Annotated in this window: 52 protein-coding genes (1 of these 52 cut by a window edge); 26 read left to right on the forward strand and 26 right to left on the reverse strand. The window is 66.1% G+C overall.

The window, feature by feature from the left end; translation table 11 throughout:
* The 4 genes from PVZ72_RS10200 to lpxC form a co-directional block, all read left to right on the forward strand.
* Window positions 1-306, forward strand: partial view of a cell division protein FtsQ/DivIB gene (locus PVZ72_RS10200; protein WP_133862549.1) — the 3' end only. It extends 549 nt beyond the left edge of the window; 306 of the gene's 855 nt are visible here — the last part of the coding sequence; the start codon falls outside the window, past its left edge; it ends in the stop codon at window positions 304-306.
* A gap of 16 nt (window positions 307-322) precedes the next feature.
* Complete coding sequence (gene ftsA / locus PVZ72_RS10205) at window positions 323-1,567, forward strand: cell division protein FtsA (RefSeq protein ID WP_017640704.1); 1,245 nt, start codon at window positions 323-325, stop codon at window positions 1,565-1,567.
* A gap of 53 nt (window positions 1,568-1,620) precedes the next feature.
* Window positions 1,621-2,802, forward strand: a complete 1,182-nt coding sequence (ftsZ, locus tag PVZ72_RS10210; protein WP_133862548.1) for a cell division protein FtsZ — start codon at window positions 1,621-1,623, stop codon at window positions 2,800-2,802.
* A 109-nt stretch (window positions 2,803-2,911) separates the two neighbouring features.
* Complete coding sequence (gene lpxC, locus PVZ72_RS10215) at window positions 2,912-3,826, forward strand: UDP-3-O-acyl-N-acetylglucosamine deacetylase (protein WP_017640702.1); 915 nt, start codon at window positions 2,912-2,914, stop codon at window positions 3,824-3,826.
* A 57-nt stretch (window positions 3,827-3,883) separates the two neighbouring features.
* Here the strand turns inward: lpxC and PVZ72_RS10220 are convergent, their stop codons facing one another.
* The 4 genes from PVZ72_RS10220 to PVZ72_RS10235 all read right to left on the reverse strand — a co-directional run bounded on the left by PVZ72_RS10220 (window position 3,884) and on the right by PVZ72_RS10235 (window position 5,883).
* Window positions 3,884-4,222 (reverse strand): HopJ type III effector protein, encoded by a 339-nt coding sequence (locus tag PVZ72_RS10220; protein WP_273861839.1) that lies wholly within the window; start codon window positions 4,220-4,222, stop codon window positions 3,884-3,886.
* On the reverse strand, window positions 4,219-4,512 hold the full coding sequence (locus PVZ72_RS10225) for a DUF1244 domain-containing protein (protein ID WP_273861840.1): 294 nt from the start codon (window positions 4,510-4,512) through the stop codon (window positions 4,219-4,221). Before PVZ72_RS10225 ends, PVZ72_RS10220 begins: the two co-directional genes overlap by 4 nt.
* A 15-nt stretch (window positions 4,513-4,527) precedes the next feature.
* The gene (folM, locus tag PVZ72_RS10230; protein WP_273861841.1) at window positions 4,528-5,226 is read right to left on the reverse strand and encodes a dihydromonapterin reductase; all 699 of its coding nucleotides are present in this window, start codon (window positions 5,224-5,226) and stop codon (window positions 4,528-4,530) included.
* A gap of 96 nt (window positions 5,227-5,322) precedes the next feature.
* Window positions 5,323-5,883 carry an antibiotic biosynthesis monooxygenase gene (locus tag PVZ72_RS10235; protein ID WP_187980171.1) on the reverse strand — a complete coding sequence of 187 codons (561 nt, stop codon included), beginning with the start codon at window positions 5,881-5,883 and terminating at the stop codon, window positions 5,323-5,325.
* 221 nt (window positions 5,884-6,104) lie between these two features.
* Between PVZ72_RS10235 and PVZ72_RS10240 the strand changes: the two genes are divergently transcribed.
* The 3 genes from PVZ72_RS10240 (at window position 6,105) to PVZ72_RS10250 (ending at window position 7,732) form a co-directional block, all read left to right on the forward strand.
* Complete coding sequence (locus PVZ72_RS10240) at window positions 6,105-6,554, forward strand: flavodoxin (RefSeq protein ID WP_273861842.1); 450 nt, start codon at window positions 6,105-6,107, stop codon at window positions 6,552-6,554.
* Between the two features lie 112 nt (window positions 6,555-6,666).
* Window positions 6,667-7,050, forward strand: a complete 384-nt coding sequence (locus PVZ72_RS10245; protein ID WP_166655938.1) for a CidA/LrgA family protein — start codon at window positions 6,667-6,669, stop codon at window positions 7,048-7,050.
* Window positions 7,043-7,732, forward strand: coding sequence for an LrgB family protein (locus PVZ72_RS10250; protein ID WP_133862541.1), 690 nt, complete (start codon window positions 7,043-7,045; stop codon window positions 7,730-7,732). The genes PVZ72_RS10245 and PVZ72_RS10250 overlap by 8 nt, the downstream gene beginning before the upstream one ends.
* Here the strand turns inward: PVZ72_RS10250 and PVZ72_RS10255 are convergent.
* Complete coding sequence (locus tag PVZ72_RS10255) at window positions 7,729-8,535, reverse strand: SirB1 family protein (protein ID WP_187980169.1); 807 nt, start codon at window positions 8,533-8,535, stop codon at window positions 7,729-7,731. The genes PVZ72_RS10250 and PVZ72_RS10255 overlap by 4 nt on opposite strands.
* Window positions 8,536-8,742: 207 nt before the next feature.
* Here PVZ72_RS10255 and PVZ72_RS10260 point away from each other — a divergent pair, with 207 nt between their 5' ends.
* The gene (locus PVZ72_RS10260; RefSeq protein ID WP_273861843.1) at window positions 8,743-9,216 is read left to right on the forward strand and encodes a phosphate-starvation-inducible protein PsiE; all 474 of its coding nucleotides are present in this window, start codon (window positions 8,743-8,745) and stop codon (window positions 9,214-9,216) included.
* A 79-nt stretch (window positions 9,217-9,295) separates the two neighbouring features.
* On the opposite strand, the gene PVZ72_RS10265 is transcribed toward PVZ72_RS10260, so the two are convergent.
* Window positions 9,296-11,911, reverse strand: a complete 2,616-nt coding sequence (locus PVZ72_RS10265) for a DEAD/DEAH box helicase (RefSeq protein ID WP_273861844.1) — start codon at window positions 11,909-11,911, stop codon at window positions 9,296-9,298.
* 124 nt (window positions 11,912-12,035) lie between these two features.
* Between PVZ72_RS10265 and PVZ72_RS10270 the strand changes: the two genes are divergently transcribed.
* Complete coding sequence (locus PVZ72_RS10270; protein WP_166655937.1) at window positions 12,036-12,206, forward strand: hypothetical protein; 171 nt, start codon at window positions 12,036-12,038, stop codon at window positions 12,204-12,206.
* A 98-nt stretch (window positions 12,207-12,304) separates the two neighbouring features.
* Here PVZ72_RS10270 and pyk read toward each other — a convergent pair whose 3' ends face one another.
* Entirely contained in the window at window positions 12,305-13,756 is a 1,452-nt protein-coding gene (gene pyk, locus PVZ72_RS10275; RefSeq protein WP_133862537.1) for a pyruvate kinase, read from the reverse strand.
* Between the two features lie 196 nt (window positions 13,757-13,952).
* Between pyk and PVZ72_RS10280 the strand changes: the two genes are divergently transcribed.
* A complete protein-coding gene (locus tag PVZ72_RS10280) occupies window positions 13,953-14,339 on the forward strand; it encodes a tetratricopeptide repeat protein (protein WP_133862536.1) in 387 nt (128 codons plus the stop codon).
* Window positions 14,340-14,395: 56 nt separating this feature from the next.
* Window positions 14,396-14,758, forward strand: a complete 363-nt coding sequence (locus tag PVZ72_RS10285) for a PilZ domain-containing protein (protein WP_187980166.1) — start codon at window positions 14,396-14,398, stop codon at window positions 14,756-14,758.
* Here the strand turns inward: PVZ72_RS10285 and PVZ72_RS10290 are convergent.
* Genes PVZ72_RS10290 through PVZ72_RS10300 form a run of 3 tightly spaced genes read right to left on the reverse strand, consistent with a single transcriptional unit; the run spans window position 14,743 to window position 17,728 of the window.
* On the reverse strand, window positions 14,743-15,537 hold the full coding sequence (locus PVZ72_RS10290) for a hypothetical protein (RefSeq protein ID WP_273861845.1): 795 nt from the start codon (window positions 15,535-15,537) through the stop codon (window positions 14,743-14,745). The two genes, PVZ72_RS10285 and PVZ72_RS10290, sit on opposite strands and share 16 nt — an antisense overlap.
* The gene (locus PVZ72_RS10295; protein WP_273861846.1) at window positions 15,534-16,529 is read right to left on the reverse strand and encodes an AAA family ATPase; all 996 of its coding nucleotides are present in this window, start codon (window positions 16,527-16,529) and stop codon (window positions 15,534-15,536) included. The genes PVZ72_RS10290 and PVZ72_RS10295 overlap by 4 nt, the downstream gene beginning before the upstream one ends.
* Window positions 16,526-17,728, reverse strand: coding sequence for a DUF4350 domain-containing protein (locus tag PVZ72_RS10300; RefSeq protein WP_273861847.1), 1,203 nt, complete (start codon window positions 17,726-17,728; stop codon window positions 16,526-16,528). Before PVZ72_RS10300 ends, PVZ72_RS10295 begins: the two co-directional genes overlap by 4 nt.
* Window positions 17,729-17,836: 108 nt before the next feature.
* Between PVZ72_RS10300 and sbcB the strand changes: the two genes are divergently transcribed.
* Window positions 17,837-19,282: an exodeoxyribonuclease I gene (sbcB, locus tag PVZ72_RS10305; protein WP_273861848.1), complete on the forward strand. Its 1,446-nt coding sequence runs from the start codon at window positions 17,837-17,839 to the stop codon at window positions 19,280-19,282.
* Window positions 19,283-19,525: 243 nt separating this feature from the next.
* Here sbcB and mvaT read toward each other — a convergent pair whose 3' ends face one another.
* Window positions 19,526-19,909 carry a histone-like nucleoid-structuring protein MvaT gene (mvaT, locus tag PVZ72_RS10310; protein WP_273861849.1) on the reverse strand — a complete coding sequence of 128 codons (384 nt, stop codon included), beginning with the start codon at window positions 19,907-19,909 and terminating at the stop codon, window positions 19,526-19,528.
* Window positions 19,910-20,209: 300 nt separating this feature from the next.
* Here mvaT and purU point away from each other — a divergent pair, with 300 nt between their 5' ends.
* Both purU and PVZ72_RS24215 read left to right on the forward strand, forming a co-directional pair.
* Complete coding sequence (gene purU, locus PVZ72_RS10315; protein ID WP_133862531.1) at window positions 20,210-21,061, forward strand: formyltetrahydrofolate deformylase; 852 nt, start codon at window positions 20,210-20,212, stop codon at window positions 21,059-21,061.
* Window positions 21,062-21,149: 88 nt separating this feature from the next.
* Window positions 21,150-21,284 (forward strand): hypothetical protein, encoded by a 135-nt coding sequence (locus PVZ72_RS24215; RefSeq protein ID WP_443218243.1) that lies wholly within the window; start codon window positions 21,150-21,152, stop codon window positions 21,282-21,284.
* On the opposite strand, the gene PVZ72_RS10325 is transcribed toward PVZ72_RS24215, so the two are convergent.
* Window positions 21,272-21,493: a hypothetical protein gene (locus tag PVZ72_RS10325; RefSeq protein WP_133862529.1), complete on the reverse strand. Its 222-nt coding sequence runs from the start codon at window positions 21,491-21,493 to the stop codon at window positions 21,272-21,274. The two genes, PVZ72_RS24215 and PVZ72_RS10325, sit on opposite strands and share 13 nt — an antisense overlap.
* 118 nt (window positions 21,494-21,611) lie before the next feature.
* A complete protein-coding gene (nadC, locus tag PVZ72_RS10330) occupies window positions 21,612-22,460 on the reverse strand; it encodes a carboxylating nicotinate-nucleotide diphosphorylase (protein WP_273861850.1) in 849 nt (282 codons plus the stop codon).
* A gap of 285 nt (window positions 22,461-22,745) precedes the next feature.
* Here nadC and PVZ72_RS10335 point away from each other — a divergent pair, with 285 nt between their 5' ends.
* On the forward strand, window positions 22,746-24,932 hold the full coding sequence (locus PVZ72_RS10335; protein WP_187980160.1) for a DUF1631 domain-containing protein: 2,187 nt from the start codon (window positions 22,746-22,748) through the stop codon (window positions 24,930-24,932).
* A 67-nt stretch (window positions 24,933-24,999) separates the two neighbouring features.
* Here the strand turns inward: PVZ72_RS10335 and PVZ72_RS10340 are convergent, their stop codons facing one another.
* Together PVZ72_RS10340 and PVZ72_RS10345 are read right to left on the reverse strand one after the other, a co-directional pair.
* Entirely contained in the window at window positions 25,000-26,292 is a 1,293-nt protein-coding gene (locus PVZ72_RS10340) for an NAD(P)/FAD-dependent oxidoreductase (protein ID WP_187980159.1), read from the reverse strand.
* A gap of 257 nt (window positions 26,293-26,549) precedes the next feature.
* Window positions 26,550-27,029, reverse strand: a complete 480-nt coding sequence (locus PVZ72_RS10345) for an MOSC domain-containing protein (RefSeq protein ID WP_187980158.1) — start codon at window positions 27,027-27,029, stop codon at window positions 26,550-26,552.
* An 83-nt stretch (window positions 27,030-27,112) separates the two neighbouring features.
* Here PVZ72_RS10345 and PVZ72_RS10350 point away from each other — a divergent pair, with 83 nt between their 5' ends.
* Entirely contained in the window at window positions 27,113-27,589 is a 477-nt protein-coding gene (locus tag PVZ72_RS10350; RefSeq protein WP_133862524.1) for an FAD/FMN-containing dehydrogenase, read from the forward strand.
* Window positions 27,589-28,149 carry a 1,6-anhydro-N-acetylmuramyl-L-alanine amidase AmpD gene (gene ampD, locus PVZ72_RS10355; RefSeq protein WP_273861851.1) on the forward strand — a complete coding sequence of 187 codons (561 nt, stop codon included), beginning with the start codon at window positions 27,589-27,591 and terminating at the stop codon, window positions 28,147-28,149. Before PVZ72_RS10350 ends, ampD begins: the two co-directional genes overlap by 1 nt.
* Here the strand turns inward: ampD and PVZ72_RS10360 are convergent.
* Together PVZ72_RS10360 and cra are read right to left on the reverse strand one after the other, a co-directional pair.
* Window positions 28,146-28,943: a TatD family hydrolase gene (locus tag PVZ72_RS10360; RefSeq protein ID WP_273861852.1), complete on the reverse strand. Its 798-nt coding sequence runs from the start codon at window positions 28,941-28,943 to the stop codon at window positions 28,146-28,148. The two genes, ampD and PVZ72_RS10360, sit on opposite strands and share 4 nt — an antisense overlap.
* Complete coding sequence (gene cra / locus PVZ72_RS10365; RefSeq protein WP_133862521.1) at window positions 28,940-29,932, reverse strand: catabolite repressor/activator; 993 nt, start codon at window positions 29,930-29,932, stop codon at window positions 28,940-28,942. Before cra ends, PVZ72_RS10360 begins: the two co-directional genes overlap by 4 nt.
* Before the next feature lie 281 nt (window positions 29,933-30,213).
* Here cra and ptsP point away from each other — a divergent pair, with 281 nt between their 5' ends.
* The 4 genes from ptsP to PVZ72_RS10385 all read left to right on the forward strand — a co-directional run bounded on the left by ptsP (window position 30,214) and on the right by PVZ72_RS10385 (window position 37,244).
* Entirely contained in the window at window positions 30,214-33,096 is a 2,883-nt protein-coding gene (gene ptsP, locus PVZ72_RS10370; RefSeq protein WP_273861853.1) for a phosphoenolpyruvate--protein phosphotransferase, read from the forward strand.
* On the forward strand, window positions 33,093-34,061 hold the full coding sequence (gene pfkB, locus PVZ72_RS10375) for a 1-phosphofructokinase (RefSeq protein WP_273861854.1): 969 nt from the start codon (window positions 33,093-33,095) through the stop codon (window positions 34,059-34,061). Before ptsP ends, pfkB begins: the two co-directional genes overlap by 4 nt.
* Window positions 34,058-35,815 carry a PTS fructose-like transporter subunit IIB gene (locus tag PVZ72_RS10380; protein ID WP_187980153.1) on the forward strand — a complete coding sequence of 586 codons (1,758 nt, stop codon included), beginning with the start codon at window positions 34,058-34,060 and terminating at the stop codon, window positions 35,813-35,815. The genes pfkB and PVZ72_RS10380 overlap by 4 nt, the downstream gene beginning before the upstream one ends.
* A 73-nt stretch (window positions 35,816-35,888) precedes the next feature.
* On the forward strand, window positions 35,889-37,244 hold the full coding sequence (locus PVZ72_RS10385) for a chloride channel protein (protein ID WP_273861855.1): 1,356 nt from the start codon (window positions 35,889-35,891) through the stop codon (window positions 37,242-37,244).
* A 145-nt stretch (window positions 37,245-37,389) separates the two neighbouring features.
* Here the strand turns inward: PVZ72_RS10385 and PVZ72_RS10390 are convergent, their stop codons facing one another.
* Entirely contained in the window at window positions 37,390-38,136 is a 747-nt protein-coding gene (locus PVZ72_RS10390; protein ID WP_273861856.1) for an SDR family oxidoreductase, read from the reverse strand.
* A gap of 316 nt (window positions 38,137-38,452) precedes the next feature.
* Here PVZ72_RS10390 and PVZ72_RS10395 point away from each other — a divergent pair, with 316 nt between their 5' ends.
* The 4 genes from PVZ72_RS10395 to PVZ72_RS10410 all read left to right on the forward strand — a co-directional run bounded on the left by PVZ72_RS10395 (window position 38,453) and on the right by PVZ72_RS10410 (window position 45,206).
* Window positions 38,453-40,894 (forward strand): glycogen/starch/alpha-glucan phosphorylase, encoded by a 2,442-nt coding sequence (locus PVZ72_RS10395; RefSeq protein WP_133862515.1) that lies wholly within the window; start codon window positions 38,453-38,455, stop codon window positions 40,892-40,894.
* 266 nt (window positions 40,895-41,160) lie between these two features.
* On the forward strand, window positions 41,161-43,257 hold the full coding sequence (glgX, locus tag PVZ72_RS10400) for a glycogen debranching protein GlgX (protein WP_273861857.1): 2,097 nt from the start codon (window positions 41,161-41,163) through the stop codon (window positions 43,255-43,257).
* A gap of 163 nt (window positions 43,258-43,420) precedes the next feature.
* Window positions 43,421-44,431, forward strand: coding sequence for a class 1 fructose-bisphosphatase (locus PVZ72_RS10405; protein WP_133862513.1), 1,011 nt, complete (start codon window positions 43,421-43,423; stop codon window positions 44,429-44,431).
* 169 nt (window positions 44,432-44,600) lie between these two features.
* Window positions 44,601-45,206 carry an outer membrane protein gene (locus tag PVZ72_RS10410; protein WP_187980150.1) on the forward strand — a complete coding sequence of 202 codons (606 nt, stop codon included), beginning with the start codon at window positions 44,601-44,603 and terminating at the stop codon, window positions 45,204-45,206.
* Window positions 45,207-45,239: 33 nt separating this feature from the next.
* On the opposite strand, the gene copD is transcribed toward PVZ72_RS10410, so the two are convergent.
* The 8 genes from copD to PVZ72_RS10450 form a co-directional block, all read right to left on the reverse strand.
* Entirely contained in the window at window positions 45,240-46,136 is an 897-nt protein-coding gene (gene copD, locus PVZ72_RS10415) for a copper homeostasis membrane protein CopD (RefSeq protein WP_273861858.1), read from the reverse strand.
* 2 nt (window positions 46,137-46,138) lie between these two features.
* Window positions 46,139-46,510 (reverse strand): copper homeostasis periplasmic binding protein CopC, encoded by a 372-nt coding sequence (gene copC / locus PVZ72_RS10420; RefSeq protein WP_133862510.1) that lies wholly within the window; start codon window positions 46,508-46,510, stop codon window positions 46,139-46,141.
* A 33-nt stretch (window positions 46,511-46,543) separates the two neighbouring features.
* Window positions 46,544-48,334, reverse strand: coding sequence for a SulP family inorganic anion transporter (locus tag PVZ72_RS10425; RefSeq protein ID WP_263258860.1), 1,791 nt, complete (start codon window positions 48,332-48,334; stop codon window positions 46,544-46,546).
* 209 nt (window positions 48,335-48,543) lie between these two features.
* A complete protein-coding gene (locus PVZ72_RS10430) occupies window positions 48,544-49,755 on the reverse strand; it encodes an ammonium transporter (RefSeq protein ID WP_273861864.1) in 1,212 nt (403 codons plus the stop codon).
* 195 nt (window positions 49,756-49,950) lie between these two features.
* Window positions 49,951-50,535: an IMPACT family protein gene (locus tag PVZ72_RS10435; protein ID WP_273861859.1), complete on the reverse strand. Its 585-nt coding sequence runs from the start codon at window positions 50,533-50,535 to the stop codon at window positions 49,951-49,953.
* On the reverse strand, window positions 50,532-51,188 hold the full coding sequence (locus PVZ72_RS10440; protein ID WP_187980146.1) for a TetR/AcrR family transcriptional regulator: 657 nt from the start codon (window positions 51,186-51,188) through the stop codon (window positions 50,532-50,534). Before PVZ72_RS10440 ends, PVZ72_RS10435 begins: the two co-directional genes overlap by 4 nt.
* Before the next feature lie 70 nt (window positions 51,189-51,258).
* Complete coding sequence (locus tag PVZ72_RS10445) at window positions 51,259-52,635, reverse strand: uracil-xanthine permease family protein (RefSeq protein WP_273861860.1); 1,377 nt, start codon at window positions 52,633-52,635, stop codon at window positions 51,259-51,261.
* A 69-nt stretch (window positions 52,636-52,704) separates the two neighbouring features.
* Window positions 52,705-53,502, reverse strand: coding sequence for an outer membrane protein OmpK (locus PVZ72_RS10450; RefSeq protein ID WP_273861861.1), 798 nt, complete (start codon window positions 53,500-53,502; stop codon window positions 52,705-52,707).
* A gap of 270 nt (window positions 53,503-53,772) precedes the next feature.
* Here PVZ72_RS10450 and PVZ72_RS10455 point away from each other — a divergent pair, with 270 nt between their 5' ends.
* Window positions 53,773-54,150, forward strand: a complete 378-nt coding sequence (locus tag PVZ72_RS10455) for a hypothetical protein (protein ID WP_273861862.1) — start codon at window positions 53,773-53,775, stop codon at window positions 54,148-54,150.
* Window positions 54,151-54,206: the final 56 nt, after the last annotated feature.

The raw sequence follows: 54,206 nt of genomic DNA on the forward strand, positions 1-54,206 counted from the left end.
CAGGTGATGCAGCAGTACCAAATGTTCAGCCAGATGCTCCGGCCGCTCGGTTACACCGTGTCGCGCCTGGAAATGCATGAGCGCGGCAGCTGGTACCTCACCACTGGTCAGGGCCTGGAACTGGTGTTCGGCCGCGACCAGCTGGTGGAAAAGATGCGGCGCTTCATGCGCCTGTACGATCAGGTGCTCAAGGCACAGATGGACAATATCGCGCGGATCGATCTGCGTTATCCGAACGGTCTGGCCGTGGCCTGGCGTGATCCCGCTGTCGCCGCCACCCCCGTGACCGAACCGGCCAAGCATTGAGGAGAAGTTTTTTACTATGGCAAGCGTGCAAAGCGGCAAGATGATCGTCGGCCTCGACATCGGCACTTCCAAGGTCGTGGCTCTGGTCGGCGAGGTGTCTTCCGATGGTCAGATCGAGATCGTCGGGATCGGCACCCATCCGTCGCGCGGGCTCAAGAAGGGCGTGGTGGTCAATATCGAATCCACCGTCGCCTCCATCCAGCGGGCCATCGAAGAAGCCCAGCTGATGGCCGGTTGCCGGATCCACTCGGCCTTCGTCGGCATTGCCGGCAATCACATTCGCAGCCTGAATTCCCACGGCATCGTAGCCATCCGCGATCGTGAAGTGAGCCCGGCGGACATCGAGCGGGTGCTCGATGCCGCCCAGGCGGTGGCCATTCCCGCCGACCAGCGCGTGCTGCACACCCTGGCCCAGGACTATGTGATCGACAACCAGGAAGGGGTGCGCGAGCCCCTCGGCATGTCCGGCGTGCGACTGGAAGCCAAGGTCCATGTCGTCACCTGTGCCGTCAACGCTGCGCAGAACATCGAGAAATGTGTTCGTCGTTGCGGTCTGGAAGTCGACGACATCATTCTCGAGCAGTTGGCGTCGGCCTATTCGGTGCTGACCGACGATGAAAAGGAACTAGGCGTCTGCCTGGTGGATGTTGGCGGCGGCACTACCGACATAGCCATCTTTACCGAGGGCGCCATCCGCCATACGGCGGTAATACCCATTGCTGGCGACCAAGTCACAAATGACATTGCCATGGCCTTGAGAACCCCAACGCAATATGCCGAAGAAATCAAGATTCGGTATGCTTGTGCCTTGGCGAAACTGGCTGGACCGGGCGAAACCATCAAGGTGCCCAGCGTGGGTGACCGTCCGCCGCGAGAATTGTCGCGTCAGGCCCTCGCGGAAGTGGTCGAGCCCCGTTACGATGAGCTATTCACACTGGTGCAAGCGGAACTGCGCCGCAGTGGTTACGAGGATCTGATCCCCGCAGGGATCGTACTCACCGGTGGTACCGCGAAGATGGAAGGCGCGGTCGAACTGGCGGAAGAGATTTTCCATATGCCGGTACGCCTGGGGGTGCCCCAGACGGTCAAGGGTCTGACTGACGTGATCAGCAACCCGATCTATTCCACAGGCGTCGGCCTGTTGCTCTATGGTCTGCAAAAGCAGACCGATCCCTTGCCGGTTGTTTCTGGCGGATATAGCAGCGAAACCAAATCCACAGTCCTGGAACGCATGAAGCGTTGGGTCCAGGGCAACTTGTAATTCACAATTAAACCGCGGCAGTAGGCGAAGATCCGAAAGGAAGAGAGGGGACCATGTTCGAACTCGTAGACAACATTCCACAAAGCGCCGTGATCAAAGTCATCGGCGTGGGCGGTGGCGGTGGCAATGCCGTCAACCACATGGTCAAAAGCGGTGTTGAAGGCGTCGAATTCATCTGTGCAAATACCGACGCCCAAGCCCTGAAGAACGTCACATCCCGTACCGTGCTGCAACTCGGCCCGGGCGTCACCAAGGGTCTTGGTGCGGGCACCAACCCGGAAATCGGCCGCCAGGCGGCCATGGAAGATCGTGAGCGCATCGCCGAAGTCCTCGAAGGCGCCGACATGGTCTTCATCACCACCGGCATGGGCGGTGGCACCGGTACCGGTGCCGCGCCGATCATCGCTGAAGTGGCCAAGGAGATGGGTATCCTGACCGTTGCCGTGGTCACCCGTCCGTTCCCCTTCGAAGGCCGCAAGCGCATGCAGGTCGCCGACGAAGGCATTCGCTCCCTGTCCGAATGCGTCGACTCGCTGATCACCATCCCCAACGAGAAGCTGCTGACCATCCTGGGCAAGGACGCCAGCCTGCTGGCCGCCTTCGCCAAGGCTGACGACGTCCTCGCCGGCGCCGTTCGCGGTATCTCCGACATCATGCAGCGTCCCGGCCTGATGAACGTCGACTTCGCCGACGTCAAGACCGTGATGGGCGAGATGGGCATGGCCATGATGGGTACCGGCCACGCCAGCGGTCCGAACCGTGCGCGCGAAGCCACCGAAGCCGCCATCCGCAACCCGCTCCTGGAAGACGTCAACCTGCACGGCGCCCGCGGCATCCTGGTCAACATCACCGCTGGCCTGGATCTGTCCCTGGGTGAATACGCCGCCGTCGGCGAGATCATCGAGGACTTCGCGTCCGAGCACGCCACCGTCAAGGTTGGCGCGGTGATCGATCCGGAAATGCGCGACGAGCTGCACGTCACCGTGGTCGCCACCGGCCTGGGTGCGCGCATCGAGAAGCCGGTCAAGGTGGTGGACAACACCGCTCAGACCCTGGCCGCGGCCCGTCAGGAAAGTGCTCCGGTCAACTACGACGACCTCAAGTACCCGACCTCGATGCGCTCCGGTCGTGGCAGCCAGAATCATGGCGGCTCGGCAGCGGCGACCAAGGTCAATCCCAACGACGACCTGGATTACCTGGACATTCCGGCCTTCCTGCGTCGTCAGGCTGATTGATCGGGTATATCACAAGCCAGGGTGTGATTAGTGGGCATCGATTTTCGCATCTGCTATCATCGCGACTTCGTTGAACACCATTCGCACCCTGCGACCGAGCGGCCCTGGCATGATTAGACAACGCACCCTCAAGAACACCATTCGCGCCACTGGCGTCGGCCTGCATTCCGGGGAAAAGGTTTACCTGACCCTGAAGCCGGCTCCGGTCGATACGGGGATCGTGTTCCGTCGCACCGATCTCGATCCGGTCGTGGAAATCCCGGCCTGGGCCGAGAACGTGGGTGAAACCACCATGTCGACCAACCTGTTCAGTGACAGTGGCGTCAAGGTCGGTACCGTTGAGCACCTGCTGTCGGCCATGGCCGGTCTGGGGATCGACAACGCCTACGTCGAGCTGTCCGCGGTCGAAGTACCGATCATGGACGGCAGCGCTGGTCCCTTCGTGTTCCTGATCCAGTCCGCCGGTCTGCAGGAACAGGAAGCGGCCAAGCAGTTCATCCGCATCAAGCGTGAAGTGAGCGTCGTCGATGGTGACAAGCGCGCCACCTTCGTGCCCTTCGACGGCTTCAAGGTGACCTTCGAAATAGATTTCGATCACCCGGTGGTCAACAACCGTACCCAGAAAGCCTCGGTGGACTTCTCGAGCACCTCCTTCCTCAAGGAAGTCAGCCGTGCCCGTACCTTCGGCTTCATGCGTGACCTGGAATTCCTGCGTTCGCACAACCTGGCCCTGGGTGGCAGCGTCGACAACGCCATCGTGGTCGACGAGAAGGGTGTGATCAACGAAGACGGCCTTCGTTACGAAGACGAATTCGTCAAGCACAAGATCCTCGACGCCATCGGCGACCTCTACCTGCTCGGCAAGAGCCTCATTGGCGAATTCCGCGGCTACAAGTCCGGCCATGCCATGAACAATCGCCTGCTGCGTGCGCTGCTGGCCGATCGTGATGCCTGGGAAGTGGTGACCTTCGAAGACTCCGGTCTGGCACCGATTTCCTACATGAGACCCGCGGCTGCGGTCTAAGCCCGGTCCAAGAAAAAGCCCTGCATCCGCAGGGCTTTTTTTGTTCGCTGAAAAGGTCTAGCGACGCGTCAGGGGCTCGCCCTGGAAGCTCACGCCGGCCAGGCCGTGGGCGATAAGGGCGCGGATATTGGCGTGATCGCTACCCTCGGGCGTCTGCAACACGCTGCGATAGTGCTCGCCAAAGGCCAGCAGCGCCTCTTCATCGCTCAGGCCCTCGAGTCTGGCCAGACCCAGGGTCTTGCAGGAGCCTTCGTTCTGGCCTGCGGCATTGTCCACCTCGCCGTTGCGAAAGGCCGTGGGCTGGTAGTGGTAGTGCTCGGCGACGAAGGCCAGGGTGTCGGCGAAGGCATGGTTGCCCTGGCCCAGGCTGACGCGGAAGCTGGCGAGATCGCTCATTTGCTCTGCTGCTCCTGGAAGGCCGCGGCCTGGGCTGGCGAGGCCTCGGTCTGGTACCGAGCTTTCCAGTCCGCATAGGGCATGCCGTAGACGACCTCACGGGCATCGTCCAGGCCCAGTTCCAGGCCCTTGTCGTCGGCCGCTGCCTTGTACCACTTGGACAGGCAGTTGCGGCAGAAGCCGGACAGATTCATCAGGTCGATGTTCTGCACATCGGTGCGCTTGCGCAGGTGGTCGACCAGGGTGCGGAAGGCAGCGGCTTCCAGTTCCAGGCGGTCTTGTTCGGTCATGACTGATTCCTCTTGCTAGCGGCGGCCGTGGCGCAGGTGGCGCCCGCCGTTGACGGTAAAGGTACTGCCGGTGGCGTACTGGGTCGACAGCAGATAGAGCACGGTATCCACGATGGGATCGGCGCCGGGTTCGAAATCCAGTAGCGCCTTGTCCAGGGTCGCCTGGCGATAGGCCTCGTCGGCGCCTTCCTTGAAGATCAGCAGGCCCGGCGCGATGGTGTTGACCCGCACCCTGGGTGCCAGGGCTTCGGCAAAGGACAGGGTCAGGTTGTGCAGGGCGGCCTTGGTGGCGGCGTAGCCGATGTGATTGCGGCTGCCGCGTGTGGCGCTGTCGTCGCCGATATGGATGATGTCGGCCCGCGGCGCGGCCAGCAGCAGGTCCTGCAGGCCCAGATTGAGGTGGTAGGGCGCTTCCAGATGCAGACGGTAGAGCAGCCGCAGATTTTCCAGGCCGTCTTCGGCCCAGACCGAAGCGTTGTGCACGATGCCGCGCAATGCCGGATGGCGTTCATGCAGTTGCTGCAGCAGGGTGTCGCGCTGTGCCTCTTCCGCCAGATCGACCTGATAGGCCTCGATCTCAAGGTCACGCAAGGGGCCCGGATCGTCGCGATAGACGGCGATGACGGGTTGGCCCTCCGCCAGCAGCCGGCGGGTCAAGGCGAGACCGACGCGGCGATTGGCGCCGGTGACCAGAAGGGGAAGGGTTGCGGACATGAGGGTACCCGATCCTGATGAGCGAAGCGGCCAGGAGGCTGGCCGTGGCCATTGTACGCATTCGACGCGTCAGGATGCAGGCCGATCCGTGCTGGCCTAGCGGGCGCTACCGCGCCAGTCGCCGGTCCGCGACGAGGCACTGTGCAGCCAGCCCTTCAGCGCGCGGGTGATCAGCGGAATGAAGACACAGACCATCACCGGGGTGAGGATCAGGGTGCTCAGCAGGATGCGCGGCAGTAACGGCAGATGCGCCAGGTAATCGCCGAAAGCGGCATTGAACAGCAGCGAGATGGGAAAGAACGCCAGCCAGACGGCGATGCTCTGTTTCCAGCGCGGCGGCGGCTGGATGCCCGCGCCGAACCAGTCGTCCATGCCCTGGGCACGCCGTGCCAGGGGCGCTTCGAACAGGCCCTGGCCACGCTCCAGCCAGAGACGCCGCGTCTCCGAGTGTTCCCAGGCGTCGAGGGTCTGGGGACAGGCGAAGCGAAAGATGATCTGTACCAGATTGTCGCCTGGAGGCGGGGTCAGGACCCCCGAACCGAGATAGCCGGGATACCCGGTGGCCAGGGCTTCGCCTTCGCGCAGCCAGATCAGAAAGGCATCGTATTGGCCGGCCGCGACGCGCCGCGCGACCATGAGGGTAACAGGCTGATTCATGCTCCAACTCCGGGCGATCGGGCCGGATAGGCCGGATGCCGTCATGCCGCCGGGTAGGCGGACAGGTGGCGAAAACGCCTGGGGTAGCAGGCGGCGCTAGCATAACAAGCCTTGAGACCCCTGGCTGCAGCCGGGGTTGCCAGCGGAGCCATCTTGCTGACGGAGCGCCAAGCGCGGGCCGCGCCAGGCATACTGGACAGGATTCCACGCAAGAGGTCCGTATGAAAGTCGCACTGTTGAATGGCTCGGTCTATGGCACCGCGGAAGATATCGCCCGACAGGTGAAGTCGCGGTTGACCGCGGCAGGCCATGAGGTCTGGCACCAGCCCAATGCCGATCTCGGCAGCCTGGAGGCCTTCGCACCCGAAGCCTTGCTGGCCATTACCTCCACCACCGGTATGGGCGAATTGCCCGCCAACCTGGAATCCCTGTATTTCCAACTGCGCGATCGGTTGCCGCCGTGGTCCGGACGGCCCGGCGCGGTGCTGGCCCTGGGTGATTCCAGCTATGGTGACACCTATTGCGGTGGCGGCGAGCTGATGCAGGAATTGTTCGCCGAGCTGGGGCTGCGCGAACTGCTGCCCATGCTGCGCATCGATGCCAGTGAAACGGTGACGCCGGACGAAGATGCCGAGCGCTGGGTCGCCGAGGTCATCGCCGCCCTGGGCTGATCTTGCCCAGGCTGCAAAGCTGCTTTACCCGTGCTGATCCCGCCGCCTGGTCCGGTTTGCTGTCCTCGTCCCCTCAGCCTCGGTATCCTTGAGCGCCTGATGAAGATTTGAGATGGAGCCCTGGGTGAATAGATATCTGCGCCTGGCTCTGGAGCTGTGCGGATTGGGCGCGCTGTGGGCCGTGGGTACCTGGCTGGCGACCTCTTTCGCCTTGCCGGTCCCGGGTGGTGTGGTAGGTCTGGCCATGCTGCTGGTGCTGCTGGCCGCGCGCATCGTCGAGCCCGAGTGGTTACAGGGCGGCGTGCGCCTGCTGCTCGGCGAAATGCTGCTGTTCTTCATTCCCGCGCTGCTGAGCCTGCTCGACTACGGCCCGCTGCTACGGCAGGAGGGCGTGCGCATCCTGCTGGCCATCCTGCTCAGCACCGTGCTGACCATGATCGCGACCGCCTGTACCGTGGACTGGATGTTCCGCCGTCGGGGACGTCGCGATGCCTGATCTGCCCGGGCTCTTCTGGCTGTTGCTGACGGTGGCCGGGTACGTGGTGAGCCGCGTGCTCTATGCGCGCCTGCGCTGGTATGTGGTCAGTCCGATCATCTTCGTCACGGTGCTGCTCTATGCCGCCACGCTCTGGCAGCAGGTGAGCTATGCCGAATACGCCCACTACAGCCACTGGCTGATCACCCTGCTGGGACCGGCGACGGTGGCCTTCGCCGTGCCGATCTGGCAGCAACGCCGCCTGCTGGCGCGCTACTGGCAGGCGCTGCTGGCCGGCCTCTGCGTGGGCAGTGGCGTGGCCATCGGCAGTTCCTGGCTGCTGGCCCGCCTGCTGCTGCTCGATGACCGGGTGCTGCTGTCCATGCTGCCGCGCTCCATCAGCACCCCCTTCGCCATGCCGATGTCCGCCACCGTGGGGGGTGTCCCCGAGTTGACCGCGGCCTTCGTGATGATCACCGGCCTGGGTGGGGCCATCCTCGGCAGCCTGCTGATCAAGCTGCTGCCGCTCAAGTCGGCCCTGGCCCGCGGCGCCCTGTTCGGCATGGGTGCCCATGGCGTGGGGACCAGCAAGGCCTACGAGGTCGGTCTGGAGGAGGGCACCGTGGCCGGCCTGGTCATGGTGCTGGCCGGGCTGAGCAATCTGCTCGGCGCCCAGCTGGTGCTCTGGTTGCTGCGCGGCTAGTGCAGGGTGGCGGAAGGCGCGCCCAGTTGCTCCAGCCGCCGTCGCACCTGCTCGCGTTCGGCGTCGTCTTCGCTGATCAGCAGGGCGTGCTGCAGGTCATAGCGCTCGGCCTGGGGGCAATCGAGTTGGCGGTACAGGTCGGCGCGCGCCAGGTGATCGATGACCCCGACCGCGCCCAGCTCGATGACCCGCTGGGCATCCTTGAGCGCGGCCAGTGGCTGGTCGCCCTGGCGATGCAGTTCACGCAGATTGCGCGAGAGGCGCTGCATCATCTGCCGCGGACCGAGGGGCGCCAGGTAGCTCGCCTGCAGTTGCGCGGCGGGACCGAACTGATCCACCAGCAACTGACGGCAGTCGTTCATGTACAGGCGGCGTCCGCCAAAGGGTTCGAGCAGGTGATCCGCGCCGGGGACGCGCAGCAGGAAGTGCCCGGGAAAGCCGATGCCCTGCAGGTCGATCTCCAGGCGCCGCGCCAGTTCCAGGGCCACCAGCGCGATCGACAGCGGTTGGCCGCGCCGCCGCGCCAGGACTTCGTCGAGCAGGGCTGCGGTGGGATTCAGGGGCCACTCGGCGGCGCGAAAGCCGGCATCGCACAATTGCCGTAACAAGGCCTGGGCACGCTCGGATTGACTGGCATCGCCATCCAGGGTGGCGACCAGGCGCAGCGCCAGATCGTCCAGCGAGTGCAGCAGGGCCGGCGGATCGACCTGGTCATGGTGCTCGGCCGCGATCCACAGGGCAGCTTCCAGCAGCCGGGGATCGGGCCGGTCCAGGCAGGCGAGGCAGGATAGACGCGCTTCCACAGTAGACTCCAGAGCCCTTGCGGGCTTTTCCTCAGGTTTTAGCCTGCCAGCGGCGGGCCGTCCAGTCTGCGACAGTTGCGCACTGGTCGGCGGTCCGGCTTCTCGCTATAAGAGCGGCTGGTGCCAGAGCAACCTTGAGAACGGGAATTTCAACATGGACGAGTCTGCAGGTGGGTGTATTCGGACACGGCAGTGGGGTGGCAGGCCATGAAATGGGCAGACAGCGGTCGCAAGCGCATGCACGACGGGGCGAACTCCCTCGGCAACCTTTTGGTGGAAGGCTTCCACTACTTCGGCCTGTTCGCCATTGGCGCGGCCACGGCCTGGGCCTCGGTGATGGCCTTCATGGAGATGTTCAACAAGGGCCAGGCGAGCATCGATGACATCCTGCTGCTCTTCATCTATCTGGAGCTGGGTGCCATGGTCGGCATCTACTTCAAGACCAACCACCTGCCCATCCGCTTTCTGCTCTACATCGCCATCACTGCCCTGACCCGCTACCTGATCGGTGATGTCTCTCATCATCGGCCGCCGGATGTCGGGCTGCTGTATCTCTGCGGCGGCATCTTCCTGCTGTCGCTGTCGGTACTGGCGGTCCGCGTCGCCTCGAACAGATTCCCTTCCAGCAAGGTGCTGGATGCGACGGGAGATGTGGTGGGCGAGGGTGCAGGCGACAAGTAGCGAGGTGCGGGCTTTCCCGCTCTGCTCCTGACGCCGCCGGTTACCTCACGTCGTCAGAAGCGACAGTCGACCTGGCTTGCTAGCGATCCAGTGGTGCCAGCAGCTGGGTCAGGTCGCTTTCGGTCAGGCGCCAGTCGCCACTGTTCTCGCTGAGGATACCGGCGCTCAGACGGGCCTTTTCCTGCTGCAGCTGCTGGATACGTTCTTCCAGCGTACCGCGGGCGATCAGCTTGTAGACGAACACCGGACGATCCTGACCGATGCGGTAGGCGCGGTCGCTGGCCTGCTGCTCGGCAGCCGGATTCCACCAGGGATCGAAGTGGATCACCGTGTCCGCCGCCGTCAGGTTGAGACCGCTGCCGCCGGCCTTGAGACTGAGCAGGAACACCGGCACCTCGCCACTCTGGAAGCGCTGCACCGGGGTGCGCCGATCCCGGGTTTCGCCGGTCAGGGTGACGTACTCGATGCCGCGCTGGTCGAGGTCGGCGGCGATCAGATCGAGCATGCTGGTGAACTGGGAGAACACCAGGACCCGACTGCCGCCGGGGAGCAGGGCGTCGAGGCGCTCGTTCAGCGCCGCCAGTTTCGCCGAGGGCTTGGCCACGCTGGCGTCTTCGTGGGGTACCAGGCGCAGATCGCAGCAAACCTGGCGCAGCCGCAGCAGGGCATCGAGGATCAGCAGCTGGCTGCGACCGATGCCCTGACGGGCGATCTCGGCGCGGACGCGTTCGTCCAGCAGCAGCCGCAGGTCTTCGTAGCGCTCGCGCTGCGCCGTGCTGAGCTCGACCAGCTGGACGATCTCGGTCTTGGGTGGCAACTCGCTGGCGACCCGCTGCTTGGTGCGGCGCAGCATGAAGGGCCGCACCCGTGCCTTGAGGGCCGCCAGGCGCTGCACATCGCCTTCGCGCTCCACCGGAATGCGATAGGCCTGCTTGAAGCCTTTCTCGTCGCCCAGCCAGCCGGGCATCAGGAAGTGGAATTGCGACCAGAGTTCGCCCAGGTGGTTTTCCAGCGGCGTGCCGGTCAGGCAGAGACGATGGCGGGCACGCAGGTGGCGTGCGGCCTGGGCGGCCTTGGTGGCGGCATTCTTGATCGACTGGGCCTCGTCCAGCACCTGCAGGTGGAAATCGTAGTCGGCCAGGCGCTCGGCATCGCGGGGCAACAGGGCATAGGTGGTGAGCACCACATCGTGCTCCGGAATTCGCTCGAAGCGACTGCTGCGGGCGCTGCCCTGCAGGGTCAGCACGCGCAGTCCGGGGGCGAAGCGGGCGATCTCGTCCTGCCAGTTGGGGATCAGGCTGGTCGGCATGACGATCAATGCCGGTGCGGTCAGGCGCCCGGCGGCCTGTTCGACGAGGATGTGCGCCAGGGTCTGCAGCGTCTTGCCCAGGCCCATGTCGTCGGCCAGGATGCCGCCCACTTCCAGTTCGCGCAGCGCCTGCAGCCAGGCCACGCCGTCGCGCTGATAGGGGCGCAGTTCGGCGTGCAGGGTGTCCGGCAGGACGACGGGCTCGGCCGCGTAGCTGCGCAGCCGCTCGGCGAAGCTGCGCAGGCGTTCACCGCCTTCCCATTCCAGCGGCAGGCGCTCGTCCAGCTCGGCCAGGCGCGCGGCGTCCAGGCGCGGCAGGCGCAGGGCACGGTCCTGGGTGAGGCGGTCGGTCGCATAGAGCTCGCCGAGGATCTGCAGGATCGGCTTGAGCCGACCCAGGGGCACGGCGACCCGTTGTACCCGGCCCTGCGGGCCGGCGAGGCGCGGAGGATCGATGCGCAACAACACGGGTTCGTCGTCGGCGCGCTTGGCCAGCATCGCCAGCTCGTACTGGGAGGGTTCGCGGCGCAGGGCGTCGATCAGCAGCGGAATCAGGCTGACGCGGCGCTGGCCCAGGCGGATACCCAACTCGACATCGAACTGGCCGTTCGCGGCGGTCGGATCCTGCACCTCTTCGAGGTGACCGTACCAGCCTTCCACCGGTGTCAGGTCGAAGGTGAATTCGGGATGGGCCTCGATCTTCCAGCCGGCTTCGCGCAGACCGGGGATGACCTGCTGCACGAATCTGAGCCAGGCGGGGTCGTCCGGCAATTCGAACATCTCGCCACTGTCGTCGGGCAGCGCGGCGCTGCGCCGGGTGGCCAGGCGCAGGCCATGATCGAGCAGCGTCTGCCGCCAGCGTTGTTCGGCCGGCAACTGGCGTGCGGGATAGGCGGCGTCCGGGGTACGCGGCGGGGTGCCGAACAGTCGCCGCGGGCCATAGGCAAAGGCCAGGGCGGCGCGATGGCGCACCGTGGGTCGCATCTTGCCGATGTGCCGGTCGTAATCGATCTGGGTATGGCTGCCGAGGGTCAGGACCGGTTGCGGCAGCTCCGGATTGGCAACCGGCGTGGCCGGCAAGTCGGCCTCGCTGCGTTGCAGCCGTTCGAGCTCGATGAGGGCGGCGGCGGCATGCTTGCAGTTGCGGCCGACCGGGCAGGTGCAGCGGGCGTCGACCCGCCAGGCGGTCTCGCCCGCGCGCAGGCTGATCGCCTGCCGATAGGCCGGTCCGGCCGGGCTGCTGCACTCGGCATAGAGCTGGCCCCTGGCCGCCGAGCGCAGCTGCACCAGGCCGTCGAGTGCCAGGCGCCGACCGCGCTCGTAGTTGCGCTCCGTGAAGGCGCCTTTCCAGTCCTGCCACTTGAGCCGTTCGAAACGTAACGCCATCGTTCACCCAGGCTGTTCGCACCAAACCGGCTATTCTGCCACAGTCCGGCAGACGCTCGTCGGACTCCCTTGATCTATGTGAGAATGAGAATATAGTGCATTAAGAGACTGGGGGAGCGAAACGATGCGTGAATCACCGTTGGCCAACGTTGCGCTGCTCGATGCCACGCGCCTGGCGGCCCGCCGTGAGGGGCGCTTGCGCTCGCTGCAGCGTGGCATCCTCATCGTCTGTAGCCTGGGCGTGCTGGGTGCGGCGGCCTTGCATCTGGCCTACCTCGCCTTCAAGGGTCTCTAGCGCTGCCCTTTAGGTGCCACCTGCGCCCAAGAAAAAGCCCCGAGCAGTCGCCTGTTCGGGGCTTTTCGTCAGCACCGGTCAAGGACCGGCGGCAGGGATCAGACCAGCAGATCGCCCACGCGGTACATCTTCATGGTGTTGGTGCCGTCACGCTTGGTGTAGCTGTCGCCCTTGGTGAGGATGACCCAGTCACCGTGCTCGACGATGCCGCGCTTGAGCAGCTCGTCCACCGCCGCCTGGCTCACCTTGTTCGCCGGCATGGTGGTCGGGTCGAAGGGGATGGTGTGCACGTTGCGGAACAGCGCGGTGCGGGCCTGGGTGGCGCGGCTGGAGGCGAAGGAGAAGATCGGCACCGAGGAGCGCAGGCGCGACATGATCAGCGGGGTGTAACCGGTGTCGGTCAGGCTGATGATCGCCTTCACGCCCGGGAAGTGGTTGGCCACGTAGATGGAGGCCAGGGCGATACTCTCGTCCCACCGGGTGAAGGTATGGCCCAGGCGGTGGCTGGACAGCTTGCTGGTGGGCTGCTTCTCGGCACCGACGCAGACGCGCGCCATGGCCTTGACCGCTTCCACCGGGTACTGGCCGGCGGCGCTCTCGGCGGAGAGCATCACCGCGTCGGTGTTGTCCAGCACGGCGTTGGCCACGTCGGAGACTTCCGCACGGGTCGGCATCGGGCTGCTGATCATCGACTCCATCATCTGGGTCGCGGTGATCACCGCCTTGTTGAGGCGACGGGCGTGGGAAATGATGCGCTTCTGGATGCCCACCAGTTCGGCATCACCGATTTCCACGCCCAGGTCGCCCCGGGCCACCATCACGGCGTCACTGGCATGGATCAGGCCGTCCAGGGCTTCGTCGTCGGCCACGGCTTCGGCGCGCTCGATCTTGGCCACCAGCCAGGACTTGCCACCGGCGGCTTCCATTAGGCGACGGGCTTCGTGCATGTCTTCGGCATCACGCGGGAAGGACACGGCCAGGTAGTCGACCTCCATGGAGGCGGCCAGCTTGATGTCGTCCCGGTCCTTGTCGGTCAGCGCAGGGGCGGTGAGACCGCCGCCACGCCGGTTGATGCCTTTGTGATCGGACAGCGGGCCGCCGATCAGGGTGGTGCAATGCAATTCGGTGGCGGTCATGCCTTCCACGCGCAGGACCACGCGGCCATCGTCCAGCAGCAGTTCGTCACCCACGCGGCAGTCGGTGACCAGGCCCGGGTAGTCGATGCCGACCACTTCTTCGGTGCCTTCGGTGCGGGGATGGGCGATGGACAGGCGGAAGGGATCGCCGACCTTGAGTTCGATGCGCTTGTTGACGAACTTGGCGATGCGGATCTTCGGACCCTGGAGGTCGCCGAGCAGGGCGACATGGCGACCGTGCTTGGCGGCGAGATCCCGTACCAGCTGACCACGGGCCCGGTGCTCGTCGGGCGTTCCATGCGAGAAGTTCAGGCGGGCGACGTCGATGCCGGCGATGATGAGCTGCTCGAGGACTTCCGGAGAATTGCTGGCCGGGCCGAGGGTGGCGACGATCTTGGTACGGCGATAAATCATGCAGTCTTTCCTTTAGCGGATTGCAACCATGAGTCGGCGCCTCAGCGCCGAGTCGACGTAGAACACGAAGCGCACCTCATTGTAGCGCTGTCGCGTGGCCAGCACATGACGGCTTTTCGCAGCTCCGTCACACCAATGGTCGTTTGCCCTCAAGAAGCGCGCCCCGGCGCCGATCTAGCGAACAGGAGGACTTTCCATGCGCCCTTATCTCTGCCTGTTCCTGCTGTTCGGCCTGACCGGCTGCACCAGCGTTTCGATGAATTCCTATCTCGACGCCGCCTACAAGTCCTATGCTGAAGGCGACTGCACCAATGCCCTGCTGCAGATCTCCCAGGCCGAGCGCAAGGGTCGCGCCCGCCCCTGGCTGCAGCCGGAATTCTCCATGCTGCGTGGCCAGTGTCTCGAGCAGCAGCAGCTGTACGCCGACGCCGCTCAGACCTATCGTTTCATCCAGGTCCGGTTTCCGGCCAGCGAATACGCCTTTCGGGCCCAGGCCCGACTGGACACCCTGCGCCAATTGGGGCTAGATGGCGGAACGGCCGTTGCGACGCCCCAACCGGTGCGAAAACTACCGCAGCGCTGAGCTTTCCAGGACGTTGTCGGTAAAGTGGCTTTACCGTGTGCAGGATGAATCGCACCATGACTCAGAATCGTCGTATCGAGCGCCACCAGCTGCCCTACTATCTAAAGGTGTTCAACCGCTTCACCGACAAGCCCATGGGCTACATCGGCAACATCTCCCGCGAGGGGTTGCTGATGATCAGCCAGCTGCCCATGCTGGTGAATGCGCGTTTCGAACTGCGGCTGAAGATTCCGGGGCAGGACGGTCAGCTGCACTTCGTCGACTTCGATGCCCGTTGCCAGTGGAGCCACGAAGACGTGACCCCGGGCAATTACGATTCCGGCTTCAGCGTCGCCGAACCGCCAGCGGAATTCGCCGAGCTGATCGACGTGTTGCAGCACTATTTCACCTTCGGCCGTCTTTCTCAGTCGGCGATCTGATCCGGGTCACCGGCATTCCATAGCTGCAACAGGCGGGTCTGCAGATCCGCCGTCGCGCTGGCAGGCAGCCAGTGGATTCCCCTTCTCTCCAGGCGCGCGGCCAGACGCTCGCCCTGAAGCCTGGTCTGCCAGGCCTCGGCATAGCGGCAGGCGTCGCGCCAGGCACGGATGTCGTCGGGCTCTGCCAGCTCCTCCAGCGCCGTGTCGACCAGCCAGAGCTGCAGGCCGCGTCGGCCCAGATCCAGACGACCGAGCCAGGCCACCCTGGCTTCATCCAGTGGCGCCAGAACCACCAGGACACTGCCGGGTCGCGCCTGGCTGCAAAGCCGCGCCAGCGCCGCCTTGAAATCAGCCGTCGCGCCTGGGACCGACCGAGGAAGGACATCAGGCTTCAGGGGGCGAGCGGGCGTGGCCGCCGCCAGCAGGCGCAGCTCGGGATCGAGGCCGTAGAGCCGCAGCTCATTGCCACTGGCCGCCAGCGCCTGCCAGAAGCCCTGCACCTGTTCGTGGCTTCCGCGTCCGTCGGTCTTTACCAGTCCCGAGCTGGCGATCAGCAGTTGCACAGGCGTGTTCGCCCGCAGGCGTGCCCTGGCTGGCTGCGCGATGAGCGGATTCGCCCGGATCTTTCGCCAGTGCCGGCGCTCCAGCAGGGCCAGCCCCAGGAGCAGCGATGCCCCTGCGGCCGGCAGGGCCTGCCAGCGCAGAGGCGCCAGCCAGCCCAGGATCAGGCTGAGCAGGGCCAGGGCGCCCAGCGCCAGTGGCAGCCAGCGCTGGATCATGGGCGCGGTGCCGGACACTGTCCCAGCAGCTTGAGGATCTGGCCATCCAGGCTGTCGCCCTCGAATTCGCGCTCTGGGGTCAGCCGCAGGCGTGGACGCAGCACGGCGGGCAGCAGGGTGCGCACATCCTCGGGCGTCACGCTGTCGCCACCCCGCAGAAAGGCCTGTGCCTGGGCCAGACGCAGCAAGGCCTGTCCGGCGCGCGGCCCGGCGCCCTGCTCGAAGGCCGGCCACTCCCGGGTGAGGCGGATCAGGCGCACGGCATGCTCGAGGACCGGCTCCGCGACCGGCAGGCCGGCCACCAGTCGCTGCAGGGCTGGCAGATCCCGCGCCTGCAGCAGCGGGCGCAGGGTCGCAGCTTCCAGGGGATCGCCGTGACCCTGCTGGACAGCCTGGCGCAGGGCGGCGAGCTCCTGGCCTTCTGCCGGCCACTCCAGTCGCAGGTGCGCCAGGAAGCGATCCCGTAGCGCCAGCGGCAGATCGCTGCTTGAGGAGCGGGTAGCGATCACCATGAAGGGCGCTGGCAGGGGCACCGGGCGGCCGCCCAGACTCAGCTGGCGACCCTGCAGGGCGTCGTCCAGCAGATTGAGGATCGCTGGCGGAGCCCGCTGCAGCTCTTCGAGCAGAACCAGGGAGTTGAACAGGGGACCCCGACGCAGACGGGCACTGTCGCTGCCGGCGTCCGTGACGATTTCGCCGGCCACCTCGGCAGGGGTCAGAGCCGGATGGCACTGCAGCCGGGCGAAGCCGGCGTCCAGGCTGGCGGCCAGGGCGCGAACCAGCAGCGTCTTGCCGGAGCCGGTCGGACCTTCCAATAGCAGGTGACCGCCGGCCAGCAGGGTGGCGAGCAGACCGTCCACGGCGGCCTCCTGCTGCGGCAGCACCTTGAGCAGCGCCTGTCGCAGGGCCTGCAGCCGGGCCAGGGCGCGGGCCTTGACGCCGCTTTCGCCGGGGTCCGCCGGGGTGGCGTCAGGAGCAGAGCTGTCGGTCATCGGAAGTCCTCGGAAACGGGGGCGCGCACGGCCAGGCGCAACAGGCGCAGCTGGACGATGCGGCGGGTGAAGTCGCGGGTGGAGAGGCGTGCCGGGCTGGGCCGCATCGCCTCGCCCACCATGCGGGTGCTCAGGCCGCTCAGGCGCGCCAGATATTGCCAGCGCTCGGCCACAGTCTGATCGGTGAGTTCGGGGCGACGGCGGCGCACCTCGCGCTGGATATCGCGCTGCAGGGTGGCGATCAGTTCGGGCCAGCGTCTGGCGTCACGCCGGGGCGCCGGATGGTCCTGGCGGCGTCTCAGCCAGAGACCCGCCGCCAGCGTCAGGAGGAGCAGGGCCAGGCCATAGCGTTGCAAGGCGTCCAGCCACAGGGGGAGCGGTGGCGCCGGGGCGATCAGGGTCACCGGCGCGCCCTGGGTGAGGTACCACAGCAGCCAGGCATTGTCGTACTGGGCGAGGTGGGCGTTGCTCCAAAGCGCGGTGTCCGACAGCAGCGTCACGCTGCCGTCGCCCCAGGGCAGCATCAGCATATGGGTGGCGCTGGCGCTGCTGGCCCAGGCCACCGCCTGATCACCGACATCGAACAGATGGCGGCTGTCGTCGAAGCCGAGGTAGGCGGGGGCGTCGTCCTCGGCGAGATAGAGCTGGGTCAGGTTGGGCCAGAGCGGCAGCGCCATGATGGGTGGGGCGGCACCCCCCAGCTCGCGGGTCGGCATGGGGCGAACGCCCAGGGTCGCGCTGAGCGCCAGAGTGCTGTCATCGGCGACGGCCACCAGATGGCCGCCCGCCTCGACCCAGTCCAGCAACGTCTGCGCCTGAGTCTCCGCCAGGGGCGGATTGCCGGCCAGCCAGAACCTGACGTCCCCGGCCGGCAGCTCGGCGAGTTGTTCGGCTTGGCCGTGCCGCACCCGACTGCCGAAATGCTGCAGGTAGGCCGCGGCCAGCGCCTGGGGATCGGTGCCGCGGGTGGTCGCGGCGAGTTGGGTGGCGGTCTGCCGCGCCGTCCGGCTGTCGAGCCCCTGATGGGTCAGGCGCAGGCTGCCCGGGCCGCTGTCGGACTGCGGCGGCAGGGGGCAGGACAGCGGCTCCTGCTGCGCGAGGCAGGCCAGGGACAGGGTCAACGCCCAGACGGCGGCGCCCAGGCGTACGCCGATACCCCGGCACCTGAAGCGAAGGGAGAGCCGATCGACTGAACGCATGGGTAGAGAGAATACGCGGTAGACAGGCATCAGAGCCTAGCGGGTGCGGGCGCTCGGGAGCAAGGCGCACGACGATGCTAGACTGCGCCGATTCTAGGGGAGGGCGGTGTGACGCAAAGTATCTTCTGGTACGACTTCGAGACCACAGGGATCGATCCACGGCGGGATCGACCGCTGCAGGTGGCCGGGGTGCGTACCGATCTGGAGCTCAACGAAATCGAGGCGCCGCTCAACCTGCATTGCCAACTGAGCGAGGATGTCCTGCCCCATCCCGCGGCCTGCCTGGTAACCGGTATCCTGCCGGCCACCCTGCAGCGGCTGGGGCTGCGTGAGCGCGACTTCGTCCAGCGCCTCCACGAGGAGTTGCGGCGTCCCAACACCTGCGCGGTCGGCTACAACAACCTGAGATTCGACGACGAAATGGTACGGCACAGCCTGTACCGCAACTTCCACGATCCCTATGCCCGCGAATGGCAGCAGGGCAACAGTCGCTGGGATGTGCTCGGCGTGATCCGGGCGCTCTATGCCTTCCGCCCGGAAAGCCTGAACTGGCCGCAGGACGCTGAGCGCGTCTCCCTGCGCCTGGATCGCCTGACCGTCGCCAATGGCATCGAGCACGCCCAGGCCCACGACGCCCTGGCGGATGTTCGCGCAACCCTGGCCCTGGCGCGTCTGGTCAAGCAGCGGCAACCAAGGCTCTACGACTATCTCTGGACGCAGCGCCAGAAGAAGGCGGCGCTGGCGCGCATCCGTCTGCTCGAACCCCTGTTGCACGTCTCCGGACGCTTCAGCGCCGAGCGACACTTTCTCGCACCCGTGCTGCCGCTGGCCTGGCATCCGGTCAATCGCAACGCGCTGATCGTCTGCGATCTCGGCCTGGCGCCGGAGCCGCTGCTGGAACTGGATGTCGAGACCCTGCGCGAACGCCTCTATACCCGGCGGGAGGCGCTGGCCGAGGGTGACCTCCCGGTGCCGCTGAAGCTGGTACAGATCAACAAGTGTCCGATTCTGGCGCCCTTCAGCGTCTTGCGCCCTGCGGACACGGAGCGGCTGCAATTCGATCAGGCCGCCGTCTGGCGCCGCGCCCGCCAATTGCTCGACCAGCGTGCGATCTGGCAACCCAAGGTGCAGGCGCTCTATGCCGAGGCCTCCGGTTTTGTCACCCAGGAACAGGATGCCGAAGAGAGGCTGTACGACGGTTTCATTGCCGCCGAAGAACGGCAACTCTGCGAACAGGTTCAGCAGTGTCCGGCAGAGCAACTTGGCAGCCGGCCCTGGCCTTTTCAGGACGAGCGACATCCGGAGCTGTTCTTTCGCTATCGTGCGCGCAACTTTCCCGAGTTGCTGACCGCGGAAGAGGGGGCGCGCTGGCGACAATTCTGCCGGCAGCGCCTGCTGGGTGAAGAAGGTCAAGGCCATATGACCTGCACGCAGTTCATTACCCTGGCCGAACAACTGCAGCCTGAGGTGGCCAGCGAGCGGGTACCGATTCTCGAGGCCTGGTCCGCCCATGTTCGGGCGTTGATGCAGCGGTTGGATAATCCTGTTGCCTGAAGTCGCGAACAACAAAGGTCGTTAGAGACGTCTGCTAACAGAAAAGACGTGCACAGCCAAAGGTGCCGCGGCCAAGGACCGCAGCTTCAGCTGAGAAAGATGTTGCTTGGGCAATATGAAAGACGCGGTGAACGGTCGTGTCAGCGGAGTCTTGAAGCTGGCAGTCGGTGTTTGGGGTTGGCCGGTTGCGCAATCCTTTGCCGTGCAGGCAAAAAAAACGCCGACTGGCCGGCGTTTTTCTGATCAATCCAGCAGGGTTACCCAGGACTCGACGTCGTCCGAACCCCACTTGGCTTTCCACTCTTTCAGCGTCTTGTGATTGCCACCCTTGGTTTCAATCACTTCGCCATTGTGCGGATTCTTGTATTGCTTAACTTTACGGGCGCGCTTGGGCTTACTGCCATTGCTGGCCTTGGGAGTTCGGGTCTGGCGAGCGGGCTTGGCTTCGGTATCGAGAATGCCGATGATGTCACGCAGGGATTTCTGATACTCACCCATCAGTGCGCGAAGTTTCTTCTCGAACTCCAGCTCGCGCTGCAGTTTGTCGTCCTCTTGCAGCGACTTCAGGCGCTCCTGCAATTCCTTGATGGCTTCTTCGGTCTGGCGATATTCGTTGATGAGCGACATAAACGGCCTTTGTTCTGAGTGATGCAGAGATGAAATTCTGCATCGATCATAGATTGGCTATTGGAATAAGTAAACTGTCCGCATGACAGCCCGATAATTAAGGCGGCGTCCGTCGCAACAATGATGTTGGTAAAAGTCGCGCAACTTTCAGCAGGGCGGCAGTGGAACTTGTCGGTCCTTACTTGTCCTTTGCAAAGTCTTTACCCACGCCGTACAGGCGCGCGCCGTGGCACCTTGCGCCGCTCGACGCTGCAGGCGACTGCGCCTAGAATGCAGCCCCTTTTCGTTCGAGGTTGTGCTATGCAAACGTTTCGTCTGGTGATCGCCTGTCCGGACGGGGTAGGTATCGTGGCCAAGGTCAGCAACTTCCTGGCGACCTATAACGGCTGGATTACCGAAGCGAGTCATCACTCGGATACGGAGAGTGGCTGGTTCTTCATGCGCCATGAGATCCGCGCGGATTCACTGCCCTTCGATCTGGCCGGCTTCAGTCAGGCCTTCGCGCCCATCGCGCGGGAATTCTCCATGCAGTGGCGGATCACCGATTCGGCCCAGCGCAAGCGCGTGGTGCTCATGGCCAGTCGCGAATCCCACTGCCTGGCCGACCTGCTGCACCGCTGGCACAGCGGCGAGCTGGACTGCGAGATCCCCTGCGTCATCTCCAACCACGACACCCTGCGCAGCATGGTCGAGTGGCACGGCATTCCCTTCTTCCACGTGCCGGTCGATCCTGCCAACAAGCAGCCGGCTTTCGACGAGGTATCGCGGCTGATCGATCTGCACCAGGCCGATACCGTGGTCCTGGCGCGCTACATGCAAATCCTGCCGCCGGATCTCTGCGCGCGCTATGCCCACCAGGTGATCAACATCCACCACAGCTTCCTGCCGTCCTTCGTCGGCGCCAAGCCCTATCACCAGGCGTCGCTGCGCGGCGTCAAGCTGATCGGCGCCACCTGCCACTACGTGACCGAAGAGCTGGATGCCGGTCCGATCATCGAGCAGGACGTGGAGCGCGTCAGCCACCGGGACAATGTCGAGGACATGGTGCGGCTGGGCAAGGACGTCGAGAAGATGGTGCTGTCCCGCGGTCTGAGATACCACCTGCAAGAGCGGGTCATGGTCCATGGCAACAAGACCGTCATCTTCGACTGACAGCGACTCCCCGGCGGCTGCTCCCGGTACCGCGGAGCAGCCACCCCGTCTGGGCGAAGGTTGCCTGGCCCGCTACGACCTGCAGGCGATGACTCTCGACGGCGGCGCCGACTTCACTGCCGCCGCGGCGCTCTGGCGGCAACTGCAGGCACGGCAAGGCGACGAAGACGGCGTGGCGGACGCTCCGGACAGCGCGGCTGAAGACTCGCCTCAGGTGTCCTGAGTGATGGACTCGTCGCTGGCTTTGGCCTTGAGATCGGCGATCTTGCGCACTTCCGAGGCGAACACCTCGTCCTGCACGGTCGGCCGTTTCTTCCAGGGCTTGCGGTCGGGTTTGGGTTGCGCGGCGTAGGTGACGATTTCGCCACCGTAGACATCCTGATAGCGCTGGGCCTGGCGTTCCAGTTCAGCGCGAAGTTGATCTTTGGTCACGGGTTCGATCTTGTTCGAGTGTCGCGAGAGGCGAGCGGTCGTCAGGACCGCTCGAAGCCGGTGCGCAAGAGGCGCGGCTGCGGAGTCTAGCCGCCGCGCGGCACTTTGCCTATCCCGCTCAGTTCAGGATGCGCATGGACAGGTCGACGGCCTTGACGTCCTTGGTCAGGGTGCCGATGGAGATGTAGTCGACACCGGTCTGGGCGATGTCGAGCAGGGTGTCCTGGTTGACGCCGCCCGAGGCTTCCAGCTTGGCCCGGCCCGCGGTCAGGGCCACCGCCGTGCGCATGTCGGCCAGACTCAGCTCGTCCAGCATGACGATGTCCGCGCCGGCGCTCAGGGCCTGTTCCAGCTCCCGCAGATCTTCCACCTCGACTTCCACCGGACGCCCCGGCGCCAGTTGCCGGGCGGCGGCCACGGCCTGGGCGATGCCGCCGCAGGCGGTGATGTGGTTTTCCTTGATCAGGAAGGCGTCGAACAGCCCGATTCTATGGTTGTAGCAGCCGCCGCAGGTGACCGCGTATTTCTGGGCACGGCGCAGGCCGGGCAGGGTCTTGCGGGTATCCAGCAGCCTTACGGCGGTGTCCTGCACCAGGTCGGCATAGTGGCGGCAGCGGGTGGCGGTGCCGGACAGCAGTTGCAGGAAATTCAGCGCGCTGCGCTCGCCGGTGAGCAGGGCGCGCGCGGGACCCGCGAGTTCGAACAGCACCTGGTCCGCTGCGACCCGCTCGCCATCGGTCACCTGCCAGCGGACTTCCACTGCGGGATCCAGCACCCGGAACACCTCGTCGACCCAGGCCGTGCCTGACACCACCGCGGCTTCGCGGGTGATGATCCGCGCCCGGGCGTGCTGATGAGCGGGGATCAGACCGGCCGTGAGGTCGCCACTGCCGACGTCTTCGCGCAGTGCGGCGGCGACATTGTCAGTGATGACCTGGGCGAGATCGGCAGGGGTAGCGCTGGACATGAAAAAACTCCGAGAAGGGCTGCGGGAGGCGAGCGGGCAACTTTAGGGGAGGTTGACGATCTGAGATAGACAACGTCGAATTATTTGAAGGGCAGGCGCTGACTGACAGGTGCCTTGTGAACCCTGTCATGTACTGTGCAGATGTCGATTGGTCGATGCCTTGGCAAAGCAAATAATGGCACATCGACAACGTTTCACCTCGCGGCCAGGGCGGCCAACGTTGTTCAATGCTCCTGTAGTGGAACGCGATTCAGCCGAACGCAAGAACGGTTGTGGGAGGCGGTGGTGCAGAACGACGTAAACGTAGTTCATTTCAAGGCGCTCGGGGAATCTTCTTCCCGATTGCCCGCAGTGCTTTTACCGGTCAGGGATCGCGCCGCTCAGCGACTCAATGCGTCCTTGCAGCAGCTGTTCGACAACGCCGACGATGCGCTGTTTGAGATGGCCGATCGGGCCGGCAGCAACCAGGAACAGAGTCTCTACTTCGAAGCGATGCGTGATCTGCGCCTCCGGCGCAAGAGCATCGAGCGCAGCTTTCTCCAGCAGTATTTCGAGCGCTTCGCGGCGCTGAACAACCTGGTTGGCAGCAAGCCGGAGATGCGCCTGGACAGCGTTTCCTACGAAGACCTCAGTCTGGTGCAGAACGATGCGCTGGAAGAGAGCGTCGCCGTGGACACCATGGTGGCCAAGGCCCTCAGCAACAACGCCATGGCCATCAGCCACCTGACCATCAGGTTCAATACCCAGCTGTCGAGCAAGCTGGACGATTCGACTCATCCGCTGGGGCCGCGCCGCCTGTGCGAGGCCTTCGTCGAAGCCTGTCGTGATCTCGACACCGACATCAAGGTCAAGCTGATCATCTACAAGCTGTTCGAGCGCTTCGTGCTCAACGGGCTGGGTCAGCTGTATGCGGAATCCAATCGTCAGCTGGTCGAGGCGGGCGTACTGCCCCAGCTCAAGGCCATTCCCCAGCAGGTGCCGAGCCGCTCGGCCAAGGGCTACAGCGGACGCACCCCGGCCCACGTCAACAGCGAAGACGACGGTCAGGAACTCTTCGGCACCCTGCAGGGCCTGCTGGCCCAGCTGCGGACGCCGACCAGTGCGGCCCTGGGTGGCGCCATGACCGCAGATGAAGGCGCCGCGACCGGTGATGGCCAGGTCATCACCAGCTATGACCTCATGCGTCTGCTGTCCCACCTGCAGCAGCAGATATCCAGTCAGTCCCTGGATGGCTACGACCTCAAGGCGCAACTGGGTGTGGCCCTGGGCCGCATCAGCGAGCGCTCGGGTCGAAAGCGCGTGGTGGGGCAGGTCGACGAAGACGTCATCAACCTGGTGGCGATGCTGTTCGAATTCATTCTCGACGACCTCACCCTGCCGGATTCGCTCAAGGCACTGATCGCTCGCCTGCAGATTCCCATGCTGAAGGTCGCGGTCCTCGACAAGACCTTTTTCAGCCGTGGCAGCCATCCGGCCCGGCGACTGCTCAACGAGATCGCCGCCGCTTCCCTGGGCTGGGGCGAGCAGAGCGACCTGCAGCGCGACGGCCTGTATCAGAAGATCGAGCAGATCGTGCAGCGCCTGCTGTCCGACTTCGTCGACGATCCGGAGATCTTCGCCGAGCTGCTGGCCGACTTCATGGCCTATGTCAGCGACGAGCAGCGGCGCAGTGAGCTGCTCGAACAGCGCACCCGTGATGCCGAGGAAGGCCGGGCGCGCGCCGAGATCGCTCGCTTGCAGGTCGAGCACGTGCTCAGCCAGCGCCTGCAGGAGCACCCGTTGCCCGCTGCCGTGCAACGTGTCCTGCGCGAGGCCTGGAGCCAGGTGCTGCTGCTGACCTGCCTGAAGCAGGGCTATGATTCCAGCGAATGGCGCGCAGCCCTCAAGACCATGGATGATCTGATCTGGAGCATCCAGCCGCACCACGACGTCGCATCGCGCCAGCGCCTGCTGGAAATGGTGCCCGGCCTGCTCAAGGCACTGCGGGAAGGCCTGGCCAGCGCGGCCTTCGATCCCTTTTCCACCTCCGAATTCTTCACCGAGCTCGAGTCCCTGCACGTCCAGACCTTTCAGCAGACCCGTCCTGAACTGGCGGATGCGGCGGCGGATACGGCGGTCGTGGTGCCGGCGTCGGTGCCTGTCGACGAGCCCTTCGAGCTGCCGCGCGCGGCTGAGCGGATCACCGGACTGACCAGCGACTCCCTGGAGTGGGTGGATGTCCTCTCGGTAGGCGCCTGGTTGGAAATCCAGGATGTCGAGCAGAAGCTGCGCTGCAAGCTGGCCGCGGTCATCCGCCCCATGGGCCGCCTGGTGTTCGTCAATCGGACCGGCATGAAGGTGCTGGACCGGACCCGCGAGGAACTGGCGCTGGATTACCAGGAGGGTCGGGTACGGCTGCTGGACGATGCCCTGCTGTTCGACCGGGCCATGACTTCGGTGATCGGCAATCTGCGCGGTCAGTCGCTGTCCTGAGTGCTTTGCGCAAGGCATAAAAAAAGCCGTCCCTGAGGACGGCTTTTTTTATGCCCAGACCAGGGGCCTAGTGCAGCTTCAGGCGCGGCTCGGTCTTGCGTCTCAGGTGATCGCCGGCAAACAGCGCCAGGGCACGCAGCGGGCCATAGAGGGCGACTTGGTGCATCCGGTAGAGCGACACATAGAAGGTCCGCGCCAGCCAGCCTTCCAGGGTCAGGCTGCCGAGGGCGCCGCCCATGAGATTGCCCACCGCGCTGAAGCGCGACAGCGAGATCAGCGAGCCGTAGTCCTTGTAGACATAGTCGGGCAGCGGCTTGCCTTCCAGGCGCGCCTTGAAGGTCTTGACCAGCAGCGAGGCCTGCTGGTGGGCGGACTGGGCGCGCGGTGGCACGGTACGGGTGTCGCCGGGGGTCAGGGGGCAGGCCGCGCAGTCGCCGAGGGCGAAGACGTTCGGGTCGCGGGTGGTCTGCAGCGTCGAGTTGACCACCAGCTGGTTGATGCGATTGGTCTCGAGGCCCGCCAGGTCCTTGAGAAAGGCCGGGGCGCGGATACCGGCGGCCCAGACCTTGAGACTGGCCGGAACGAATTCGCCTGCGGTCTGCAGGCCGTCGGCGCGGACTTCCTTGACCGCCGAACCGGTCAGCACCCGTACGCCGAGTTTCTCCAGGGTGCGGTGCGCCTGGCCGGCGATCCGCTCGGGCAGCGCCGGCAGGATGCGTGGACCGGCCTCGACGAGGGTGATGCGCAGGTCTTCGGGACGGATGCGGTCCATGCCGTAGGCTTGCAACTCTTCGGCGGCGTTGCGCAATTCGGCCGCCAATTCCACGCCGGTAGCACCGGCGCCGACAATGGCCACCTCAATGTATTCACCCGGCTGCTCGCTGACGTGGGCGCGCAGGTAGTGGGTCAGCAGCTTGCGGTGGAAGCGTTCGGCCTGGGCTCGGGTGTCGAGGAAGATGCAGTTTTCCGCAGCGCCTGGCGTACCGAAGTCGTTGGTGGTACTGCCGATGGCCAGCACCAGGGAGTCGTAGCCGATCTCCCGTTCCGGAACCAGGACGGCGCCGTCGTCCTCGATCGCGGCCAGCTGCACCTTGCGGCGCTCGCGATCCAGGCCGGTCATGCGTCCGAACTGGAATTCGAAGTGGTTCCACTTGGCCTGGGCGACATAGCTGAGTTCGTCCTCGGTGGAATTGAGCGAGCCGGCGGCCACCTCGTGCAGTAGCGGTTTCCACAGGTGGGTGGCGTTGGCGTCGATCAGCACGATCTGCGCCTGGTCGCGCTTGCCGAGGCTGCGTCCCAGGCGGGTAGCCAGTTCCAGGCCGCCGGCGCCGCCGCCGACGATAACGATGCGATGGGTCATGGAGAGCACTCATGGAGAAGGAAAGCGGGGGCCGGACCGGGCGCGTCGCCGCAAGCGGGCGCAGTCCCGGGTCGGTAGATATCTGGGGGTCGTCGCAACGCGCGATAGTCGCGCCATCTAGCAGAGAAGATGGGCGAAAAGTCGTGACTTTCAAGGGAGGCGGCGTGCATCTGCTCTGGCAAGGATGTCTGCGGCGACGAGAGGTAGCGCTAGTTTAACCGGGCTGACCCGGCCATTCGACCCTGGAGAAACTGGGGTCAATCCAGGACCTCCACCCGATCGCCCAGGCGGATGATGCCGCTTTCCAGCACCCGGGTCGTGAGGCCGCCATGGCCGCGCACGGCCTGGAAGGTCCCCGGGCCCAGGCGTTCTTCCAGGCGCGCGCAGGGCTGGCACCAGCCCGTGGTCTCCAGGATCGCCTGGCCGATGCGAAAGCGCCGGTTCTTCAGGCTGAACAGATTGATCCCGGCGATGGCCAGATTGCGGCGCAGATCGGCGGGTGCGACCGTCTTGCCGATCAGCGCGGCCACCACCGGCAGGTGTTCCCACTGGATGAGGGTGACCTGGCGCTGGTTGCGCGGGGTAGGGCGGGCGTGATCGCCGGTCAGGCCCGCGTCACGCCGGGCTTCCACGGCCTCGATCTCGACCATGGGCGCACGGGAGGCGGGTCGCACGCCGATCCAGCGCACCTCGCCGGACTGGGGGACCTGGGCGAGCAGTTCTTTGAGCGGGATCATGGGGCTCCTTGACGCGATGGTGGTGCCAATTCGAGCGGTAGGGCAGGATAGCGGCCTCGATAGACCTTTCAAGAGAGGATGCCATGCGCGCTGGAGTTCTGGCGTTGTTGCTGTCGTGTCTGCTGCTGCCCCTGACCGCCCTGGCACTCGAACCCGGCGAGCGGGTGGCGCCCTTCACCCTGCTCGATCAGCGTGACCAGCCCTATACCTTCGACGACCAGCTGCAGGTCCTGCTGGTGGCGCGCAGCATGAGCGGCTCCGGCCTGGTCAAGGAAGCCATGCGCGAGCAGCCGGCGAACTATATCGACGGCAGCCGGGTGGCCTACATCGCCGATATCAGCAGCATGCCGGCGGCCATCACGCGGATGTTCGCCGTACCGGCCATGCGCAAGTACGGCTACCGAATCCTGCTCGATCGCGAATCGCGGATCGTGCCGCGCTTTCCGGGCGCTGCCGACAAGGTGCTCTGGGTGACCCTCGATCATGGCCGCTTCGTCAGCCAGCGCGAATTCAGCGACGCCACCGCGCTGCGCGACGCGCTCAAGGCCAAGGCCCGCTGATGGAGCGGGCGTTCGTCGAGGGCTGGTATCGCGAGGCGCGCCGCTGTCCTTCGCCCAACCACAACGAACGCCCGGCAGGGACGGTGGTGTCCCTGCTGGTGATCCACAACATCAGCCTGCCGCCCGGGCAATTCGGCACCGGCTGCGTCCAGGCGTTCTTCCAGAATTGCCTGGATCATTCGGCCCATCCCTTCTTCGCGGAGATCGCCGAACTGAAGGTGGCGGCGCACTTTCTCATCGAGCGCGACGGGGCGGTGACCCAGTTCGTCTCCTGCGAGCAGCGCGCCTGGCATGCCGGTATCTCCTGCTTCGACGGGCGCGAGAACTGCAACGACTTCTCCCTGGGCATCGAACTGGAAGGCACGGACGACCTGGCCTACACCGACGCCCAGTATCTTGCCCTGGGGCGGCTGACGCGGGCGCTGCAGCGCGCCTATCCGGCGATCAGCGCCGAGCGCATCCAGGGCCACAGCGCTATCGCCCCGGGCCGCAAGACCGATCCGGGACCGGCGTTCGACTGGCTGCGTCTGCACGCCGAGCTGCAGGACGGCGACGTCTAGGCCAGCCGGTCCGCGTCCCAGCCGAACACCGCGCAGGCATTACGCGTAGTGGTCGCCGCGAGTGTCTCGGCCGAAACCTGCCACAGCGGCGCCAGGGCGGCGCAGATGGCCGGCAGGTGGGTAGGGCTGTTGCGCACGTCCGGATGCATGGCGGGTGGCATGTCGGGCGCATCGGTCTCCAGCACGATGCCCTCCAGCGGCAACTGTGGCAGTACCCGCTGCAGTCTTTTCGCCTGCGGCCAGGTGGGCGCGCCGCCCAGCCCGATCTTGAAGCCCAGGCGCAGGTATTCGCGAGCTTCTTCATAGCTGCCGGAAAAGGCGTGGGCGATGCCGGCTCGGGGTGGCTTGAGACGCTTCAGGATCCTGACCACATCGGCATGGGCGCGGCGCACGTGCAGCAGTACCGGCAGGTCCAGCTCCATGGCCAGGCGCACCTGCTGTTCGAAGAACCAGGCCTGGCGCGTCTTGTCCGGCGTCTCGATGAAATAGTCCAGACCGATCTCGCCCAGGGCGCAGAGGCGGGGATCGCTCCGGCGTTCCAGGCAGAAGGTCCGGAGCGCCTCGATATCGGCCTCCTGATGGCGCTGCAGGTACAGCGGATGCAGGCCGGGCGCCGCATGGAGGCCGGTGTTTTCCGTGGCAACCCGCCAAAGTTGCGGCCACTGGCTGCGCTCGACGCCGATCAGCACCTGGCGGATCACCCCGAGTCGCGCGCATTCGGCCAGCAGGCCCGGTCGCGCGGCGTCGAAGTCCGGGTAGTCCAGATGGTTGTGGGTATCGATCAGCAGGCTCATGGCAGGCGGCGTTTGAGCACCCTCGGGATGGCCTGCACACCGGGCAGGTAGTGATCGTTTTCCAGGGCGTCCAGCATCAGCTCCAGGGCCCGCTCGGTGATGACCTCGTGCTGCTGGGAGATGGCGTTGACCTTGAACGGCAGATAGTCCAGCAACTGGGTATCGCCGAAGGTGGCCAGGCGCAGGGTGTCGCCTGCGGCCAGTGGATGATCGCGCAGCACATCCAGCACGCCTTGCAGCAGGACGTAGGAGGTGGTCAGCAGCGCCTCGGGCCAGTGGCCGAGTTCTTCGATCATGGCCAGCGCCTGGGCGCGACCGCCTTCCCGGCTGTAGTGGGGTGCATGCCGCTCCCAGTGGCGCGCCGGGTGGTCGGCGAGGGCCGCGGCGAAGCCGGCGGCGCGGGCGCGGCTGATGGCCAGGTCGGGACGGGCGCCGATCAGCGCGATGCTGTGGGTGTTCGGTGTCAGCAGCGTGGCCGCCAGTTGCCGGCCGGCGGTGTGGTCGTCGCTGACCACCGAGCAGAATTGCGCCGGATCGAGCTGGCGATCGATGGCGATGATCGGGATGTTGTGTTCCTGCAGCTGGCGGTACGGGGCGTCGTCCTCGGCCAGGCTGCTGGCGGTGAACAGGCCGTCGCAGCGGCGCGCGCGAAACAGCGCGATCAGCTGGCGTTCGCTGTCGGGATTGTCGTCGGTGCAGGCGATCAGCAGCTGATAGCCACGCGCCCGTGCCCGGCGTTCCAGCTGCTTGGCCAGGCGCGCATAGCTGGGGTTCTCCAGGTCGGGCAGCAGGAAGCCCAGGGTGTGGGTGGCACCACGGCGCAGGCCTGCGGCGCGCTGGTCGGGCTGGTAGCCGTGGGCTTCGACCACGGCCATGACCCGCGCCACGGTCGCCGCGCTGATGCGTCTTTGCGCCGCCTTGCCGTTGATGACGTAGCTGGCGGTGGTGAGGGATACGCCGGCCAATTGGGCGATGTCGCTGAGTTTCACGCCTGTTCCTCATGGGACCTGAATGGCCTGGCGCTGTACGGCGCTGGCGAGACGGTCTTTATTGTGTGTTGTGCTTCAAGGATCGGCGATTATCGAGTAACGTTCCAGTCCCATTGGGTGAAACGTTTCAGCTTTCTGTTGTCCGAGGGCTGGCACGAATCTGCCAAGGGCCCTGCCACGCCGCTCCCGACGCGATTGCAGGGCTGAGCGAGCCGGCAAGCATCTATTACAAGAAAGGCACGGCGCCAGGATCAGGCGCGCGGCGCCGGAGGTATCCTTCCATGTTCGAACTCAATGCCCAGCATATCCGCATGGCCCAGCAGGCGCCGGACAAGGCGACTGCCCTGGCCATGCTCGCCGAGTCCCTGGTGACCGACGGTCTGGTCGCCCCGGGTTATCTCGAAGGGCTCAAGGCCCGCGAGGCCCAGGGCTCCACCTACCTCGGCCAGGGTATCGCCATTCCCCATGGTACGCCTCAGACCCGCGACCAGGTGTTCGTCACCGGCGTGCGGATGATGCAATTCCCGCACGGGGTGGACTGGGGTGATGGTCAGCTGACCTACCTGGCCATCGCCATCGCCGCCAAATCCGACGAACACCTGCGCATCCTGCAGCTGCTCACCCGGGCCCTGGGTGAAAGCGACCTGCAGCAGGCCCTGCGCGAGGCCCGCGAACCCCAGCAGATCCTCGACCTGCTGCAGGGCGCACCCCAGGCGCTGGCGCTGGACGAAGAACTGGTGCAACTGGCCATCGATGCCGAGGACCTGGAAGACCTGGCCTGGCAGGGTGCGCGCATGCTCAAGCACATGGAATGCGTGGGGGCCGGCTTCGCCGGTGCCCTGCAGGCCAGCCAGCCGCTGCCGCTGGGCGACGGCCTCTGGTGGCTGAATAGCGAGACCGCGGTGAAACGCCCCGGCCTGGCCTTCGTCACTCCGCTGCAGACCCTGCAGGTGCAGGAGCAGCCGGTGCGCGGCCTGTTCTGCCTGGCCAGCCTGGGCGAGGGCCATCGTGCCCTGCTCGAACGCCTCTGCGATCTGCTCGTCGCCGGCCGTGGCCAGGAGCTGGCCCAGGCCACCTCCCGCCGCGCCGTGCTCGAAGCCCTGGGCGGCGAAGTCGCCCCGGACTGGCCCAGTGGCCAGGTGGTGCTGGCCAACGCCCATGGCCTGCATGCCCGTCCGGCCAAGGAGCTGGCGCGGCTGGCCAAGGCCTATGACGGCGAGATCCGCGTGCGCGTCGACAACGGTGCCCCGGTCTCGGCCAAGAGCCTGTCGCGCCTGCTGGCGCTGGGGGCCCGTCGCGGCCAGACTCTGGAATTCCTCGTCGAGCCTGGCACCCCGGCCGAGGCCGCGCTCAACGATCTGATCGGCGCTGTGCAGGCCGGTCTCGGTGAGGAAGTGGAACCGGTCACCGCCAGCGCACCGGCCCCGGCCGGGGCCGCCCGGGTCACCGCCATCAGCCTGGTGGACCCGTCCGAACAACTGCCGCTGGCCCCGGGCGATCGCGCCCAGGCCGTGGCCGCCGCCCCCGGCCTGGCCGTGGGCCCGGCGCATGTGGTGGCACCCCAGCACTTCGACTATCCCGCTACCGGCGCAGGCGCCGCCGCCGAACGCCAGCGCCTGGATGCGGCCCTGGCCGCGGTACGCGCGGATATCGAGGCGCTGATTGCGCGCAGCGAGCCCAGCGCTCTGCGCGAGATCTTCCTGACCCACCTGGAGATGCTGGAAGACCCGGATCTGCAGCAGGGCATCGCCGCCCGCCTCAAGGCCAACGCCAGCGCTGCGGCCGCCTGGGACGCCCAGATCGAGGAAGCCGCCAGTCAGCAGGAAGCCCTGCAGGACAAACTGCTCGCCGAGCGCGCCGCCGACCTGCGCGACGTCGGTCGGCGGGTACTGGCCCAGCTGTGCGGCGTCGAATCCGCCCGCGAGCCTGAAGAACCCTATGTGCTGGTGATGGACGAGGTCGGCCCGGGCGATGTGGCGCGGCTGGACCGCGAGCGCGTCTGCGGCATCCTCACCGCCCGTGGCGGCGCCAGCTCCCACAGCGCCATCGTCGCCCGCGCCCTGGGCATTCCGGCCATCGTCGGCGCCGGTCGCCGCGTGCTGGACCTGGCACCGCGCAGCGTGCTGCTGCTGGATGGCGACAAGGGCACCCTGGAAATCGCCCCGGATGCCCGTCGCATCGACGCCGTGCAGCGTGAGCGCGAGGTCCAGGCCGAGCGCCGCCGCGCCGCCGAAGCGCGCCGTTTCGAAAGCGCCACCACCCGTGACGGCCACCACGTCGAGATCGCCGTGAACCTGGGCGATACCGCCCAGGCCGCCGCCGCGGTGGAGCAGGGCGCCGAAGCCGTCGGCCTGCTGCGAACCGAACTGGTGTTCATGAGCCACGACAGCGCGCCCGATGAGGCCACCCAGGAAGCGGAATACCGCCGCGCCCTCGATGGCCTGGCCGGCAAGCCGCTGGTGGTGCGCACCCTGGACGTCGGTGGCGACAAGCCGCTGCCCTATCTGCCGCTGCCACCGGAAGAGAACCCCTTCCTCGGCATCCGCGGCATCCGCCTGACCCTGCGCCGTCCGGAATTGCTGGAGACCCAGCTGCGTGCCCTGCTCAAGGCCGCCGACGGCCGGCCGCTGCGGATCATGTTCCCCATGATCGGCCGGGTCGAGGAATGGCGCCAGGCGCGTGACATCCTCGACCGCCTGCGCCTGGAGATCCCCACCACCGACCTGCAGGTCGGCATCATGATCGAGGTGCCCTCGGCCGCGCTGCTGGCGCCGGTGCTGGCTCCGGAAGTGGACTTCTTCAGCGTCGGTACCAATGACCTGACGCAATACACCCTGGCCATCGATCGCGGCCACCCGCTGCTGTCCGGCGAGGCCGATGGCCTGCACCCCAGCGTGCTGCGCCTGATCGACATGACGGTGCGCGCCGCCCATGCCCACGGCAAGTGGGTGGGCGTCTGCGGCGAGCTGGCAGCCGATCCCGTGGCGGTGCCGGTCCTGGTAGGCCTGGGCGTGGACGAGCTGTCGGTCTCGGCGCGTAGTGTGCCGCTGGTCAAGGCCCGGGTGCGCGAACTGGAACTGCGCCTGGTTCAGTCCTGCGCTGCGCGAGCCCTGGAGCTGGCCACCGCCGACGAAGTCCGGCAAAGCGTGGAGGCCCTGCGATGAGCCGCATCCTCACCCTGACCCTCAACCCGGCGCTGGACCTCACCGTGCAGTTGCCGGCGCTCAAGCCTGGCGCGGTGAATCGCAGCGAGGCGGTGATCGTCCATGCCGCCGGCAAGGGCATCAACGTCGCCCAGGTGCTGGCCGATCTAGGCCACAAACTGACGGTGAGCGGTTTTCTCGGTGCCGACAACGCCGGCGCCTTCGAGGCCCTGTTCGCCCGTCGCGGTTTCACCGACGCCTTTGTCCGGGTGCCCGGCGAGACCCGCAGCAACCTCAAGCTGGCCGAGGCCGCTGGGCGCATCACCGACATCAACGGACCCGGCCCGGAGGTGTCCGCCGCCGCCCAGCAGGAATTGCTCGAAACCCTCGATCGCCTGGCCCCTGGCCACGACGCCGTGGTGGTGGCCGGCAGCCTGCCGCGCGGGGTGACCCCCGAGTGGCTGGCCGCGCTGGTCGGTCGGCTCAAGTCGCTGGGCCTGCCGGTGGCCCTGGACACCAGTGGCGCCGCCCTGCGCGCCGCCCTGGCCGCCGGTCCCTGGCTGATCAAGCCCAATACCGAAGAATTGGCCGAAGCCTGTGGTGCACCCGCCGAGACCGCCACCGAGCAGACGCTGCTGGTCGAGCAACTGCGCGCCCTCGGCATCGAGCATCTGGTGATCTCCCAGGGCGCCGACGGCGTGCGCTGGTACGGTCAGCAGACCCTGGAGGCGCAGCCGCCCAAGGTCACCGTGGCGAGCACCGTCGGGGCGGGGGATTCCCTGCTGGCCGGCATGCTGCACGGTCTGCTCACCGGCCAGTCGCCGGAACGCACCCTGACTACGGCCACCGCCATCGCGGCCCTGGCGGTCACCCAGATCGGCTTCGGCATCAACGATTCCGCGCAACTCGCCACCTTCGAAGACCAGGTGCGGGTACGCGTCCTTCCCGACTTTCCGCTAGAACAAGAATCAGGGGTAAACCCATGAACATCGCCATCGTCACGACCTGCCCGACCGGCATGGTCACCAGCGTGCTCAGCGCGCGCCTGCTGGACGCCGCCGCCCAGCGCCGTGGCTGGACCACCAGCGTCGAGATCCACGACGGCCCCGAGGCCACCCTGCTGACCGACGACCAGGTGGCGCGCGCCGAACTGGTGGTGGTGGTCCATACCGGAGCGGTCGACCTGTCCCGCTTCGTCGGCAAGCGTGTCTACCGCGCCGCTCCGGCCGAAGCCCTGCGCGACGTCGATGCCTTCCTGCAGCGCGCCGCCAGCGAAGCCAAGGTGCTGGAACAGGCCCCGGCGGCCAGCGGCGCTGCGCCAAGCGTACCGGCCAGTGCCAGCGAGACGCCACGGCTGGTGGCCATCACCGCCTGCCCGACCGGTGTCGCTCACACCTTCATGGCGGCCGAGGCCCTGCAGAACGCGGCCAAGAAGCTCGGTTATCGCCTGCACCTGGAAACCCAGGGCTCGGTAGGGGCGCGCAATCCGCTGCCGGCCGAGGCCATTCGCGATGCCGACGTGGTGCTGCTGGCCACCGACATCGAGGTCAATGTTGAGCGCTTCGCCGGCAAGCGCGTCTATCGCTGCGGCACCGGCGTCGCCCTCAAGCAACCCGAGGCGACGATCAAGAAGGCGCTGGCCGAGGGCGAAACCCTGGCCGGTAGCGCCGTGCCAGCGGCGGGCGAGGGCGCCAAACCCGCCAAGAAGGAAGGCGCGGGCGTCTACAAGCACCTGCTCACCGGGGTGTCCTACATGCTGCCGATGGTGGTGGCGGGCGGTCTGCTGATCGCCCTGTCCTTCGTCTTCGGCATCGAGGCCTTCAAGGAGCAGGGCACCCTGGCCGCGGCCCTGATGCAGATCGGCGGCGAATCGGCGTTCAAGCTGATGGTCCCGGTGCTGGCCGGCTACATCGCCTATTCCATCGCCGACCGTCCGGGTCTCGCGCCCGGCATGATCGGTGGCTGGCTGGCCGCCAGTCTGGGCAGCGGCTTCATCGGCGGCATCATCGCCGGCTTCCTGGCGGGCTACGTGGCCAAGGCCATCGCCCAGCACGTCAAGCTGCCGGCCAGCGTCGAGGCGCTCAAGCCGATCCTGATCATCCCGCTGTTCGCCAGCCTCATCGTCGGCCTGGTGATGATCTATCTGGTCGGCACTCCGGTGGCCGGCGCCCTCAGTCGACTCACCGACTTCCTCAACAATCTCGGCACCAGCAATGCCGTGCTGCTCGGCCTGATCCTCGGCGCCATGATGTGCATCGACTTTGGCGGCCCGATCAACAAGGCCGCCTACGCCTTCACCGTCGGCCTGCTGGCGTCCAAGACCTACGGACCCATGGCCGCCACCATGGCGGCCGGCATGGTGCCGCCCATCGGCATGGGCATCGCCACCCTGCTGGCGCGGCACAAGTTCGCCCAGAGCGAGCGCGAGGCCGGCAAGGCGGCCTCGGTGCTGGGGCTGTGCTTCATCTCCGAGGGGGCGATTCCCTTCGCCGCCAAGGATCCGCTGCGGGTGATCCCGGCCAGCGTCATCGGCGGCGCCCTTACCGGCGCCCTGGTGATGCTGTTCAACTGCAAGCTGATGGCGCCCCACGGTGGCCTCTTCGTGCTGCTGATTCCCAACGCCATCAGCCACGCCTGGCTGTACCTGGGCGCCATCGCCGCCGGCAGTCTGGTGACCGGGGTCATCTACGCGGTGCTCAAGCGCAACGAAGCCGCCACCGAACTGGTCCCCGCGGCCTGATCCGGACCCTGACGATACCGCTGTAACAAGAGGTTACACTGGGAGGCTCTCGCTTCCTGGTGTCCTCTTCTCCATGTCCGATCCCGTCTTTCCCGATACCGATCCCGAAGTCGCCGCCCGGCGTCGGCTGCATCTGCTGCGCCATCGCCGGCGCCGTCGGCTGCGCGAGTGGCGCCAGCGCATCGCCTTCTGGGTCGGCGCGGTGCTGGTAGGGCTGGCCGGTCTGGCCTTCGCCTGGCTGGCCGATGCCTCCTTCGGCCTCTTCCAGAAAATGCTACGGCACAGTGCGATCTGGCCCTGGCTGGTGACGCCGCTCGGCTTCGCCGGACTGGTCTGGTTGACGCAAGGCGTGTTGCGCGATGCCCGTGGCAGTGGCATTCCCCAGGTCATCGCCACCCTCGAAAGACCCGAAGCGGATCTGCGTGCCCGGCTGCTGGCGCCACCCATCGCCCTGGCCAAGCTGCTGCTCACCGCCGGCGCCCTGCTGGTGGGCGGCTCGGTGGGCCGCGAAGGACCTACGGTACACGTGGGCGCCGCGCTGCTCTATGGCTTCGGCAAGCGCCTCGGCCTGCATGGCCGCCGCACCCTGTCCGGACTCATCCTCGCCGGCGGTGCCGCCGGGATCGCCGCCGCCTTCAACACGCCCCTGGGCGGGGTGGTCTTCGCCATCGAGGAACTGACCCACACCTTCGAGCAGCGCTTCAGCGGCCTGGTGCTGACCGCCGTGCTGCTCGGCGGCATCGTCACCCTGGGCATCGTCGGCCCCTACAGCTATCTCGGCGCCCTGGATCTGCACCTGACCTGGGGCCTGGGCTGGATCGGCGTGGCAGTGATCGGCGTCGTCGGCGGACTGCTGGGCGGTTGTTACGGCCGCCTGGTGCTGCCCACCGACCGGGGCTGGCTGGGGCGCCTGAACGCCCTGCGCGGGCGACGTCCGGTGGCTTTCGCCGCCGGCTGCGGACTAGTGCTGGCGGCGCTGGGGTTGCTTTCCGGCCAGCATGTGTTCGGCACCGGCTATGCCGAGACCCATGCCATCCTGGCCGGCGAGCCGGTAACCGGGGGCGACTTCCTGCTGTGGAAATTTCTCGCCAATGTCGTCTCCTACCTGGCCGGGGTGCCAGGTGGCCTGTTCTCGCCTTCCCTGGCGGTGGGGGCCGCGCTCGGCCCCTGGCTGGTCGACTGGCTGCCGGGCATCAGCCTGGCGCAATGCGCCCTGTTGGGCCTGGCCGCCTACCTTGCCGGCGTCACCCGTACCCCGCTGACCGCCACCGTCATCACCCTGGAGTTGGCCCACAGCCCGGACATGGCGCTGCCGGTGCTGGCGGCCTGTCTGCTGGCCGCCGCCGTCTCCGGCTGGCTGATGCCGGTGCCGCTCTACCATGCGCTGTCGCAACAGGTACTGAACGCCCTCACGCCCCGACGCGACTAGACTCTGTACGAAAAATGCCTGCGCTTGGTGATGCTTCGTTGAAAAACACTTCGGAATGCTCATTTACCACTCGTAAACTCCGCTTCCTCAGCGTTTTTCGCCTCGCCTGACCGTCGCTCGGCGATTGTTCGTACAGAGCCCGGCCCTAGCGTCCACCGCCGATATCCAGCAGGGCGCCGGTGGTGTAGGAGGCTTCGTCCGACAGCAGCCAGAGAATGCCGGCGGCGATTTCCTCGGCGTCACCCGCACGCCCCAATGGTGTGGTCACGCCCAGGCGCTCGGCACGCCCCGGCTGGCCACCGCTGGCATGGATGTCGGTGAGGGTCACGCCCGGTCGCACCGCGTTGACCCTTACCCCGTGCGGACCGAGTTCCTTGGCCAGACCGAGGGTCAGGGTATCCAGCGCCGCCTTGCTGGCGGCATAGTCGACATATTCATTGGGCGAGCCCAGGCGGGCGGCGATGGAGGATACATTGACGATGGCCCCCCCGCGGCCGCCACGCTCCCGCGACAGGTGACGGGCCGCTTCGCGCGCGCAGAGAAAGGCGCCATAGACGTTGACCTCGAACATCCGTCGCAGGCGCTCGGCGCTCATGTCCACCAATGGCTGGGAATGGTCGACGATCCCGGCATTGTTGACGAAGCCGTCCAGCCCGCCGAAGCGCGCCACCGTGCGCTCGAACAGCGCCAGCACCTGGGCTTCGTCGGCCACGTCGCCGCACAGTGCCAGGCCTTCCCCGCCCAGACCCTCGATCTCGGCCAGGGTGGCCCGGGCCGCGGCCTCGTCCTGGCGATAGTTGAAGGCGACGTTCCAGCCGCGGCGGGCGGCGCCAAGGGCCGTGGCGCGGCCGATACCGCGACTCGCACCGGTGATGAGCAGGGTCTTGCGCATGATGAAAACCTCGGGCTAGAGAGCGGAGAGGGGAGACGGCTAACCGTCTGATGTGTCGAAAAAAGCTTGGACGTGCCCGACGTTTCGCCTAAAAGTAGGGTGAACGGCACGCGCCGCATTATCCGCGGCCACTTCGCGATCTGATTCCCAGGCTTGTCTGAAAGGTCACCGAGTGAAGGTGAGACAAGGCAAAAATCAGCGAGGAAGCGCAGTTTACGAGCGGTAAATGAGCATTCTGAGTTGATTTTCAACGCAGCATCACCGATGCGCAGGTACTTTTCAGACAAAGCTCAAGCGCTTGCAGAGGTCAATCCTGATGACAAGACCCCGCTTCATCTCGCCCAACGAAGTTTCCGCGCTCCGTACCAACATCCTCTCCAAGCTCACCTACGCCGTCGGCAAGGACCCCGACAACGCCCTCGACCACGACTGGTTCCAGGCCACCGCCCTGGCCGCCCGTGACTACATCGTCGACCGCTGGATGAGTCGCACCCGCGACGCCTATCGCACCGGCCAGAAGCGGGTCTACTACCTTTCCCTGGAATTCCTCATCGGTCGCTTGCTGATCGACAGCCTGTCCAACCTCGGCATCCTCGAAGAGACCCGCCGTGCCCTGGCCGACCTCGGCGTCGACCTGGAGCGCATCCGCGGCCTGGAGCCGGACGCCGCCCTGGGTAACGGCGGTCTCGGCCGGCTGGCCGCCTGCTTCATGGAAAGCATGGCCACCCTGGGCATCGCCAGCCATGGCTATGGCATCCGTTACGAGCATGGTTTGTTCCGCCAGGTGATCGCCGATGGCTTCCAGCTGGAGCAGCCGGAGAACTGGCTGGATTTCGGCAACCCCTGGGAGTTCGAACGGGCCGAGGTGGTGTACGAGATCGGTTTCGGCGGTCACGTCGCGCCCTATGGCGAAGGCGATCCGCGCCGCCAGGTGTGGACGCCCGGCGAACGCATTCGCGCGGTGGCCTATGACACCCCGGTGATCGGCTGGGGCGGGGAGGGCGCCAATACCCTGAGACTCTGGCGTGCCCGACCGCTGGAGATCCTCCACCTGGAAACCTTCAACGCCGGCGACCATGTCGGCGCCGTGGCCAACGAGGCCCGCGCCGAGAGCATCTCGCGGGTGCTCTATCCGGCCGACAGCAGCGAAGCCGGCCAGGAACTGCGCCTGCGCCAGGAGTACTTCTTCGTCGCCGCCTCCCTGGCCGACCTGACCCGCCGTCATCTCAAGCAGCACAACGACCTGCTCAGCCTGCCCGAGCACGTGTCCATCCAGCTCAACGACACCCACCCGGCCATTGCCGTGGCCGAGCTGATGCGGCTGCTGGTGGACGTCCACGGCATTCCCTGGGACGCCGCCTGGAGCACCACCGTCGGCACCCTCAGCTACACCAACCACACCCTGCTGCCCGAGGCGCTGGAGACCTGGCCGGTGCAACTGATGGAGCGCCTGCTGCCGCGGCACATGCAGATCATCTACCTGATCAATGCGCAGTTCCTCGACTCCCTGCGCGCCCGCGGCGAGACCGATGGCGCCATGATCTCCTATGTCTCCCTGATCGACGAAAGCCAGGGTCGCCGGGTGCGCATGGGTAACCTGGCCTTCCTCGGCTCGCACAGCACCAATGGCGTGTCGGGACTGCACACCGACCTGATGCGCAAGACGGTCTTCCGCTCGCTGCATCGCCTCTATCCGGATCGCATCAACAACAAGACCAACGGCATCACCTTCCGCCGCTGGTTGCACCAGGCCAATCCGGCGCTCACCGACCTGCTGGTGGATACCCTGGGCCAGGGCGTGCTGCACGATCCGGAAAAGACCCTGCCGCAGCTCAAGCCCTATGCCAACGACAGCAACTTCCGCGAGCGCTTCGCCCTGCAGCGTCAACGCAACAAGGACACCTTCACCAGCCTGGTGAAACAGCGGATGGAGATCGATCTCGACCCCGCCGCGCTGTTCGACGTCCAGATCAAGCGCATCCACGAGTACAAGCGGCAGCTGATGAACCTGCTGCAGACCATCGCGCTGTATCAGGCCATCCGCGACAACCCCAACGGCGACTGGACGCCGCGAGTCAAGATCTTCGCCGGCAAGGCCGCCGCCAGCTATCACCAGGCCAAGCTGATCATCAAGCTGGCCAATGATGTGGCCAAGGTGGTCAACAACGATCCCCTGACCCGCGACCTGCTCAAGGTAGTCTTCCTGCCCAACTACAACGTCAGCCTGGCCGAGGTCATCATCCCGGCGGCGGACCTGTCCGAGCAGATCTCCACCGCCGGCATGGAAGCCTCGGGCACCAGCAACATGAAGTTCGGCCTCAATGGCGCCCTCACCATCGGCACCCTGGACGGCGCAAACGTGGAGATGTGCGAGCTGATCGGTGAGGAGCACATGTTCATCTTCGGCCTCAAGGCGGCCGAGGTGGAGGAGCGCCAGCGCAGCGGCGGCATCTCCTCGGACATCATCGAGAATTCGCCACGCCTGGCCCAGGTCCTGGCGGGTCTGCGCGGTGGCCAGTTCTCCCCCGAGGATCCGGCTCGCTACAACAGCCTGCTCGACGTGCTTACCTGGCACGACCGCTTCCTGGTCTGCGCCGACTTCGATGCCTACTGGGACGCCCAGCGCCAGGTTGAAATGCGCTGGCAGCAGCCGGACAAATGGTGGCAATCGGCGGTGATCAACACCTCCAGCATGGGCTGGTTCTCCTCCGACCGCACCATCCGCGAATACGCCACGGAGATCTGGAAGGCGCTGTAGTCGAGCACGTGTCGCGGCCATGGCGGTCCGCCGCTGCGGCCGCTCCTACGGGTAAGGCACCCTCCTGTAGGAGCGGCCCATGGCCGCGATAAGGGCCACGACAGAGCCGGCGCCCAGGCAGGATGTGCTGGGCTTCGCTACGCTCAACCCAGCCTACGGCGGCTGGCCATGGCCACGATCAGCCACTCCCCGACTGAGAACCCCTGCCTTCCACGACGTCTACATCCTTGCAGTATCCGCCCCGCAAGCCCGTCACCGGAGTCCCCATGCCCCGCACCTCTACCCGCCTCGAAGCGGGCAATCCTGCCCATTACGGTGCCACCCTCGTCGACGGCGGGATCAACTTCGCCGTCTGGTCGCCGGCCGCCGAAGCGGTCGAACTCTGCCTCTATGACGCCAAGGGCGAGGCCGAGACCCAGCGCCTGGCCTTTCGCGAGCACGAGGGCGGCGTCTGGCACGGTTTTCTGCCCGGCGCCAAGCCGGGGCTGAGATATGGGTTGCGCGCCCGAGGCGCCTATCGTCCCCGGGACGGTCTCAGATTCAATGCCAACAAACTGCTGGTGGACCCCTGGGCCCTGGCGGTGGACCGGCCCTTCCAGCTGCACCCCAGCACCTATGGCTTTCATCCCGAAGACCCCAGCCGCCCGGACGAGCGCGACAGCAGCGCCCATGTTCCCAAGGCCATCGTCCTGCCCCCCGTTGACGCCCTGACGCCCGCGCCCAAGCGACGCGATGCCGGGCTGATCTACGAATTGCACGTCCGCGGCCAGACCCAGTTGCATCCGAAGGTCCCGGCCCGCCAGCGCGGCACCCTGGCAGCGCTGCGGCATCCCGCGCTGATCGAGCACTGGCAGCGCCTCGGCGTCACCACCCTGGAGCTACTGCCCATCGCCGCCTGGGCCGACGACCGCCATCTGCCGGCCCTGGGCCTGGCCAACTACTGGGGCTACAACCCGGTGCTCATGGCCGCCGTCGATCCGCGCCTGGCCGGGCACGAGGCCCTGGACGAATTGCGCGAGACGGTAGCCACCCTGCAGGCCGCCGGCTTCGAGGTGCTGCTCGACGTGGTCTTCAACCATACCGGCGAAGGCGATGAACTCGGCCCCACCTTCAATCTGCGCGGCCTGGACAATGCCGGCTACTACCGCCTGCAGCCGGACGATCCGGCGCGTTATATCAACGACATGGGCTGCGGCAACTGCCTGGCCCTGTACAGCCCGCCAGCGCTGCGCCTGACCCTGGACAGCCTCCGGCACTGGGTCACCACCGCCGGCGTCGACGGCTTCCGCTTCGATCTGGCGCCGGCGCTGGGTCGTCTGGAAAGCGGCTTTGATCGTGACGCACCGCTGCTCCAGGCCCTGGCCCAGGATCCGCTCCTGCGCCAGGTGCGGCTGGTGGCCGAGCCCTGGGACATCGGTCCCGGCGGTCATCAGGTCGGCGCCTTCCGCGCGCCCTGGCAGGAATGGAACGACGCCTTCCGCGACGACGTCCGCCGCTTCTGGCGCGGTGACGAGGGGCTGCGTGGCGCCCTGGCCACCCGCCTGGCCGGTAGCGCCGATCTCTTCGGCGCGGGCGATCGCCTGCTGCGCACCAGCGTCAACTTCATCACCGCCCACGACGGCTTCACCCTCGCCGACCTGGTCAGCTACGCCAAGAAGCACAATGAAGCCAACGGCGAGGGCAATCGCGACGGCACCACCGACAACAAGAGCTGGAACAACGGCGTCGAAGGCCCGAGCGCCGATCCGGCCATCCAGGAGGCCCGCGTCGCCGACCAGCGCGCCCTGCTGGCGACCCTGATCCTCGCCGGTGGCGAACCCATGCTGACCGCCGGCGACGAATTCGGTCGCACCCAGCAGGGCAACAACAACGCCTATGTGCAGGACAACGAACTGTCCTGGCTGGACTGGCAGCAGGCCGGCAGCCCCGCCGGAAGGCTGCAGAGTGCCTTTGTCGGCCGCCTCATGGCACTGCGCCATTCATTACCGGCTCTGCAGGCGCAGCGGCTGCTCGGACGACACGATCCCCGTGGCTGGGTCCGGATCGAATGGCTCGATGCCGACGGCGCGCCAATGGATGACGGCCGCTGGCAGGCGGAGGGCAGCTTGCCGCTCGCCCTTACCCTGGAGCCCCTCGATGGCGAGGATCAGCCCCAGGCCGCACGGATCTGGCTGGCCTTCCAGCCGCGCCGGGAGGAAATCGACCTGAGATTGCCCTCGTCACGTGACGGACATCACTGGGTGATACAGCTGGACAGCCGTCAGCCTGAACCGGAACCCGACTCGGCAGTCTACCCCAGCGCCGAAAATCTCCGTGTTGGCCGAGGCGTACTGCTGGCCGTGGAGACCCCGAACCCGCGCTAGGCGCGCGTTCCCTGTCGGCCGCCGGTGTCCAGTGAGCTGTCACCTCGGCAGGAAACCTGGAATCGGTACTGGCTGGCAGACCTGGCCTGACGGTCCGCTCTGCTTGAGACGGAGCTTGAGCTTTGGCGCTACACTCGCGCCCATCATTACAAGGAGCACCGCGATGTCCCGGATATCCCTCAGTCGTTACCTCATCGAGCAGACCCGCAGCCACAAGACCCCGGCCGACCTGCGCTTCCTCATCGAAGTCGTGGCCCGGGCGTGCAAGCGCATCAGCTACGAGGTGTCCAAGGGGGCGCTGGGTGGCGTGCTCGGCAGCATGGGCACCGAGAACGTCCAGGGCGAGGTGCAGAAGAAGCTGGACGTGCTGTCCAACGAGATCCTGCTGGAAGCCAACGAGTGGGGCGGCACCCTGGCCGGCATGGCCTCCGAGGAAATGGACCAGGTCCATCAGATCCCCGGTCACTACCCCAAGGGCGCCTACCTGCTGATGTTCGATCCCCTGGACGGTTCGTCCAACATCGACGTTAACGTCTCCGTCGGCACCATCTTCTCCATCCTGCGCAAGGACTTCGTCAGCAGCACCACCGGTGACGTGACCGAAGAAGCCTTCATGCAGAAGGGCACCGAGCAGGTCGCCGCCGGCTACGCCATCTACGGTCCCCAGACCATGCTGGTGCTGACCCTGGGCGACGGCGTCAAGGGTTTCACCCTGGATCGCGAACTGGGCAGCTTCGTGCTGACCCATGAGGACATCACCATCCCCGAGACCACTGCCGAATTTGCCATCAACATGTCCAACCAGCGCCACTGGGAAGCCCCGGTCAAGCGCTACGTGGACGAACTGCTGGCCGGCAAGGAAGGTCCCCTGGGCAAGAACTACAACATGCGCTGGATCGCCTCCATGGTGGCCGATGTCCATCGCATCCTTACCCGTGGCGGCCTCTTCATGTACCCGCGCGACGCCCGCGAACCGGAAAAGCCCGGTAAGCTGCGCCTGATGTACGAGGCCAATCCCATGGCCCTGCTGGTGGAGCAGGCCGGTGGCGCTGCCACCAACGGTCACCAGCGCATCCTCGACGTCCAGCCCGATGGCCTGCACCAGCGGGTAGCGGTGTTCCTGGGCTCCAAGGAAGAAGTGCAACGCGTGACCGAGTACCACCGTCAGCGTTGATCGCCTTCAAGCCGGACCGCCTGCAACGGGCGGTCCGGTTCACTCCTCGCGTCGTGCCTCAGCGTTCAGCTCCGATTCAGTCCCCTTAATCCGCCGCTAATCCGCCGCCGCCGAAGATGGCCGCGCAGCCGGTCGGGCTGTATTCGCATCGTGTGAGGAGCCTTTCACCATGAACGCCCTGAAATCCCGTGTCGTCCTCTTCGGCCTGCTGGCCCTGGCCAGTCACCAGGTCTTTGCCGCCGATACCCAGAACTTCGCCGGCCTCACCTATGGCAAGAGCTACGACAACTTCAGCAACAGCCACGCCCTCGACCGCAACCTGAACAGCCCCGATACCGATGGTGCCATCGATGGCAGCAACACCTGGGGGCTGCGCCTCGGTCAGCAGAACGACACCGGTCGCTACTATGCCACCCTCGACCAGGCCAGCGGCAGCAGCGCTGGCCTCGGGCTCAAGCAGCAGGACCTGACCGGCAGCTACGATGCCTTCTATCCCCTGGGCAGCAATACCAAGCTGTTCGGTGGCGGGACCCTGGGCGTCGCCCGGGTCACCCAGGATGGTTCCAGTTTCGGCCACGACAGCGACCTCGGCTATGTGGCCGGGGTCCAGGCCGGCATCCTGCAGCAGGTCAACGAGCGCACCTCCCTGGAAGCCGGCTATCGCTACCTGCGCAGCAATGCCAAGCCCGATATCGACCAGGACGGCGCCAAGCTCGGCTCGAGCCAGCTCGACAGCAGCAAGGAAATCTACCTGGGCATGAACGTCTATTTCTGAGGCGTGCCGGGGCGCCAGCGGGCGCCCCGACTTTCAGCTGAAGGGATCCAGCCCCGCGAAGACCGCCACCAGCGCGACGGCGACCACCCCCAGGGCGATCTCCATGGCCGTGGCCCGGCGCAGCAGCTGCCATGCCTGCGGCCCCTGTCCCAATCGCGGCACCAGCAGATAACGATTGGCCAGGGCCAGGACGACCATCGTCGCCACCACCAGTACCTTGGCCAGCAGCAGAGCGGAGTAGGGCGTCAGCCGCAGCAGGCCGTCCGGCCCCAGGATCAGCAGGCTGTTGAGCGCGCCGCTGAGCAAGGCCAGCGCCACGCAGATCTGCCCGGGCAGCGAGTAGCCGCGCAGCAAGTGCTGGACGTCATCCCTCAGGTCCGGGGGCGGCTGCCCCAGGCACAGCAGCACCCCGGGCAGACTGCCCAGCCAGAGCCCCGTGGTGAGCAGATGCAGGGCCTGGTTCAGCTGGTGCGCCAGGCCTAACCCGGCCGCCGTCGCGGCGGCATGGCCACCCAGGGCCAGACTGGCCAGCAGCAGGCCGCTGAATCCCCATAGCCACCGACTGCCGTGAATCCCGGGTCCCACCAGCAGCCACAACGCCAGCAGCAGACCCAGTGGCAATTGCCAGCGCCAGCCATGGCCGGCCTCGGTGGCCAGATACAGCTGCCACAGCGGCAGGTTGAAGGCATCCGTCCAGCCCTCGCCCACCAGCGCGGCCTGCAGCGGCAACTGGCTCGATATCCCGAGCAGCAGCAGCGCGCCCAGCAGGCGGGCCGAGAGGCGGGCGCGTGCCAGTAGCCAGAGCCGCAAGCCGGGGCGACCCAAGCAGAGCGCCAGGGCCAGATAGCCCCAGGTCAGCAGCAGCGGCAGCAGCAGCAGGGTACGGGCGACGGGGCGCCAGGCATCGGGCGTCGCCAGTCCGCCGTCCATCCTTACTGGACGGTGAAGCGGTAATCGCCCTGGGTCTTGTGCCCGTCCTTGGCCAGTACGCGCCACTTCACCTGGTAGCGACCCGGTTCCAGCGGCGCATCCAGCGGCACGTCCAGGGTGCGCTCGTCGCGCCCGGAAATGACCTTGCCGGTAGTGATCGCCGTGCTGGCCTGGCCATCCTGACGTTGCAACAGCACCTGACTGAGAGACGCCTCGATCCCTTCGGAAAAGCTCAGACTCAATTGCTTCGGTGCCGCGCTGGTGCTGTCGGGGGCGGGCTCGGCGCTTTTGAGATGACCATGGGCCAGGGCCAGGCCGGGCAACAGCAGGGCGGTCAGGGCGAGGCGGCGAGCGAGACGCAGGGCAGCGGTCATGGAAATCTCCGGCGGCAGAAGGAAACCGCCAGCTTAGCAGTCCGTCCGGGTGGCGTCCGCGCCTGGCGCCCGCTCCGCCGCGCGCGCCGCGCATTCGACGAAGGTGCGCGCGGTGCAGGTGCGGCAGACCTCCGGGTCCAGCCGCGGATAGATGCTGCGCAGGGCCTGATCCTTGGACGAGAAGACGTGGCCATCGCCCAGCTCCTTGAGAAACCCGGTCTTGGCGAACAGCTGCAGGACCGGCGTGCGGGGACGATGGAAATAGAGATCACCGCCCTGGGCCCGGCGCTCGCGCCACTCCCGCCGCCACAGGTCGTTACCCGCCAGGTCGATGAAATTCATGCTCTTGGTCATGAACAGGGCGTGCTTCTGGCCAGGCTGGGCACGGCGAAAGCCATCCAGCTGATCGCCGACATGGGGTACGGCGCCAAAGAACACCGAGCCTTCCACCCGCACCAGCTTGAGTTGCGGACACTCCTGCGCCGGCTGGCCCAGTTCGTCCAATGGGGTGAAGCGACGCTCGGGGGTACGGGGATCCGGCACCAGCGGGCGGATGGCGGGGTGCGAGGTGCGATAGAGATAGGCCACCAGGGACACCAGCGTGCCCAGCAGCACGGCGCGGTCCAGGGGAATGGTCAGGGTCGCCAGGAAGGTCACCCCGGCCACCAGGGCCTCGGTGCGGCTGACCCTCAGCACCTCGCGCCAGCGCCCCAGGTCCAGCAGGCCGCGCGCCACCAGCAGCAGGGTGGCGGCGATGGCCGCCAGTGGAATGGCGGCGATCAGGGCACCCCCGAAGGCCACCAGCGCCACCACCAGCAGGGCGGCGAACACTGCCGCCAGCGGCGTACGGGCCCCGGCTTCGAAATTGGGCATGGAGCGATTCAGCGAGCCGCAGGAGACATAGGCCGAGAAGCAGCCGCCGACCAGATTGGCCAGGCCCTGGCCGCGGAATTCGCGATTGACGTCCAGCCGCTGCCCGGAGCGCTGGGCCACCGCCTTGGCGATCGACAGCGACTGCCCCAGGGCCACCAGCGTCAGGGCCACGGCGATCCCGGAGAGATTGCCCAGGTCCTGCAGGGTGACGTCGGGCAGATGGAAGGGCGGCAGCGCCGAGGGGATCCGTCCGACCGTGGCGATCCCCTGGGCCGCGCCCGGCACGCTGCGCTCCAGGATCCAGGCGCTCAGGCAACCGGCCAGCAGGCCCAGCAGCATGGTCGGCCAGCGCGGGCGCAGCCGGCGCAGCAGCAGGGTGGCGAGCAGGGTCACCACACCGATGACCAGCGACGGCCAGTGGATCGCCAGCGGATGGGCGAGCACATAGCCGAGGACGCCGAAGGCCGAGGTGCCCAGTGGCGGCGACAACCCGAACAGGTCCTTGAGCGAATAGAGCCCGATCAGCACGGCCGCACCACTCATGAAGCCGAGCAGCACCGAAGGCGAGATGAAGTTGGCCACGGCGCCCAGGCGCAGGGCGCCCACCGTCAGTTGCAACAGACCGACCAGCAGGGTCACCGCCAGGGCCAGGTCGATGTAGGGGCCGGAGCCCGCCAGCGCCAGCGGCGACAGCGCTGCCAGCAGGGCCAGGGAGTTGGCATTGGTCGGACCGGTCACCACATGGCGACTGGAACCCGCCAGGGCGGCGACGATGCAGGGCACCACGGCGCCATAGACGCCATATTGCGGAGGCAGTCCGGCCAGGGTGGCGAAGGCCACGCCCTGGGGCAGCGCCAGGACCGCGCCCAGCAGACCCGCACCCAGGTCCGCCTTCAGGGTGGTGCGGTCCACCTCGCGGAGCCAGGGCAGCAGGGTCGAGAGGGCGGGCATGGGGCACTCCTGGAAAAAGGATCGCCCACTCTACCGATTACTGTTACTGGCCGGCTACCGGATGCCCGCCATCCACGGTTGCCGCCACGACACCGCACGTGCTCATTTCTTCACCAGTCGCCGCCAGACCGGTCTCCGTGGCGTTCTCGTGACTTCATGCACGGGTTATCCACATCACTGTACACGCTGGCTGTGGGTAACCTGGGCCACTAGCCATCGTGGCTGTTGGCGGCGATGCGATGGATCGACAGATCGGCGCCCTGGTATTCCTCTTCCTGACTCAGCCGCAAGCCCAGCACGGCCTTGAGCAGCCCGTAGACGGCCAGTCCACCGAGCAGGGCGATCGCGATACCCAGGGCCGTGCCGGCCAGCTGCGCCAGCAGGCTTACCCCGCCCAGGCCACCCAGTGTCGTCTGGCCGAACAGACCGCAGGCGATGCCACCCCAGGCGCCGCAGAGGCCATGCAATGGCCAGACGCCCAGTACATCGTCCAGCTTCCAGCGCGTCTGCACCGCGGTAAAGGCCCAGACGAACAGCGCGCCCGCCACCAGGCCCGTGGTCAGCGCGGCGATGGGATGCATCAGGTCGGAGCCGGCGCAGACGGCGACCAGTCCCGCCAGGGGACCGTTGTGCAGGAAGCCGGGATCGTTGCGCCCGAGCAGCAGGGCAGCCGCCGTCCCGCCGACCATGGCCATCAGCGAATTCAGCGCCACCAGTCCGCTGACACCCGCCAGGCTCTGGGCGCTCATGACGTTGAAGCCGAACCAGCCGACGATCAGGATCCAGGAGCCCAGCGCCAGGAAGGGAATGTTCGACGGCGGAAAGGCCACCAACCGGCCTTCGCGATAGCGACCCTGACGCGGCTCCAGCAGCATCACCGCCGCCAGGGCCAGCCAGCCACCCACCGCGTGCACCACCACCGAGCCGGCGAAGTCGTGAAAGCGCGCCCCGAACAGCGCTTCGAAGCTGTCCTGCAGCCCCAGGTTGTTGTTCCACATCAGGCCTTCGAAACAGGGATAGACGAAGGCCACGATCAGCGCCGTAGCGCACAGCTGCGGCACGAAGCGCGCCCGCTCGGCGATACCGCCGGAGATGATCGCCGGAATGGCCGCGGCGAAGGTCGCCAGGAAAAAGAACTTCACCAGTCCGTAGCCGCTGTCGGCGGTCAGCACCTGGGCCGGCGCGAAAAAGGTCACGCCATAGGCGATCCAGTAGCCGACGAAGAAGTACACTAGGGTGGAAATGGCGAAGTCGGCGAGGATCTTGGACAGGGCATTCACCTGATTCTTGTGCCGCACGGTGCCGGCTTCGAGAAAGGCGAAGCCGGCGTGCATGGCCAGCACCATCACGGCGCCGAGCAGGAGAAAGAGGGTATTGGCACTGTGGACCAGGGTCGCCACGGCAGAAGGCAATTCGTTCATCAGGGCAGTCATCTGAAAGGGTTGCACCAAAAACATGCCTGACGGCTGCTTGATGCGCGCTTTTGGGGCGGGCTGCAGCTCTTGGCAGGTTCAGTCTTGCCGCCAGACAAGACACAACCCGGGTAGAGCACAGGAATGCGCCAGGGCGGTGCAAGTCGGAAAGGCATGCACCACTAGACAGCAAAGGTCGTGCCGCTAAAGCGAGCGTAGAACGATCCGACCACTGCTCAGATTGGTCAGCAAGGTCGCCACCTCGTCGCGACGCTGCGGTTCTACGGCGATCCGCAGGGCGATCTCCAGCGCCTGGTAGTCCTCTTCGAGCAGCACCACCGCCAGGGCGGCCAGGCGCGCCTTGATCAGCGGCCACTCCGCATAGGTACAGGCGAAGCCGTAGTCCTGCCGCACCACCAGCGGCTGCCTGTCCGCCTGCTGCAGGCAGCGCGCAGCGCAACCGCCATAGGCACGCACCAGTCCGCCGGTACCCAGCTTGATGCCGCCGTACCAGCGGATGACCACCACCACCACCTGGTCGCAATCCTGCCCCTCGATGGCAGCGAGGATGGGCCGGCCCGCGGTGCCGCCGGGCTCGCCGTCGTCATTGAAGCGGTATTGGTTGCCAAGCTTCCACGCCCAGCAGTTGTGGGTCGCGGTCGGTACGCTCACGCGCTCGATAAAGGTCATGGCCGCTTCCACCGTGGAAACGGGCGCGGCGAGGGCCAGAAAACGACTTTTGCGCACCTCTTCTTCAAAGGCGGCATCCCGGATCAGGGTGAAGGTCATGGCGCCTGGAGGCCCAGTCCCTTGAGGATGACATGGGTCAGGGTCCGCGCCGCTTCGTCGAAATCCTGCCGCGTCAGGCGGCTGCGTCCCGTCACCTGGCAGATCTGGCTGGCGAAGTCGGCATAGTGCTGGGTACTGCTCCACAGCAGAAAGATCAGGTGGACCGGATCCACCGGATCCATCTTGCCGGCCGCGATCCAGGCCTCGAACACCGCCGCCCGGCTGCGAAACCAGGTCTGGTAGTCCTGATCGAAGTATTCATACAGGCAGTGACCACCACCGATGATCTCCATGGCGAAGATCCGCGAGGCCAGCGGCTGGCGCCGCGAGAATTCCAGCTTGGCGCGGATGTAGCGGCTGAGGGCCTCGGCGGGGTCGTCTTCCACGGTCAGGTGGTTGAAGGTGCTGTCCCAGAGTTCGAGGATGTTGCCCAGCACCGCCATATAGAGGCCGAGCTTGTTGTTGAAGTAGTAGTGGAGATTGGCTTTGGGCAACCCGACGCGCTGGGCGATGGTGTTCATGCTGGTGCCCTTGAAGCCATGGCGGGCGAATTCTTCCTCCGCCGCGCTCAGGATCGACTCCTCATTCTTCTGCCGGATGCGTCCGGCCGGCTTGTCCTGGCCGGCGTGATGGGCGGGTACGAGAAGGGTCATGACAACGATAGGATCCAAAGGCGCGGCAGGCATCAATAGCGTACCCCCGGTCCCGGACACAAGGGCTCTTTTATGGGTGTGGCGCCGGCGAGCGGCATTCCGTCAGCGCTGCGCTGCGCTCTTCGGGCAGCAGCAGGTTGAGCAGGATGGCGGTGATGCCGCCGCTGGTGATCGCGGTATCGAACAGACTCTTCACCAGTGGCGGCAACTGATCCAGCAGTGTCGGCTGGCTGGCGACGCCGAGACCCACGCCAAGGGAAGTGGCGATGATCAGCAGGCTGCGGCGATCCAGCGTGCACTGCGCCAGCAGCCGTATTCCAGCCGCGGCGACACTGCCGAACAGCACCAGGGTCGCACCGCCCAGCACCGGCTTGGGAATCTGCTGCAGAACGGCGCCCAGGATGGGAAACAGGCCCAGCACCAGCAGGATGGCGCCTATCCAGTAGCCGACATGGCGGCTGGCCACGCCGGTCAGCTGGATCACCCCGTTGTTCTGCGCGAAGGTGGTGCTGGGAAAGGTATTGAAGGTGGCCGCGAGCAGGCAGGCGACGCCGTCACCCAGGACCCCGCCCCGCAACCGTCGCAGATAGCCGGGGCCTTCGATGGGTTGCCGCGAGATCAGGCAATTGGCGGTCAGGTCGCCCGTGGTCTCCAGGGTGCTGATCAGATAGATCAGCGCGACCGGCAAAAAGGCCGACCAGTCGAAGGCGAAGCCGAAACGAAAGGGGAGGGGGACGCTGATCAGGGGCAGATCCGGCAGCGCCTGGGGTTTCAGCAGGCCACAGCTCCAGGCGACCAGGGAGCCCACCAGCAATCCGATCATCACCGCCGACAGCCGCACCCAGGGTCGCCGTGACAGATTCAGGCCAATGATGACCCCCAGGACCATGCCGCCGAGAGCCAGGTTGATCGGTGCGCCGAAGTTGGCGGCCTTTGCGCCCCCGCCGAGATCGGTGATGCCCACCCTGATCAGGCTGATGCCGATCAGGGTGATGACGATGCCGGTCACCAGCGGTGTGATCACTCGGCGCAACAGGCCCAGGCAGCGACTCAGGCCGATCTGGACGAAGGCGCCAAAGAAGCAGACGCCAAAGATCATCGCCAGGATGTCCTCCGGCGTCCCGCCGCGTTGCTTGACCAGCATCCCGGCTGCCAGCACCGCGGACAGAAAGGAGAAACTGGTGCCCTGCAGGCAGATCATGCCCGCCCCCAGTCCACCGGCACCGCGGGCCTGCAGAAAGGTGCCGACGCCCGACACCATCAGCCCCATGCTGATCAGATAGGGCAGGTGCTCGTGCAGACCCAGGGCCCCGGCAATGATCAGCGGTGGAGTAACGATCCCCACGAAGCTCGCCAGGACATGCTGCAGGGCAGCGCAAAAGGCAGCGAGCGGGGCGGGACGTTCGTCCAGGCCATAGAGCAGATCATCGTGTACGGGACTGGGCATGGTGATTACCTCGCAGTGGTGCGGCGGGCCGGGAAGGCGGCTACAGCACCGAAAGTGGGTCTGGCCGGACTAGAACTGATACTTCACCAGGAAGCTGAAAACGCTCTGGTCGGTACGGAATCCCTCGCTGTCCTTGATGCCGTACTTGTCCGACCAGTAGTCGTACTCGGTACCCACATAAAGGTGCTTGGCCTCATAACCCATGGCCTTGCCCAGGTCGTACTTGACCTGTGGATTGAAGTGCAGGTTGGCGTGGTAGCTACCCTTGTTGTTCATCACCCAGTCCAGGTAGCCATCGATGAGCAGATCCGAATTGCCCAGGGGCAGGGTATAGGCCCATACCGGCGTGAGCTGCCAGGCACCCGAGGGCGCATTGCCGCCATCCGGCTTGCGGTAGTAAAGGTTCAGCTGGAAGTAGTCGAAGCCCGGCACCTTGAGGTCGAAACCCGGACCGACCAGGTAGTTGCGCTGATCACGGCCGGCGCCCTCGCCATCGTTCTGGTCGTATTCCAGTGTGGTGGCGAGCAGCACATCGGTGATCGGGCCAAAGGAAAGATCCCGGCCGGACAGCTTGCCAAAGGACAGTCTTGGACTGAGTTCGCCGTAGAAGCCCTGATGGCCGTCGCTGGCATTGGTCGCGCCGTTGAACCAGATGCTGTCGACGAAGAGGAAGAGATCGCCCCACGTCCAGCTGCTGGCATGCTCGAAGGTGACGGTCTGCTGGATACGGGGATCGACCCGGAAATCCTTGCCATATAGATAGGTGAGGCTTTCACCATGCCACAGCAGTGGACTGTCTGCGGCGTTGGCGACACCGGCTGCGAGCAGGCTGGTGGTCAGCAGCGCGGTGGTTAGGGTCTTGCGCATGTAGGCTCCTGGAAGTGCTTTTTCGTTGTGTGTTGCGTCCGCCGTGCTCAGCAAGATCGACGCCAAACCCAAACGGGCGGAGAAAAATAGTTATTTTTCAACGCCTTGTATAAGGCTTCCGGGAAATTTCAGCTATTTGGCGGGGCACCAAACCTGACCACTTGCTCAGTTTTCGTGCCCTGAAGCGACGCCTGACGCGGCTCTGCTGCGAAACAGCACACGGGGGCCTGCGCAGTGCTAAGGTGCTTGTCGACCCCGCAGGAGATAGTCATGAAGTTGCTTATCGGTGTGCTGACGGCCTTGCTCTGCAGCTCTTTCGCCTCGGCTCAGGTCCCCCAGGGCGGGACGGGGCAGCCGGGCATCCTCATGATCACCCGGGGCGATGCCTATTCCGGATCAGGATGCGATATAGGTCTGGTGATCCAGGGGCGACTGGCCGGTACCCTCATGGCGGGCCAGAGTGCTTCCTTCAATCTGCCGCCTGGCGAAATCGCCGTGAGTCTTAACTCTTCCGGTCCGGGTGGTTGCGCAGCACCCATGGCGAGCAGCATCTCCCAGTCCATTCTGCTGACTCCTGGCGAGATCAAGCAGTACCGGATCATCGCGACCGAAGCGGGTTATCGCCTGGCGCCCATCCCGCTTTATTGAAGTTTCTTGAAATAACCTGTTGACCTGTCCTGAAACTCCCCTATAATGCGCCCCAC

This window comes from Pseudomonas sp. LA5 (genome assembly GCF_028640825.1).
In the GTDB taxonomy this organism is placed as follows: domain Bacteria; phylum Pseudomonadota; class Gammaproteobacteria; order Pseudomonadales; family Pseudomonadaceae; genus Chryseomonas; species Chryseomonas aestiva.

What these genes read in the sequence shown, in the direction of transcription:
- PVZ72_RS10340 (WP_187980159.1), bottom strand. Translation starts at nt 26,292, where the DNA reads ATGACCCATCGCATCGTTATCGTCGGCGGCGGCGCCGGCGGCCTGGAA.
- PVZ72_RS10435 (WP_273861859.1), bottom strand. Translation starts at nt 50,535, where the DNA reads ATGACCTTCACCCTGATCCGGGATGCCGCCTTTGAAGAAGAGGTGCGC.
- PVZ72_RS24215 (WP_443218243.1), top strand. Translation starts at nt 21,150, where the DNA reads ATGACTCTCGACGGCGGCGCCGACTTCACTGCCGCCGCGGCGCTCTGG.
- PVZ72_RS10235 (WP_187980171.1), bottom strand. Translation starts at nt 5,883, where the DNA reads ATGAATCAGCCTGTTACCCTCATGGTCGCGCGGCGCGTCGCGGCCGGC.
- purU (WP_133862531.1), top strand. Translation starts at nt 20,210, where the DNA reads ATGCAAACGTTTCGTCTGGTGATCGCCTGTCCGGACGGGGTAGGTATC.
- PVZ72_RS10405 (WP_133862513.1), top strand. Translation starts at nt 43,421, where the DNA reads ATGTCCCGGATATCCCTCAGTCGTTACCTCATCGAGCAGACCCGCAGC.
- PVZ72_RS10385 (WP_273861855.1), top strand. Translation starts at nt 35,889, where the DNA reads ATGTCCGATCCCGTCTTTCCCGATACCGATCCCGAAGTCGCCGCCCGG.
- PVZ72_RS10440 (WP_187980146.1), bottom strand. Translation starts at nt 51,188, where the DNA reads ATGACCCTTCTCGTACCCGCCCATCACGCCGGCCAGGACAAGCCGGCC.
- PVZ72_RS10450 (WP_273861861.1), bottom strand. Translation starts at nt 53,502, where the DNA reads ATGCGCAAGACCCTAACCACCGCGCTGCTGACCACCAGCCTGCTCGCA.
- lpxC (WP_017640702.1), top strand. Translation starts at nt 2,912, where the DNA reads ATGATTAGACAACGCACCCTCAAGAACACCATTCGCGCCACTGGCGTC.
- PVZ72_RS10225 (WP_273861840.1), bottom strand. Translation starts at nt 4,512, where the DNA reads ATGACCGAACAAGACCGCCTGGAACTGGAAGCCGCTGCCTTCCGCACC.
- PVZ72_RS10220 (WP_273861839.1), bottom strand. Translation starts at nt 4,222, where the DNA reads ATGAGCGATCTCGCCAGCTTCCGCGTCAGCCTGGGCCAGGGCAACCAT.
- PVZ72_RS10350 (WP_133862524.1), top strand. Translation starts at nt 27,113, where the DNA reads ATGCGCGCTGGAGTTCTGGCGTTGTTGCTGTCGTGTCTGCTGCTGCCC.
- mvaT (WP_273861849.1), bottom strand. Translation starts at nt 19,909, where the DNA reads ATGTCGCTCATCAACGAATATCGCCAGACCGAAGAAGCCATCAAGGAA.
- PVZ72_RS10455 (WP_273861862.1), top strand. Translation starts at nt 53,773, where the DNA reads ATGAAGTTGCTTATCGGTGTGCTGACGGCCTTGCTCTGCAGCTCTTTC.
- PVZ72_RS10345 (WP_187980158.1), bottom strand. Translation starts at nt 27,029, where the DNA reads ATGATCCCGCTCAAAGAACTGCTCGCCCAGGTCCCCCAGTCCGGCGAG.
- pyk (WP_133862537.1), bottom strand. Translation starts at nt 13,756, where the DNA reads ATGATTTATCGCCGTACCAAGATCGTCGCCACCCTCGGCCCGGCCAGC.
- PVZ72_RS10295 (WP_273861846.1), bottom strand. Translation starts at nt 16,529, where the DNA reads ATGACCGACAGCTCTGCTCCTGACGCCACCCCGGCGGACCCCGGCGAA.
- copC (WP_133862510.1), bottom strand. Translation starts at nt 46,510, where the DNA reads ATGACCGCTGCCCTGCGTCTCGCTCGCCGCCTCGCCCTGACCGCCCTG.
- PVZ72_RS10250 (WP_133862541.1), top strand. Translation starts at nt 7,043, where the DNA reads ATGCCTGATCTGCCCGGGCTCTTCTGGCTGTTGCTGACGGTGGCCGGG.
- folM (WP_273861841.1), bottom strand. Translation starts at nt 5,226, where the DNA reads ATGTCCGCAACCCTTCCCCTTCTGGTCACCGGCGCCAATCGCCGCGTC.
- PVZ72_RS10380 (WP_187980153.1), top strand. Translation starts at nt 34,058, where the DNA reads ATGAACATCGCCATCGTCACGACCTGCCCGACCGGCATGGTCACCAGC.
- PVZ72_RS10270 (WP_166655937.1), top strand. Translation starts at nt 12,036, where the DNA reads ATGCGTGAATCACCGTTGGCCAACGTTGCGCTGCTCGATGCCACGCGC.
- PVZ72_RS10425 (WP_263258860.1), bottom strand. Translation starts at nt 48,334, where the DNA reads ATGCCCGCCCTCTCGACCCTGCTGCCCTGGCTCCGCGAGGTGGACCGC.
- PVZ72_RS10360 (WP_273861852.1), bottom strand. Translation starts at nt 28,943, where the DNA reads ATGAGCCTGCTGATCGATACCCACAACCATCTGGACTACCCGGACTTC.
- ftsZ (WP_133862548.1), top strand. Translation starts at nt 1,621, where the DNA reads ATGTTCGAACTCGTAGACAACATTCCACAAAGCGCCGTGATCAAAGTC.
- PVZ72_RS10260 (WP_273861843.1), top strand. Translation starts at nt 8,743, where the DNA reads ATGAAATGGGCAGACAGCGGTCGCAAGCGCATGCACGACGGGGCGAAC.
- PVZ72_RS10445 (WP_273861860.1), bottom strand. Translation starts at nt 52,635, where the DNA reads ATGCCCAGTCCCGTACACGATGATCTGCTCTATGGCCTGGACGAACGT.
- copD (WP_273861858.1), bottom strand. Translation starts at nt 46,136, where the DNA reads ATGGACGGCGGACTGGCGACGCCCGATGCCTGGCGCCCCGTCGCCCGT.
- ampD (WP_273861851.1), top strand. Translation starts at nt 27,589, where the DNA reads ATGGAGCGGGCGTTCGTCGAGGGCTGGTATCGCGAGGCGCGCCGCTGT.
- pfkB (WP_273861854.1), top strand. Translation starts at nt 33,093, where the DNA reads ATGAGCCGCATCCTCACCCTGACCCTCAACCCGGCGCTGGACCTCACC.
- PVZ72_RS10410 (WP_187980150.1), top strand. Translation starts at nt 44,601, where the DNA reads ATGAACGCCCTGAAATCCCGTGTCGTCCTCTTCGGCCTGCTGGCCCTG.
- PVZ72_RS10285 (WP_187980166.1), top strand. Translation starts at nt 14,396, where the DNA reads ATGACTCAGAATCGTCGTATCGAGCGCCACCAGCTGCCCTACTATCTA.
- PVZ72_RS10280 (WP_133862536.1), top strand. Translation starts at nt 13,953, where the DNA reads ATGCGCCCTTATCTCTGCCTGTTCCTGCTGTTCGGCCTGACCGGCTGC.
- PVZ72_RS10265 (WP_273861844.1), bottom strand. Translation starts at nt 11,911, where the DNA reads ATGGCGTTACGTTTCGAACGGCTCAAGTGGCAGGACTGGAAAGGCGCC.
- PVZ72_RS10245 (WP_166655938.1), top strand. Translation starts at nt 6,667, where the DNA reads ATGGAGCCCTGGGTGAATAGATATCTGCGCCTGGCTCTGGAGCTGTGC.
- glgX (WP_273861857.1), top strand. Translation starts at nt 41,161, where the DNA reads ATGCCCCGCACCTCTACCCGCCTCGAAGCGGGCAATCCTGCCCATTAC.
- PVZ72_RS10395 (WP_133862515.1), top strand. Translation starts at nt 38,453, where the DNA reads ATGACAAGACCCCGCTTCATCTCGCCCAACGAAGTTTCCGCGCTCCGT.
- PVZ72_RS10300 (WP_273861847.1), bottom strand. Translation starts at nt 17,728, where the DNA reads ATGCGTTCAGTCGATCGGCTCTCCCTTCGCTTCAGGTGCCGGGGTATC.
- PVZ72_RS10390 (WP_273861856.1), bottom strand. Translation starts at nt 38,136, where the DNA reads ATGCGCAAGACCCTGCTCATCACCGGTGCGAGTCGCGGTATCGGCCGC.
- PVZ72_RS10240 (WP_273861842.1), top strand. Translation starts at nt 6,105, where the DNA reads ATGAAAGTCGCACTGTTGAATGGCTCGGTCTATGGCACCGCGGAAGAT.
- nadC (WP_273861850.1), bottom strand. Translation starts at nt 22,460, where the DNA reads ATGTCCAGCGCTACCCCTGCCGATCTCGCCCAGGTCATCACTGACAAT.
- PVZ72_RS10430 (WP_273861864.1), bottom strand. Translation starts at nt 49,755, where the DNA reads ATGAACGAATTGCCTTCTGCCGTGGCGACCCTGGTCCACAGTGCCAAT.
- PVZ72_RS10290 (WP_273861845.1), bottom strand. Translation starts at nt 15,537, where the DNA reads ATGATCCAGCGCTGGCTGCCACTGGCGCTGGGCGCCCTGGCCCTGCTC.
- ftsA (WP_017640704.1), top strand. Translation starts at nt 323, where the DNA reads ATGGCAAGCGTGCAAAGCGGCAAGATGATCGTCGGCCTCGACATCGGC.
- ptsP (WP_273861853.1), top strand. Translation starts at nt 30,214, where the DNA reads ATGTTCGAACTCAATGCCCAGCATATCCGCATGGCCCAGCAGGCGCCG.